Origin of the sequence: Paenibacillus sp. NPDC057934 (assembly GCF_042887565.1) — a bacterium.
GTDB lineage: Bacteria > Bacillota > Bacilli > Paenibacillales > Paenibacillaceae > Paenibacillus_AQ.
On record NZ_JBHVPB010000011.1, the window covers coordinates 173014 to 230684 of the forward strand.

At 50.1% G+C, this 57671-nt stretch carries 42 protein-coding genes and 1 riboswitch (1 of these 43 running past the window's edge); of the genes, 14 read left to right on the plus strand and 28 right to left on the minus strand.

Annotation, left to right across the window (positions count from 1 at the left end; all coding sequences use genetic code 11):
• Nucleotides 1-65 precede the first annotated feature (65 nt).
• Nucleotides 66-683, plus strand: coding sequence for a hypothetical protein (locus tag ACFVRY_RS24165; RefSeq protein ID WP_387502844.1), 618 nt, complete (start codon nucleotides 66-68; stop codon nucleotides 681-683).
• Nucleotides 684-776: 93 nt separating this feature from the next.
• On the opposite strand, the gene ACFVRY_RS24170 is transcribed toward ACFVRY_RS24165, so the two are convergent.
• A complete protein-coding gene (locus ACFVRY_RS24170) occupies nucleotides 777-2000 on the minus strand; it encodes an MFS transporter (protein ID WP_387502845.1) in 1224 nt (407 codons plus the stop codon).
• Between the two features lie 209 nt (nucleotides 2001-2209).
• On the opposite strand from ACFVRY_RS24170, the gene ACFVRY_RS24175 reads away from it, so the two are divergent.
• The gene (locus ACFVRY_RS24175; protein ID WP_387502929.1) at nucleotides 2210-2917 is read left to right on the plus strand and encodes a peptidylprolyl isomerase; all 708 of its coding nucleotides are present in this window, start codon (nucleotides 2210-2212) and stop codon (nucleotides 2915-2917) included.
• A 167-nt stretch (nucleotides 2918-3084) separates the two neighbouring features.
• Complete coding sequence (locus ACFVRY_RS24180) at nucleotides 3085-4692, plus strand: S-layer homology domain-containing protein (protein ID WP_387502846.1); 1608 nt, start codon at nucleotides 3085-3087, stop codon at nucleotides 4690-4692.
• Between the two features lie 158 nt (nucleotides 4693-4850).
• Here ACFVRY_RS24180 and ACFVRY_RS24185 read toward each other — a convergent pair whose 3' ends face one another.
• The 6 genes from ACFVRY_RS24185 to ACFVRY_RS24210 form a co-directional block, all read right to left on the minus strand.
• Entirely contained in the window at nucleotides 4851-5960 is a 1110-nt protein-coding gene (locus ACFVRY_RS24185; protein ID WP_387502847.1) for a Glu/Leu/Phe/Val family dehydrogenase, read from the minus strand.
• A gap of 271 nt (nucleotides 5961-6231) precedes the next feature.
• Nucleotides 6232-6885 (minus strand): nitroreductase family protein, encoded by a 654-nt coding sequence (locus ACFVRY_RS24190; RefSeq protein ID WP_387502848.1) that lies wholly within the window; start codon nucleotides 6883-6885, stop codon nucleotides 6232-6234.
• Nucleotides 6886-7042: 157 nt separating this feature from the next.
• Nucleotides 7043-7480: an RrF2 family transcriptional regulator gene (locus tag ACFVRY_RS24195; protein ID WP_387502849.1), complete on the minus strand. Its 438-nt coding sequence runs from the start codon at nucleotides 7478-7480 to the stop codon at nucleotides 7043-7045.
• Nucleotides 7481-7630: 150 nt separating this feature from the next.
• Complete coding sequence (locus tag ACFVRY_RS24200; protein ID WP_387502850.1) at nucleotides 7631-8563, minus strand: manganese-dependent inorganic pyrophosphatase; 933 nt, start codon at nucleotides 8561-8563, stop codon at nucleotides 7631-7633.
• Between the two features lie 110 nt (nucleotides 8564-8673).
• Complete coding sequence (locus ACFVRY_RS24205; protein WP_387502851.1) at nucleotides 8674-9489, minus strand: AAC(3) family N-acetyltransferase; 816 nt, start codon at nucleotides 9487-9489, stop codon at nucleotides 8674-8676.
• 45 nt (nucleotides 9490-9534) lie between these two features.
• Nucleotides 9535-10242: a YjjG family noncanonical pyrimidine nucleotidase gene (locus ACFVRY_RS24210; protein WP_387502852.1), complete on the minus strand. Its 708-nt coding sequence runs from the start codon at nucleotides 10240-10242 to the stop codon at nucleotides 9535-9537.
• A 211-nt stretch (nucleotides 10243-10453) separates the two neighbouring features.
• Here ACFVRY_RS24210 and ACFVRY_RS24215 point away from each other — a divergent pair, with 211 nt between their 5' ends.
• Complete coding sequence (locus ACFVRY_RS24215; protein WP_217622519.1) at nucleotides 10454-11392, plus strand: MraY family glycosyltransferase; 939 nt, start codon at nucleotides 10454-10456, stop codon at nucleotides 11390-11392.
• Nucleotides 11393-11483: 91 nt separating this feature from the next.
• On the opposite strand, the gene ACFVRY_RS24220 is transcribed toward ACFVRY_RS24215, so the two are convergent.
• From ACFVRY_RS24220 to ACFVRY_RS24250, 7 genes are all read right to left on the minus strand, one after another.
• Nucleotides 11484-12005 (minus strand): mismatch-specific DNA-glycosylase, encoded by a 522-nt coding sequence (locus ACFVRY_RS24220; RefSeq protein WP_387502853.1) that lies wholly within the window; start codon nucleotides 12003-12005, stop codon nucleotides 11484-11486.
• A 35-nt stretch (nucleotides 12006-12040) separates the two neighbouring features.
• Complete coding sequence (locus ACFVRY_RS24225; RefSeq protein WP_387502854.1) at nucleotides 12041-14092, minus strand: DUF6449 domain-containing protein; 2052 nt, start codon at nucleotides 14090-14092, stop codon at nucleotides 12041-12043.
• On the minus strand, nucleotides 14046-14948 hold the full coding sequence (locus tag ACFVRY_RS24230) for an ABC transporter ATP-binding protein (RefSeq protein ID WP_387502855.1): 903 nt from the start codon (nucleotides 14946-14948) through the stop codon (nucleotides 14046-14048). Before ACFVRY_RS24230 ends, ACFVRY_RS24225 begins: the two co-directional genes overlap by 47 nt.
• A gap of 261 nt (nucleotides 14949-15209) precedes the next feature.
• Entirely contained in the window at nucleotides 15210-15950 is a 741-nt protein-coding gene (locus tag ACFVRY_RS24235) for an amino acid ABC transporter ATP-binding protein (RefSeq protein ID WP_387502856.1), read from the minus strand.
• A 15-nt stretch (nucleotides 15951-15965) separates the two neighbouring features.
• Nucleotides 15966-16625, minus strand: coding sequence for an amino acid ABC transporter permease (locus tag ACFVRY_RS24240; protein ID WP_066377166.1), 660 nt, complete (start codon nucleotides 16623-16625; stop codon nucleotides 15966-15968).
• A gap of 16 nt (nucleotides 16626-16641) precedes the next feature.
• Nucleotides 16642-17418 carry an amino acid ABC transporter substrate-binding protein gene (locus tag ACFVRY_RS24245; RefSeq protein ID WP_387502857.1) on the minus strand — a complete coding sequence of 259 codons (777 nt, stop codon included), beginning with the start codon at nucleotides 17416-17418 and terminating at the stop codon, nucleotides 16642-16644.
• Between the two features lie 255 nt (nucleotides 17419-17673).
• Nucleotides 17674-19368, minus strand: a complete 1695-nt coding sequence (locus ACFVRY_RS24250; RefSeq protein WP_387502858.1) for an MFS transporter — start codon at nucleotides 19366-19368, stop codon at nucleotides 17674-17676.
• Nucleotides 19369-19523: 155 nt separating this feature from the next.
• Between ACFVRY_RS24250 and ACFVRY_RS24255 the strand changes: the two genes are divergently transcribed.
• Complete coding sequence (locus ACFVRY_RS24255) at nucleotides 19524-20141, plus strand: TetR/AcrR family transcriptional regulator (RefSeq protein WP_387502859.1); 618 nt, start codon at nucleotides 19524-19526, stop codon at nucleotides 20139-20141.
• A gap of 82 nt (nucleotides 20142-20223) precedes the next feature.
• Here ACFVRY_RS24255 and ACFVRY_RS24260 read toward each other — a convergent pair whose 3' ends face one another.
• Nucleotides 20224-21378, minus strand: coding sequence for a polysaccharide deacetylase family protein (locus tag ACFVRY_RS24260; protein ID WP_387502860.1), 1155 nt, complete (start codon nucleotides 21376-21378; stop codon nucleotides 20224-20226).
• 488 nt (nucleotides 21379-21866) lie between these two features.
• On the opposite strand from ACFVRY_RS24260, the gene qoxA reads away from it, so the two are divergent.
• The 4 genes from qoxA to qoxD are packed head-to-tail and all read left to right on the plus strand — an operon-like array spanning nucleotide 21867 to nucleotide 25741.
• Nucleotides 21867-22868: a cytochrome aa3 quinol oxidase subunit II gene (qoxA, locus tag ACFVRY_RS24265; protein ID WP_387502861.1), complete on the plus strand. Its 1002-nt coding sequence runs from the start codon at nucleotides 21867-21869 to the stop codon at nucleotides 22866-22868.
• 41 nt (nucleotides 22869-22909) lie between these two features.
• On the plus strand, nucleotides 22910-24853 hold the full coding sequence (gene qoxB, locus ACFVRY_RS24270) for a cytochrome aa3 quinol oxidase subunit I (protein WP_387502862.1): 1944 nt from the start codon (nucleotides 22910-22912) through the stop codon (nucleotides 24851-24853).
• Nucleotides 24850-25446, plus strand: a complete 597-nt coding sequence (qoxC, locus tag ACFVRY_RS24275) for a cytochrome aa3 quinol oxidase subunit III (RefSeq protein ID WP_387502863.1) — start codon at nucleotides 24850-24852, stop codon at nucleotides 25444-25446. Before qoxB ends, qoxC begins: the two co-directional genes overlap by 4 nt.
• Before the next feature lies 1 nt (nucleotide 25447).
• Nucleotides 25448-25741: a cytochrome aa3 quinol oxidase subunit IV gene (gene qoxD, locus ACFVRY_RS24280; RefSeq protein ID WP_175373854.1), complete on the plus strand. Its 294-nt coding sequence runs from the start codon at nucleotides 25448-25450 to the stop codon at nucleotides 25739-25741.
• 215 nt (nucleotides 25742-25956) lie between these two features.
• On the opposite strand, the gene ACFVRY_RS24285 is transcribed toward qoxD, so the two are convergent.
• The 13 genes from ACFVRY_RS24285 to ACFVRY_RS24345 form a co-directional block, all read right to left on the minus strand.
• Nucleotides 25957-27666, minus strand: coding sequence for a methyl-accepting chemotaxis protein (locus ACFVRY_RS24285; RefSeq protein ID WP_387502864.1), 1710 nt, complete (start codon nucleotides 27664-27666; stop codon nucleotides 25957-25959).
• Nucleotides 27667-28061: 395 nt separating this feature from the next.
• Entirely contained in the window at nucleotides 28062-28751 is a 690-nt protein-coding gene (locus ACFVRY_RS24290; protein ID WP_387502865.1) for an ECF transporter S component, read from the minus strand.
• The gene (locus tag ACFVRY_RS24295) at nucleotides 28724-30460 is read right to left on the minus strand and encodes an ABC transporter ATP-binding protein (protein ID WP_387502866.1); all 1737 of its coding nucleotides are present in this window, start codon (nucleotides 30458-30460) and stop codon (nucleotides 28724-28726) included. Before ACFVRY_RS24295 ends, ACFVRY_RS24290 begins: the two co-directional genes overlap by 28 nt.
• Entirely contained in the window at nucleotides 30376-31320 is a 945-nt protein-coding gene (locus ACFVRY_RS24300; protein ID WP_387502867.1) for an energy-coupling factor transporter transmembrane component T, read from the minus strand. Before ACFVRY_RS24300 ends, ACFVRY_RS24295 begins: the two co-directional genes overlap by 85 nt.
• Entirely contained in the window at nucleotides 31317-32396 is a 1080-nt protein-coding gene (locus tag ACFVRY_RS24305) for a DUF4430 domain-containing protein (RefSeq protein ID WP_387502868.1), read from the minus strand. The genes ACFVRY_RS24300 and ACFVRY_RS24305 overlap by 4 nt, the downstream gene beginning before the upstream one ends.
• A gap of 182 nt (nucleotides 32397-32578) precedes the next feature.
• The gene (locus ACFVRY_RS24310) at nucleotides 32579-37195 is read right to left on the minus strand and encodes an S-layer homology domain-containing protein (RefSeq protein WP_387502869.1); all 4617 of its coding nucleotides are present in this window, start codon (nucleotides 37193-37195) and stop codon (nucleotides 32579-32581) included.
• A gap of 172 nt (nucleotides 37196-37367) precedes the next feature.
• Nucleotides 37368-37567, minus strand: a riboswitch (cobalamin riboswitch).
• A gap of 165 nt (nucleotides 37568-37732) precedes the next feature.
• On the minus strand, nucleotides 37733-40783 hold the full coding sequence (locus ACFVRY_RS24315; RefSeq protein ID WP_387502870.1) for a GAP1-N2 domain-containing protein: 3051 nt from the start codon (nucleotides 40781-40783) through the stop codon (nucleotides 37733-37735).
• Complete coding sequence (locus ACFVRY_RS24320; protein ID WP_387502871.1) at nucleotides 40780-42042, minus strand: hypothetical protein; 1263 nt, start codon at nucleotides 42040-42042, stop codon at nucleotides 40780-40782. The genes ACFVRY_RS24315 and ACFVRY_RS24320 overlap by 4 nt, the downstream gene beginning before the upstream one ends.
• 106 nt (nucleotides 42043-42148) lie before the next feature.
• Nucleotides 42149-42784 (minus strand): beta-mannanase, encoded by a 636-nt coding sequence (locus tag ACFVRY_RS24325; protein WP_387502872.1) that lies wholly within the window; start codon nucleotides 42782-42784, stop codon nucleotides 42149-42151.
• A 24-nt stretch (nucleotides 42785-42808) separates the two neighbouring features.
• Nucleotides 42809-44083, minus strand: a complete 1275-nt coding sequence (locus ACFVRY_RS24330; RefSeq protein WP_387502873.1) for a vWA domain-containing protein — start codon at nucleotides 44081-44083, stop codon at nucleotides 42809-42811.
• 83 nt (nucleotides 44084-44166) lie between these two features.
• A complete protein-coding gene (locus tag ACFVRY_RS24335; RefSeq protein WP_387502874.1) occupies nucleotides 44167-46551 on the minus strand; it encodes a transcription initiation factor TFIID in 2385 nt (794 codons plus the stop codon).
• A gap of 4 nt (nucleotides 46552-46555) precedes the next feature.
• Nucleotides 46556-49945, minus strand: coding sequence for a tubulin-like doman-containing protein (locus ACFVRY_RS24340; protein ID WP_387502875.1), 3390 nt, complete (start codon nucleotides 49943-49945; stop codon nucleotides 46556-46558).
• A gap of 34 nt (nucleotides 49946-49979) precedes the next feature.
• Nucleotides 49980-51800: a vWA domain-containing protein gene (locus ACFVRY_RS24345; RefSeq protein ID WP_387502876.1), complete on the minus strand. Its 1821-nt coding sequence runs from the start codon at nucleotides 51798-51800 to the stop codon at nucleotides 49980-49982.
• A 194-nt stretch (nucleotides 51801-51994) separates the two neighbouring features.
• On the opposite strand from ACFVRY_RS24345, the gene ACFVRY_RS24350 reads away from it, so the two are divergent.
• The 5 genes from ACFVRY_RS24350 to nrdE form a co-directional block, all read left to right on the plus strand.
• Entirely contained in the window at nucleotides 51995-52147 is a 153-nt protein-coding gene (locus ACFVRY_RS24350; RefSeq protein WP_387502877.1) for a hypothetical protein, read from the plus strand.
• On the plus strand, nucleotides 52140-53066 hold the full coding sequence (locus ACFVRY_RS24355; protein WP_387502878.1) for a hypothetical protein: 927 nt from the start codon (nucleotides 52140-52142) through the stop codon (nucleotides 53064-53066). Before ACFVRY_RS24350 ends, ACFVRY_RS24355 begins: the two co-directional genes overlap by 8 nt.
• Nucleotides 53067-53098: 32 nt before the next feature.
• On the plus strand, nucleotides 53099-54880 hold the full coding sequence (locus ACFVRY_RS24360; RefSeq protein ID WP_387502879.1) for a hypothetical protein: 1782 nt from the start codon (nucleotides 53099-53101) through the stop codon (nucleotides 54878-54880).
• A 427-nt stretch (nucleotides 54881-55307) separates the two neighbouring features.
• Nucleotides 55308-55667, plus strand: a complete 360-nt coding sequence (gene nrdI, locus ACFVRY_RS24365; RefSeq protein WP_387502880.1) for a class Ib ribonucleoside-diphosphate reductase assembly flavoprotein NrdI — start codon at nucleotides 55308-55310, stop codon at nucleotides 55665-55667.
• Nucleotides 55654-57671: the 5' portion of a class 1b ribonucleoside-diphosphate reductase subunit alpha gene (gene nrdE / locus ACFVRY_RS24370; RefSeq protein ID WP_387502881.1), read on the plus strand. The gene runs 67 nt beyond the window's last position; the window shows 2018 of its 2085 coding nt (coding positions 1-2018); its start codon is at nucleotides 55654-55656; the stop codon falls past the right edge of the window. The genes nrdI and nrdE overlap by 14 nt, the downstream gene beginning before the upstream one ends.

Genomic DNA, 57671 nt, shown 5'->3' on the forward strand with positions numbered 1-57671 from the left:
TACCCGCATAGTAGGGTAAAGAATATGAGTTGGTATTTAACACCATATTAAGGGAGCTGAGATACATGGGCAATGAATTCAATAAGACAGAAGCCGATTTCACTTACGAGCGATATCGTACAAGCCGCGAGAACTCGCCTGAAGACGACATTCCTACAGACGTTATTCGTCCCGTTGGCACAATAACCACGCGAGGCAACAGCGAAGAGCCTGCCCCTAAAGACCGGGTTCCGCTGGAATCGGCGCTTGCCACCCACAGTCGCATCGGAGCCATCCCCGTAGATTTTGATGGGGTCGTCGATGAAGGTTCGGACCCGGTATTGGTCGGGGATGAGTATTTGGCGGCGGATATTGGGCTGAACGTTCCGGAGCCGGGACTTCGCCAACGAGAAAGTCGGGAGCTCCAAGTTCTATCCTCTCCCGCGCCAAATCGGGATGAACTACTTGAATCCGACGCTGTGCAGGCGGCCAACGCTGCGGGCTTAGCCGGAACAACTATTGATTTTGCAGATGAGAACGAGACTTCAGCGGAAGGCAACTATGACGAAGAGGAACCGCTGGAGGATATCCCGGATGCAGATGATCTGGAAGCGGGGACACCCGTCGACCCTGTCTCTCCCCCACTCGATGCCATGCCCGGCATCGATGTATTGAATGGTTCACGGGGAGAAGATGCAGACTAAGCATCCGCAGTTCATAAAAGCCAAACGCCGCCAGACTACCTGTCTTGGCGGCGTTTATAGGGTAGGCAGCATAGTTCAGATCGCTTCAGCCAATTATTGCGATGAAGCGGAAGTACCTGGATGGCGAACCTCCGATAGCTTAGCCTCTAGTCTGCGCGATTTCACCAGTACCGCCGCTCCCAGCAGCATTAGCCCGTTGATAACAAATACCCAGCGGATCGGAATAAGTCCGCCGAGCAGGCCTCCAACAATCGGCCCTGCCATTGTCGCAAGCTGGGAAGCAGATTGGTTCAGTCCAAACGCCCGACCACGGAAGGACGACTCTGTCACCTGTACAATCATGGCGTTAATGGAAGGCAGCACTCCGGCATAGAACAAACCGTAGGCAAATCGCAGCAAGGCAAATTCTACATAACCCGAGACGAAAAACTGCAGGATGTTGCCGATTCCACCGCCGATCAGGCCGATGAACAAGATGGCCCCGAAGCCCTTGCGGCTACCAATCCGTCCCCACTGCGGCGCCATCAGCACGGTAGCAATGCCGACCGCGGAGAAGACAATTCCAGAGCTGAGAGAGGCGCTGCTCTTGGCTACGCCCATACTGAGCAGATAGATCGGGATGAGCGGTTCCAGAATCATCACAGAGAACGTGCTGATTCCCCCCAGGATCAGAAGGGTGATGAACACCCGGTTGCTCACCGCTTCCCTGATGTCGTCCCGCACATGGGATCTTGGGGCAGAGGGGTCAATGCTCTGCTCATGGGCAAAAAAAGTGGCGATCAGCGCTGAGACCAAAACCATCACTGCAGAGAACAGGAACGCACTCCTGTTGCCGGAATAATAGCTAACCACACCGCCGATCAGCGGCCCAATGATACTTCCAGTTGCCCCTGCTGTAGACATAATGCTGAGGGCATAACCGGTCCGCTCTTCAGGTGTATTGGTTGCTACCATAGCAATGGCCGCAGGAATGAAACCCGCTAGCAGACCCTGAAGAATACGCACAAGCAGAAAGACGTATGGATCATGTACAAAATAATTAATCAGATACAGCGCGGCCAGGCTAAATCCTGAACGAATCAGCATCGGCTTGCGACCGTATTTGTCTGCCAAAGAACCCCAGTACGGTGCGATCAGAGCACTAGCCAGAAATGTAATGCCAAAACTGATACCGGACCAGATCTCCAAATGGTTCGTTACCCCAAGCTCATCGGAGAGAAAAATAGAGAGGAACGGAATCGAGATCGAATATGCCGTACTGCAAAAGAAAACTCCTACCCAAAGCACGATCAGGTTCCGCTTCCACGAAAAGTTCATCAAGTACACGTCCTTTCAGCGTTTCCTTGGAAGCATCCTACTATTGTAAACCTCTTTGTAACAGGTGCCAATCCCAAGTCCCGGACAAGCATTTTTTTGCATGCAGCAGGACAAAGAGGTTATTATAGGCTAAGACAATGATTTTTCAAGCTAAAGGAGAGAATAAAAAGGTGAAGTTGACAAGAAAGAATCCTGCCATTCTTCTGGTAATGCTATCCTTGCTGCTGATTGTAGTGTCCGGTTGTGGTGCGAAGCCAGCAGCCAATAATAGCAGTAGCGCTGCAGGCAATCAGACGGGAAATCAAGCCAGCAATACATCGCAGGAGACGGCAGCACCACAGGAGACCAGCACTCCGCAGAACAATGCCGAGGGCAGCGGGCTTCCCTCCGACACGGCAAGCCATCCTGTAGTAACCATTGAAATGGCTGATGGTGCTATCATTAAAGCCGAACTGTACCCTGAGGTTGCTCCTAACACCGTCAACAATTTTATTTCCCTGATCCAAAAGGGCTTTTATGACGGAACCATTTTCCACCGGGTCATTCCAGGCTTTATGATTCAGGGTGGTGACCCTGACGGGACCGGCATGGGTGGACCGGGGTACGGCATCGCTGGCGAATTCTCTGGTAACGGATTCAACAATAACCTGCTGCATACAGAAGGTGTCTTGTCGATGGCAAGATCCCAAGACCCGAATTCCGCAGGCTCCCAGTTCTTCATTATGACTGCTGATGCGCCCCATCTTGATGGAAGCTACGCTGCATTCGGCAAGGTCACAGAAGGTCTCGAAGGGGTAGACGCCATCGTGAATTTGCCCCGTGACAGCTCTGATCGGCCAGAACATCCTCCTGTCATGAAGAAGGTTACTGTCGATACCCTTGGCGTCACGTATCCAGAACCACAGAAAGTACAATAGTACCATTAAATCAACAAGAAACCCGGCAGGACGTTAGCGGTAAGATTACCGTGAGCGTTGCCGGGTTTCTTAAATTTATGAGACACGTAATCTACCAATATCTCATCAATGAATAACGATTCAATCTTTGATACAATTTTATAATTGATATCAATAGGAGGAATCTCGTGAAGAGCATATTCGGTAGATTCATACTTTCAGCCATCGTTATCATTTACGCAACAAGCTCTTGGAGCCAGCCTATCTCGGCCGATAAACTGCTACCTTTTGATGATATTAGCACTAGTTATGCCAAAGATGAGATTGTCGATTTATATAATAAAAAAATTATTACAGGAACCTCGGCGACGAAGTTCTCACCGGCGAAATCTATTACTAGAGCCGAATTTATAACGATACTAGAACGTTTGCTAAAACTTGATCCCGTAGCCAGTCCAGTAACTTCCTTTACAGATGTAGCTAAGAACGCATGGTATTACAGCTCTATCCAAACAGCTGTCCAACTGAATCTGGCAACTGGAACCTCGGCGACTACCTTTGCCCCTAACCAAGCGGTAACAAGACAAGAGGCCGCTGTATGGATGGCAAGATCCTTGAAACAAACGAACGTGAATTCTAGTAATTTGACGGACTATAAGGATAGTAGTCATATCGCTACTTGGGCTAGCAATTCTGTTGCTACCGTTAGTAAGCTAGGATTAATGAAAGGCGATGAAACCGGATATTTCCGTCCTACGGAAGCTATAACCCGGCAGGAAGCCGCTATACTGATGTATCGGGTGTTGCAAAATAAAAACTGGGCTGCAGCACTTGAGCATGCAACAAATGAAGGGGTCGTCATCGGTTGGCAGTATGGAACCACATCTGAGTATGAACGTGATATTTTGAAATCGGATGTGAACACCTTGTCACCGCGTTGGTATTTTGTAGGGAAGAATGGGATCGTATCAGATTTAACAGAACCCCCGCTGATTTCATGGGCAAAGAGTAATCACAAAAAGATTTGGGCGATGGTCGGTAATCGGTCCGATCAAGAAGCTACGCATCAACTGTTGTCCAGTACTACTGCCAGAAATACAGCCATTACGCAATTAGTAGCCATGGTGAGTAAATATGGTCTGGATGGGCTTAATATTGATTTTGAAAATGTAGATGGTGCTGATCGGAAGTATTACACTGAATTCATTACACTATTGGCAGAAAAGCTGCATGCCGTGGGGGCCACGTTATCTATAGATGTATCACCTGATCTTGGAACCGATTGGACCGAGGCATTCGACTATGCTGCACTTGGTAAACAAGCCGATTATGTTGTCATCATGGGGTACGATGAGCATTACGAAAGCAGCGTGTATCCAGGTTCTAATGCTTCACTTCCCTATATTACAAATGCGATAGATACTCTACTGAAGGTCGTCTCCAGTAAAAAGGTCATATTGGCGATGCCATTCTATAATCGGGACTGGACGCTTCAGCAAAATGGAACGGTATCCTCATCACAGTATATGACGTTTCCTGAGCAAAACCAGCGGATCAGCACCTATTCCATGCGACCGGTGTGGGATGATACCTTGGGCCAATATGTTGCCAATTACAAGAAAAACGGGATCAAACACACCATTTGGTTGGAGGACGGGCGGTCGCTAATTGCCAAATATAACGTTGTTGTTAATAAAAAATTAGCCGGTGTCGCCTATTGGTATATCGGTGGGGAAAGTGCAGATATTTGGACGAGTCTGAGGAATGCAGAAAAATATTATGGTTATGCCTTTTAGTCAACCTCTGAATATTAGAGTGAGGAAAATAAATGCAGATGGAATTTTCACTATTCCATCAATCATAGAAACAAAGGCTGTCTCAAATCGCCGTTTCATGGCATTTGGGACAGCCTCTCTGCTCTTCACACAGCAATTTGAGTCACTGCAAAGAAATCTTATCTTGCCGACAGATTCCTTCTGCTGAGAGTATGATGCCCGTTCTGCAGAAATGTGCTGCGGGTATTTTTGAGAGACGCTATCCGCTCCTCTGCAAGCCGGTCGGCTGCGGCGTAAGTCGGGATTCCATGGTTCCGCGAAATCTCCAGCACTTTGGTGATGTTGTCGTAAATCTTTGCAACCTGTTGATAGGCACGATCCCGGTTATAACCGTTCAGTTCATCAGCAATGTTAATTACACCGCCAGCATTGATCACATAATCCGGTGCATACACAATGCCCATCTCATGCAGCGCCTCACCATGCCGCGCTTCCTTCAACTGATTATTAGCCGCACCAGCAATAACGCTGGCCTTGATCAGTGGCAGGGACTCATCATTCAGAGTCGCCCCCAAAGCGCACGGTGCATAAATATCACATGCTACACCGATAATCTCACCAGGGTCAACCGCCTTCGCGCCGTAAGCTTCAACAGCGCGGCTGACAGCCTCCTTGTTGATATCCGTCACGATCAACTGAGCGCCTTCCTCATGCAGATGCTTGCACAAATTGAAGGCGACATTGCCTACCCCTTGAACAGCTATCGTCTTGCCTGCCAGGGAATCCGTGCCGAAAGCTGCCTTGGCTGCTGCCTTCATTCCTTGATAAACGCCAAATGCCGTGGCCGGTGAAGGGTTACCCGAGGAACCGAAGGTTGGTGAGGTACCGGTGACATAATCCGTCTCCTGGTAGATGATGTTCATGTCCTCTTCTGTTGTGCCTACATCCTCAGCCGTAATGTAACGGCCGTTCAATCCTTGTATGTATCGCCCGAAAGCGCGGAACATGGCTTCGCTTTTATCTTTTTTCGGATCGCCGATAATTACAGTCTTACCTCCGCCCAGATTGAGGCCCGATACGGCATTCTTGTAGGTCATCCCTTTGGCAAGGCGAAGGGCGTCCACAACGGCTTCCTCTTCGGAAGCATACGTCCACATCCGTGTACCGCCTAGTGCTGGACCCAGGGTAGTATCATGAATCGCAATTATTGCTTTCAGGCCCGATGCCTTATCTTGACAGAATAACAATTCCTCGTAGTCATCCCGCTCCATTGCTGCAAACCATTCCATGTCTTCAAATCTCCTGTCTCTTGATCTGGTTGTTCCAAGCTACCCTAACAAAGCTAGTATAAGCGGAGAAAATTGTCAATGTGATACCACACGCCGATCATCCTAATACTGGTGCGGCCGGTACTCAATCTCGACTGCCTATGATTGTCTCCTTAGTTCTAGTGCCTGCTATTCTACAAATATTGTAGCAGAAGGTACGGCAAATTAAAAAAGCTCAAAAAAGCCGGCCGGCTTTCACCGGTCGGCTGTTATTTATGTTTACAAGGTAGCCTTATTTCTCTCCGTGGAATTCATTCCAGAATGTCACTTGTTCGAGCGGCAATCTTGTCGTTGGCCGTCCTTCAGCAGCGGCTTTACCCAGCGCAATCAGCATTACGGGAACATAACGCTCCGGAATCTGGAACAGTTCACGGAAAGCAACAGGATCATAGCCACCCATAGGAACAGTGTCATAGCCTTTAGCTTTTGCTGCCAGCATAAGCTGCATGGAGATCAAACCGCCATCTATTAGGGCGATATTGGTGCGACGTTCCGGGCTGAAGCTAGAATAATTATTCCAAGTGTTGTTGACCATCGTTTCCTTGATCTCTGGCGTGATGAATCCCTCAGCCTGCGCCTTATCATAGATTGTATGCACATTGCGATAAGCTTCGGTATCGCCCAGAACAGCGATTATAGCCGATGCGTCCACAGTCTGCTGTTGATTTTTAGCAATCGGCAGCAATTTCTCCTGCAACGACTGGTCGTTGATCACGATGAAACGCCATGGCTGAAGATTGGAGGACGAAGGGGCCAAAATGGCCTCATTCAGAAGCTCCTCGATCTCCTCCTTGGAAATTTTCCAGGAAGGGTCGTATTTCCGCACGGAGCGCCGCTCGGAAATCACCTTCTTAAATTCCTGCTCTACCTTTAATTCTGTTGTCATAGTAACTCCTCCTCTTATCCTATTTCTGTGTTATTAAATGCACAGTTAATCACAAAAAAATTTATGTCGGTATGCTTCCCCTGCTGCGCTTAAATCTATGTCATCAGAGTTAACTGTAATTTTATATGCACAGTATAATTCAGAGAAAACATCTTTGTCAACAAACGGTTCTGGCTGTCAAATCTGCAAGGGTATGTTGCTCCAGCACAGCGACTACACTCTGGTCCATTTCATCCAGAATATCATCGCATGCTTCCTTCATTCGGTTGCCGAATGTAGAGTCACACATGGTTTCGTTCACAGCTTTATTGCGTGATTCGCCTACTTCTAGTGCCCGGTAAATCTCTGCCAGCGTAATATCTTCCGGGGCCTTGTTCAATATATAACCGCCGTCCCGGCCTTCCCTTGTCACAAGCAATTGGTCGCGGACCAGACTGGCTAGAATGCGTCTTAACGCGGTAGCCTCCGAATCTAATAGCTCTGCCATCTCACAACTGGAGCAGGTCGAAGCTTTGCGGGCGAGAATAACCATGGCCTGAAGCGCCAGTCCGAACGACTTGTACTGCAGAGATCCTGTATTTCTCGTCTTTGTCATGATTGCCCTCTTTCTGATTTTTTCCCTATTTATGCTCTAAGTATAGGCTCCAATCGCTATTTTGGCAAAATAAAAGCTCTGCAACTACCCGAAAAGGGTACAGCAGAGCTTTTGTATCCACGCACATTACTCTTGTACAGCTAACGCTTCCTACAACTTAGCAATCGCCTCTGTGAGCACAGGTACGATTTGCGATTTGCGGGAGACAACGCCCTTCAGAACGGCTTTATTGTCATCCAGCTTTACATTGTAAGCTTGTTCTACAGCACCAGCTACGCGGCCCAGGGCCAGCCCAATGGAATCGTTGTTCAGAATATCCGTGACCACGAATAGGAACAGATCGAGTCCTTTTTCATCAATAACAGCAGTCAGTGCAGCTTCCAGCTCATCTTGACGGGAAAGGACATCATTGGTGTCGACCGCATTCACTTGTGCGATTTCGACTTTGTATTCACCCATCTTGAATTCCTTGGCATCCAGAGAGATCAGTTGGGCAATGCTCTTGTCGCTAAGGTCTGCGCCAGCCTTCAGCAGGTCCAGGCCATAGCTTTCTGCATCCACGCCAGCGATTTCAGCCAGCTCACGGGCTGCAGCCACATCTTCGTCCGTACAAGTAGGAGACTTGAACAACAAGGAATCGGAAATGATGGCAGACAACATCAAGCCCGCAATTTCCTTTGGAATGGCAACACCGTTTTCTTTGTACAGCTTGTTGAGGATGGTCGCTGTACAACCCACTGGTTCTGCACGGTAGTAGAGCGGATGTGCAGTCTCAAAGTTGGCGATCCGGTGGTGGTCGATAACCTCGACAACGCGCACTTGATCGATATCATTTGCACTTTGCTGACGTTCGTTGTGGTCAACCAGAATAACCTGTTTGGCTTCAGTAGCAACATTCTCCACCAGACGAGGAGCCTGCACTCCGAAATGATCCAGCGCAAATTGGGTTTCACCACTAACCTCTCCAAGACGAACCGGCTCGGCATCCCAGCCCAGTTCTTTCTTCAGTGCTGCATAGGCAATTGCCGAACAGATTGTGTCCGTATCCGGATTTTTGTGTCCAAAGACCAATGTTTTTTCCATTTCCAATCTCCTTACTTTGGTTTATGTGAGATTAATATACCATACAATGGTAGGGACTAGCCAGTTGGTTTCCCCGATCAAAACGGACTAGCAATGTTTTCTAGCGAGATCTAACGGTACACGGGTTGTGTACGTTTGGTCTTAGGCAGCGGCAAGGGCTTGTCCTCCCCGTCCAGGGGCTCGTTGTCCGAGAAGAGGTCCGGCTCCTCACGCAGCATCTGGCTCAGCAGTTCCGTGGTCTCCACGGTCCCGCACACCATCACCGCGGCATCACCGAAACGACCTCTACGCAGGGCCCCTCCGTCTTCGAGCACCCCCTCAACCTTCCAGAAATGCTCCGACCAGGACAGGCCACAGTGCCTGCGGGAAGGTACGGAGATTCTCTCGCCGCCGGGCGTCACAGTGACTAAGTCCTCATGATCATCAGTCATCCGGCCCGGGATATCCAGCCATTCCTCGATACCGTGAATGAACGTGTTGCGCCGCAGGTCTACGCCCAGTAACATAATATCCGCCTCACGGTCCAGTAGTTTGCCCCAGGCGGAGCCACGGGCGCACGGTGTATCCCACCGCTCATCACCGGAGGTGAATTCAACAGACTCCTTACCCAGCGCTGCAACGGAGTGCGTCGGATGCCAGGAACGGACCACCCCCGGACGCTTTCGGAACAATTCAGGCAGCACACCAACACAGGACGGCGAATCTGCAACTGAGAAATGCGGATTCTCGGCGTTAATATATGCCCACGTATGGGTAGGCAACACTAGCAGCCCATTCGACATATATTCACTCAAGGCATCCAAGACGGCATCGGCACCGCCCTCAACCTGCCCGATGCTTTTTAAGGATGAATGCACCAGAACGGTTCCCTGTGGATCAATTCCCAGCTCCTGCAACTGCTTCATCAAACTCTCTTTTGTATGCAATTCGGTCCCTCCTTGTCTTCCGTGTCTCAAGTCATACACCGTTCACTAGAGGATAGCAGGCGTCTCGCCATGCCCAACAATCACCAGCAGCTCCGCTAGATCGCTGATTTCGAATTTGGGTGTGATCCCTAAAGTATTCGGCTTATTCAGCGGATTGAACCAGCAGGTATCAATACCGTAATTAATGCCGCCCTGGATATCGGAGGTCAGAGAATCGCCAACGATCAGCACGGATGCCTTATCTGTAATGCCAAGCTTGGCAAAAGCGTAATCGAAAATACCTGTCTCCGGCTTCTGGCATCCGGCCTCTTCGGAGATAATGATCTGCTCAAAAACGTCGTTTAGCGGCGAACCCTGAATTCTGGACGTTTGCACCTCTTTATAACCGTTCGTAATAATCGCCAGGCGGCAGCCCCCAAGTGCCTCGCATAGTTCTACCGCTCCCTGGATCAGAAAGGTCCCTTCTCCCAAATAGCGCAGGTACGCTTCACTGAACGCCTCCGGGTCCAGGGCCAGGCTATGAGCAGTAAACAACCGATTAAATCGCTCTACCCGCAGCGCCGCAGCGCTAATTTCTCCCCGCTCCAGATCCTTCCATAGGGCATGATTGATCTCCTGGTAGCTGGCCGCATAATCTTGTGCTCCGGTCGGCAGACCGAAATGAGCAAAGGTATGACTTAGCGCATGGCTTTCTGCCATCCCGTAGTCATATAACGTATCATCCGCATCGAATAAAATAACCTCGTAGTTCATAAAGTCCTCCCGAAAACGTCTTTTTCCAAAGGTACTATAGGGTTCCGGGCAAGTCAATGACGAGGGTCCTGGACATTGTTCTGTGGCAACAAAAAATGTCAAATGAAGCATATAATCGACAACCTGTCCCTTTTTACGGTATACTTCGAAAAGATGGATGTTTTCAAAATAATCAACGGTGGTGAGCGTTATTTTATACGTTTTTTCGTTTCTGGTGTCGTTTCTCATCGTCTATTTTTTGATTCCTCCGCTGGGCAGGTTAGCTTTCAGGCTTGATTTTGTGGACAAGCCAAGAAAAGATGTTGAACGCAAAATACATAGAGAGCCCATTCCACTTACCGCCAGCTACGCTATTTTCCTTGGATTCTTCATTACTTACTTAGCATTTGCCCGTGAATTCAACATGGAGACCGTCGCCTTGTTCGCAGGAGGCGTTCTGCTACTGACCATAGGAACAATAGACGACTGGTACAAGACCAAAGGCAAGGATTTCCCTGCACTACCCAAGCTGTTGGTTCAAGTCACCGCAGCCATTCTGGTCTACCTGTCTGGTAATGCCTTTACCGGCTTCTACAATCCGTTCTCCGGCGATTATATCGTTCTGCCGGTGATCCTGCAGTTCCTGCTGACGATCCTCTGGATCTTCGGCGTCACGACCGTAATTAACTTCTCGGACGGTATGGATGGACTGGCCGGTGCGCTGACCACCATCTCGGCCATCACCCTATTCGTAGTGGCCCTGGCCAAAGGTCAATCGTCTTCAGCCATCATGGCCATCGCGCTGGTCGGCGTTACACTGGCTTATCTGCGCTATAACAAGCCGCCAGCCAAAATCTTTATGGGCGATGCCGGGGCCACCTTCCTCGGCTTCATACTGGCCGTGATTGCGCTGGACGGTGCCTTCAAGCAGGCAACTGTGCTCTCGATCTTTATCCCGATCCTGGCGCTCGGCGTACCCATCTTCGACAACATTTTTGTTGTCATTCGCCGTCTAATCCAGGGCAAGGCCATTTATGAAGCGGATGCCACCCAGGTTCACTACCGCCTGCTCCGGGCAGGACTGAACCAGAAGCAGGTTGTTGCTGTGCTGTGCCTGATCAGCATCTGCCTGTCGCTGTCATCCATCATTCTGCTGCTGATCCAGACCTAAGGCAGCAGTTCCCGCTACCCGGGAATAGATCATTCGATTCATGCCAAAGCAGCCCATCTCCAATTTCGGAGATGGGCTGCTTTTTTAACTTTCAGGCTTCGTTCTCTTCCGTGAACTGAAACAACTTCCGGTAGATGCCAACGATCTCATGCATCGGCATCCGCACCAGACCACTGGAGGACGGGGCAACGAATTCCCGCACCCCATCGATAACCGGCTCCACAGCATCCTGGAAGCCCCAATCCGCTTTGCTTCTACGGGTAAACTCCGTGTAGACGCCTTTGCCCACAAAACAGGCAACCTTCGGCCTGTACCTCTCCAGTTTTGCCCGCAGCAGCTCCCGTCCTGTAACGTATTCCTCACGGGCAATATCCTCGACTCCGCGCGTAGGCCGGGCAACAATATTCGTAAATCCGTATCCAAGCTTTAATAGCTCCCCGTCCTCAGAAGCATCGTATAGTCGCGGTGTCAGTCCCGACTGATGCAAAATCCGCCAGAAATTGTTGCGGGGATTGGCATAGTGATGGCCTACCTCTCCTGATCGCAGACTCGGGTTGAACCCGATAAACAGGATCTGCAGTCCATTATCCAGATGGTCGGCAATTTCATTCATCCAGCATCCCTCCTTGATCAGCGAACACTATGATTTTATCGAAGCAGCTTTCTTAATTCAGGCGACAAATCGTCCGCTTCCATCAGTACGTATTCCGGCGAACCATCTTCATAATTCTTTTTAACCAGATAAGTACCCTTGCGGATCACATACTTCTTCTGGTATTTCAGAACGTCTGTAATTTTGTCCTTGTCCTGGGTTACCACGGAACGGTTTTGCTTGCGGGCAATTGCCAGGTACTGCTCAGGGTCGTAATAGTAGGAACGGTCACCCTGAAGGATTTTTGGTTCAAAGGCAGCGATCTCTACTGAGGCAATATTTTTGGCTGTAATCATGATTTTGTCGGAATACCCTTTATCCGCTAGCCAGTTCAGCAGTCTGTGATAGGAAGGTAGTATGCTATAGCTGTAAAAAGAGATCACGTTCCTGTCTTCCATCATAGTGGGAATATCGACATCCGCAAGCGGGACATCGTCCCCGATCTGATCACCATACGACATATCCAAAATTTCTTGACGTAAAAGTGCCTTGAATTCGTTGATCTCCGCAGAATGGGTAAGGACAACTACGCCCTCCCTTGTGCTGATATTCATAGTCTTTACGTCATGCTCAAGCTGTGACAAGACATACTCCGTCTTCTTGTAGCTTTCCGTCTCCATGATTGCTCTCAGTTCCGGCTCGAAGCCGACAATTGGCACCTGATATTCCCTGGTCAATGTGCGTCCGCTCTTCAGACGGTATACAATGCTCATACTACGCACCCTGGAATCCTTATAGAAGGAATCTCCGGTAGGCGCCGCAGGGCGAATAGTTGCGAGCGTACTGTGCAGCTTTTGAACGGCCCTGATGTAATCCTTGTCACCCGAGAACGGATCGACTTTATTGAACGGACTGTATACTTCATAGGGATTCGTGAAGCTCTGCTTCTGTGTGTACAGATTATACAGACTGCCGGCATATACCTCGCTTATTTCCCCTTCACCTGGTACTCTGGCTTCATATCCCGTCAACCCGGAGACAGGAATGTACAGCATCAGACTCAGCAGTAGTGTGTAAATTGCAAAGCTGAGCGGAATTTTGCGGTTCATGATGTGCCAGGTTTTACGAATAACCATCTCAGATGCGATATAGCCGACTACTGCTCCAATCGCATAACCCCCGAAGGTCCAGCCCAGTCTGCCGCTCATATTAATGGAAAAATAGTTTCCAGCAATCAACATGCAGCACAGCATCACTCCCGCTTTGAAGAGCGGGTTGAAGTAAGTAAAGGCGATCGCCTGTCCGGCCATCTCCACGTGACGCTTCCGATAAAGTAAATAACTCAGGGCCACGATGACAACAGTCAGTCCGACATATACACATAATTCACTGACGCTGAACGACTGGTTGCTTACAGAGAAAATATGCACAAGAGGCGACCAGAGATCACTGCGGATGCTATTGGTATAAATCCCGTATGGATATCCATACAGATACAATGAGAAATAATATGAGACCAGTTGCATCAGCATGTAGGGCAGTATAAGCAATCCAAAGCTTGCGACTCCCTGGAGCACAGTTTGTCCTGTACAAATCCCTACAAAGACGCTAAAACAAAACAGGAAAATGGAAAGCACGCTGACTGCAATAGCCCATGTCCAGATATCCTTGCCGGTAAAATCATAGAGGTCCCCGGTCCATGGCCGGATGATAGCCGTAATAGCAGCACAGAGCCAAACCGGTACAAGCACCAGCACGATCCCACTCACCAAATGGGAGGTCAGCAGATGTTCCCTCCGCAGTGGCAAGCTGTGCAGCAGATCAGCCGGAGCCTTAACCTGAAGATAACGGAATAACATAAGCCCCGCAGACAAGGGAATAAGGACAATCAGCATCCCTTGCATCCCGTCACCTAGCTGAAACAGACTGGTGACCTTTTGATTGAACAGACTGGGGTTACCGGTCATGAACATTTGCAGCGGTACCGCAAAAATCAAGCCAAGTGTATAAATAATGCCGATCCAACCGTATTGCCGGAAATTCTGGCGGATCAGCGCAAGGTTAAAGAAGTAGCGGACGCGTGTCATACCCGGCATCCCCCATTTCATAGATAAAGATTTCCTCCAGCGTCAATGGCAGAAGATCAAATACATAAGGCTGATAAATCCCGAAAGCTGCTGTGATCCGTTCACGGTCACCTCGGACAATGAGCAGGCTGACGCTGCCTCTGACTTCACGGTGCAGTACCTGCAGCTTGGACGATATCGCCCGTTCATGCCGTTCGTCGCGGAACGCGACCTGAACCTTGTGTGTATCTGACTTGAGATGACTCAGATCCATCTCCACCCGCATCTTCCCGCCGTGCATCATGCCAACAGGGCCGCATAAATCTTCAATTTCATGAAGATTATGCGAGGAAATCAGAACCGTCAGTTGTCGCTCGGCTACTTCTTGAAAGAGCAGATTCTTGATTTGGCGCCGCATCACGGGATCCAGCCCGTCATGCGGCTCATCCATCACCAGTACATCGGGCATGCAGGCGAGGCTCAGCCAGAATGCGGCCTGCCGCTGCATTCCCTTGGAGAAGCGGCTTAGTTTGCGGCTCGTGTCTAGCCGGAACACATCACCTAGCTGCTCGAAATATGTCTGATTCCAGCGCGGATACACCGAGCGATAAAAATTGGCCATACTCTTGATCGTTGCCTGCGGAAAGAAGGCCGGACTATCCGGCATAAATATAATCCGCTGCTTGACCTCCGGCCGCTCAAAGATAGGTTCACCTTCCAGCTTGACGGTACCCGATTCCGGCTGAATAATACCGGCCAATATCTTCAGCAGCGTGGTTTTACCTGCGCCGTTGGAACCTAGCAGCCCATAAATCTTTCCTTTATGTACAGTCAGCGAAATGCCGTTAACGGCGATTTCACCCCGAAAGGACTTCCTGACTCCCCGTATCTCTATCATTTCGCTGTCCCCTCTAAGCTTCTGATGTTCCCCTTGTTCATAAATCATTATTCCCCTGTTGCTCCGGTCATATAAGAATTTCATGCTGCATAAGCAACCTCTCAATCTGAATCTGCCGGTATGAACTGTACTATAATTATTGTTACGGCCCTAACAACTGTCAATAAAAAAAGCGCATAGAAGTCTATGCACTTTTTCCCATCGCTCGCTATTCTTTTTAATTTCTGCCGTGATGAAATGAATAGCGCTAGCTTAACCGTGCTAAAGCTTAAGAAAAGAACGAGTCCGCGCTAGCTTCGGGCTGCCGAAAATCTGCTCCGGGGTCCCGGACTCGGCAATCTCTCCCTTATCCATAAAGATAACACGGTCAGAAACATCACGGGCAAAGTTCATCTCATGGGTAACGATGATCATCGTCATCTTCTCCTCGGCCAGTTGGCGGATAACCCGCAGTACCTCTCCTGTCAGCTCCGGGTCCAGTGCCGAGGTCGGCTCATCAAAAAGCAGGATGTCCGGATTCAGCATCAGCGCCCTGGCAATCGCCACCCGCTGCTTCTGTCCACCGGACAGCATCGAAGGATAGACGTCGGCTTTGTCGGCAAGGCCGACCTTGGACAATAGATCCTTGCTTCTCGCTGTGATCTCCGAATTGTTCTCCCGCTTCAGCGTTCGCGGAGCCAGCTCCAGGTTCCCCCGCACGGTCAGATGCGGGAACAGATTGAAGTGCTGGAACACCATGCCCATCTTAGCCGTAATTCCGCGGATCTCGGCATGCCCGGCGTAGTTACCGTTATCCACCAACGCCTGGCCCTGAATGATGATGCTCCCGCCGGTAACATCCTCCAGATGCACCAAGCTGCGTAGCATGGTGCTCTTCCCGGAGCCGGACGGGCCGATCACCGCCACCGTCTCTCCAGGATCTACGGTGAAGGTAACCTTTTTCAGCACCTCAAGATTGCCGAAGGATTTTTGCAGTTCTTTTACTTCGATCATACTGCTCATAGACAGACATTCCCTTTACTCGAATTTGAAACGCTTCTCCAGCGTCTTGAAGAATAACGTTAATACCAATGTCATTAGCAGATAAATCACGCCAGCCACCACAAACGGGGTCACCGTAAAATCACGGTTCACCGCCGTCTTCGCATAGTTCAGCAGCTCCGGGACCGCTACGGCATATAATAACGCCGTATCTTTGACCAGTGAGATGGACTCATTCGCCACTGCAGGCAGCGCGACCCGGAACATCTGTGCAAGAATGACCTTGCGCAGGGTCTGCCATTTGCTGAGTCCCAACACTTTAGAGGCTTCAAACTGCCCCTTGTCGATGGACAACAACCCTCCACGGAATATCTCAGCAAAGTAAGCGCCATAATTAAGGATAAAACCCAGGCTGGCCGCCGTAAAACGATCCATGACCAGATACTCACCGATGACTGGAATCTGCGGCAAACCGAAGCAGAAGAAAAGCAACTGTAGCAACAGCGGGGTTCCACGCATGACATAGATATAGCTGTGAGCAATCCAGGCCAGCGGCTTTATCGTGCTTTTCGCCATCAGTGTCACTACAAATCCCAGCGGGATGGACAGCACAATTACAATCAAAAAGAGCAGAATCGTTGTCCGCGCGCCCTCCAGCATAGGTCCGGCGATTTTAATTATATAATCGAGACTCATTGTACCCGCTCCCTGCCTAGTTTAGCACCTTGTTCTCTCCAAACCACTTGGTGGAAATCTCAGCTGCTGTTCCATCACTGTTCATCGTATCAAGCGCCTTTTGCAGCTCGTTTAGCAGCTCTTCATTACCCTTTTTGATACCTACCCCATATTGCTCCGGTGCTAAAGATTCATCCAGCAGCTTGAAGGTGCCGGGTTCTTTGGACATATAATATCTAGCTACAACCTCGTCAATGACTACGCCAGCCAGACGCGAAGTTTTGAGATCCGTGAGGGCCAGCACATTGTCCGGAAATTCGGAAATACCAGCAACCTTATCCTTAATTGGGTTGGCATCCAAGGCTTCCGATGCAGAAGACAAGCTTTGCAGCCCGATTTCCTTGCCGGCCAGATCCTCCAGCTTAGACAGTGGTGAAGAGGCCAGCACTACAACAACCTGGCTGTTCTCCAGATAAGGCTTCGTGAACAATACCTTCTCCTTGCGCTCATCCGTGATGGTATAGCCGTTCCAGATCATATCAATGCGTCCGCTGTTCAGCTCTGATTCTTTGGCCGACCAGTCGATTGGCTGGAAAGTGACTTCCTTACCCATTTTTTCAGCAGCCGCTCTTGCATAATCAATGTCAAAACCAACAATTTCATTCGCATCATCCCGGAAGCCCATCGGTGCAAATTTATCATCAATCCCGATTACCAGCTTGCCGCTACCGGCTTTACCATTCGACGAAGAGCAGCCCGCCAAGAGCAAAACCGCAGCCAGCGCTGTTATCATCCATAATCCCATTTTCTTCATCTTTGTTCTCCCCCTAGTAAATGAAAGCATCTCTTTGCTTTAATTCGTTAATACGTTATTAGAGTATCATGATAACATAGCCTATGAATGTCGTCGATAGAATTGAGCCCTCGATCTGTGTCAAAAAAGAAAAAGCAGTGCCGCAATCCACTGAGGGAGGCTGCACTGCTTTTATATATAAGATGAACTTAAGATCTGGATGTAAGGCTCGGTCCTCACTTCGGTGGAATGTTTGGGCTTCCGTGTGTATAACTCCTAAAGTTCGTTTCCAAGAGGCTCCTCATTCAGCACGCTGCGCTTCCTCCGTTGATCGCTGAACAAGGCAAAGACGATGCCTGGAAGCAGCAGAATACTCGCAAAAGCATAGGTTCGACTGAAGGCCTCCACTGACGCATCTCGCAACCCACCTTCCGCCTGCTTCATCAGGACTTGAATTTCACTTAACTGGCGCTGTTGGTCAGCCTTGAAGGCAGATCGTTCTTCCTCAGACAATGCTAAGACGGCCTTCTCCAGATCATTGTTAAGCCTTTGTGATATTTCACCACCCGCTGCTCTATTGGATGCGGCAAAACTGCCTGCTTTAACCATAGCGCCGAACTCTTCCCCAAGCCTTTGCTTCACGATCGGCTGTAATACAGCATTCTCACGAATAGATTGCGCAGCATGCTCAGCAGCCGCCCCGATCCTATCATTGAAATTTTGTTGCAACACCGTCACGATGATGGCTACACCCAACACACTCCCAAGGGCTTTCGTCATATTCGTTATTCCCGATGAGATCCCCACCTTCTCTTCGGGGACATTGCGGATGGCGGAAGACATGACCGGAGCCATAACTAGCCCCATTCCCAGCCCGGCGATACCAAGCGTAATTAGCACTTGCGACAGTGAAGCCTCCCCCTGAAGACCGCTCAAAGCATACGTAGCCCCGGCCATCACGGTTACGCCTGCAGCTGCGAACCAGCGGCTTCCATATTTACTCGACAGTGGTCCGGAAACCCCTGAACTCAAGATCGACCCCAGCGCAATCACAGACAAGACCAGACCCGCCTTCAATTCTGTCATCCCCATAATACGAGTCAGGAAAAAAGAAGTAAGCAGAGAGAGATTCATAAGTCCCGCCCCGACAATCAATAAAGTCAGCGCCGCTCCATTAAATGGACGTATTCTAAACAGCGACAACGGCATCATCGGTTCCTTTCCCTTCCATTGAGTTACAAAGAAGAAGAGCAGTACCAAAACACCTGAGGTTAAACGGCCATAGAATGCACCCGACTGCCAGCCATAATCCTGGACTTTAATTAACGCATACGTAATTAAAAACATACCTACCGAAATCCCTGCCATTCCCGCAAAATCAAGTGTGCGTCCAGCCGAGCTGTCTCTGGATTCCTTGATAAAGATAAGAACAAGAATGATACTGAGAATGCCTAACGGCACATTCACCCAGAATATCCATTCCCAGTTCAATTTCTCTGTAAGAATGCCGCCAAGGGCCGGGCCGCTCGCCGCCGCCAGACCGCCTACCGCACCCCAAATCCCGATGATCAATCCATGCATCTCCTTGGGGAAGGTTGTCGTCGTCAGCGGAATCGTAACCGGCACAATAATTGCTCCGGCCAACCCCTGAATGACTCTCAGCACAATCAGCATCTCTAACGAAGAAGAGAATCCAGCGAACAATGAAGCTGCAGTAAAGACGAATATTCCAATCAAAAACAACCTTCTGCGGCCAAATTGATCGGCCAAACGCGATGCTGTGAGGATAAGCGCCGCAAAAGCCAGATTGTATCCATTCATTACCCATGAAATTTGCGAGACAGTCCCTCCGAAATGCTTCGTCATCTCTGGAAAAGCAACGTTAATAATCGTCGTGTCCAACAACGCCATAAAAAATCCCAATACGATAGCTGTAAAAGAAAAAATCCTTTTTGTTCGTACACTCATCATCCTCATCCCTCCAAATAACTGAACTTTGGTTCACATTTCAGATTATATGAACTAAAGTTCATGTTTGTCAATCGAAAATTGAACCATAGTTCAACTTTCGTTGACACGCTAATTTCCCTCTACTACAATCGTTATAACAGGAGGGAATATACGCTATGAAGGACACAGACGATAAAACAAGAACGCCCCAGCAGGACCGGAGCATCAAAACCAAACAAGCCATTGTTACAGCAGCTATGGAGCTGTTTTCAAATAAGGGGTACCATCAGACTAATACCAAGCAAATAGCCGCCGCTGCAGGCGTTTCTACAGGAAGTTTCTACTCTTATTTCACAGATAAGAAGGCTGTGTTTATAGAAGTGCTGAAGTATTATAACGAAGCACTTCTGAGTCGTGTCGATGCTTCCCTTGCGGAGATTAACTTCGACAATTCTGACAAAAAGGCAGTCATCAGCCACCTTGTCGACAGCCTTATTTTATCGCACCAGGTCTATACAGGATTCCATAAAGAATTGTCTATCATGCAGCTTAGTGATGATGAAATCAAGCGATTAATGGACGAGCAATATAATGTTGGACGTCAGATTACACTCGGTTACTTACAGTTAGACAAGGAAGAGGTCAATGTCGCGGATGTAGAAGCGGCTGCCATAGTGGTGTTCGAATCCGTAAGCACGGTTGTGGATGCCGTCGTCTTTTCCAGCCGGAGCATCGCCGCAGAACGCTTAAAATCAGAGCTGGTCAATATGATTGCGAAATATTTATACGATTAATTGTTGTCATTGAACAGCAAAAAGGATGCTCCGCAGCCTACGTTCATGGCCGGGAACATCCTTATTTATTCTGAATTATTGTTTAACGATAGTCTTTCCAGAAGTTATGCGGCTGCATATCTTTAGTGATAATCTCGAAATGATACCCTTCCTTCTTCAGCGTTTCCAGAATTTGTGGCAGCACCTTCAGTGTTGCCTTCTGATCGTGCATCAGAATAATCGGGTTGCTCTGCGACTTCTTCAGATTATGGACCTGACCCATAACGATGTTGTAGATTTTGGCGCTGTTCTCCTTGTACTTCCAGTCGTCTGAATCTACGTTCCAGTCCCAGAGATGATAGCCTTGAGTCAAGACCTTGTCTCTAAACGCATTAGTGAAATAAGGCTTACTGCCATAAGGCGGGCGAATCAGCGAAGTGCCCGTTCCAGTGATTTTCTTCAGAATGGCATTGTCATTGTTCATTTCACCAAGGGCAGCTGCCGGGGAAGCGTAGAACTTCTCCTTGCGGTGTGTCATACCATGCAGGCCAAGGCCATGACCTTCCTTCGCAGTACGCTTAACCTGTTCAGGATAGGTGTTCATTTTCGGACCCAGCATGAAGAACGTGGCCTTCACCTTATACTTCGCCAGGATATCGAGCAGTTGCGTAGTGGTAGCCGACGGTCCATCATCAAAGGTCATGTATACCGTTGTTCCCGGTTTTCCGGAACTGTCAGATGTAGTGGTTCCAGGTGCTGTTGGAGTCTGTGAGCCGGTTCCTGTCTTCGGCTGCAGTTCCTTCTTATACTTGCTAACAAATGCCGCATCATTAAGTTTAGCTGTACTATTCTGCACTCTCAGTAAATATTGTTCAGGCACATAGGAAATAGTATAACCCAGAAGTGCTGAGACCCGTAACGGAACCATGAGCTTGCCACCACGTAAGAAGGTATCCATTGGGACCTTGCTTCCATTATTCAGAGTAGCTGTGGTATGGTCGTTCAATAGCTTGAGCGAAGAGCCCCTGGCATTCACACCGATTCCATCGGACAGTCCATTCAGTGTCCAGCCTAACTCCTGCGCCAAATCGCGCAGCGGAACATAATAAGTATCTTTTACCGATACAGCCTCGATTCCTGTCAGTTTATCATTAACCCCTAACTTCAGGGCTTGCAAGCCAGCGGCCTCACTTTCATGAACCCATCCCAAACTTACAAAAAATGCAATGAATAATAGCAACAACTTTTTAGTAGACACCGGCAGGATCTCCCTATCTATGTATATTTTCTATTACTTTACCATAGATACATAGAATGAAATTTGAGAGATTGTAACCAAGTGCATAAAAAGTTGTTACCAATTAGACACTATATTAAGTTCAAGGTATTTTTTCGAAAAATAGCGCAACTTTCGTCGAATCCTGTCACAGCAATAAAAAAGCGGTTAAAAACCACAAATTTGGAGCAAAATAATTGTGGCGAAATTAGTAACATTAGTGAATTATTGAACAAATTTCGAACAATTAAAAATGTCCACAAAACAGCGTCACTACAATGATCTATATCACATCATTAGTGAGTTGTAACAATTCCAACACAAATATTTAACGATATCGCCATATTTAAGGACGCAAATAGGAAAAATGATAAAATATGTCTTTTGCAATCTACCCTCGGACTTCTTACTATATATAGAGGTTAATGATTTCGGCTAATGATAAGAATTATTGAAGGAAGGAGTTCAACATGAACAAAAAAGGGCCGTTATACGCTTTGTTCCTCAGCCTGATTCTCCTCCTGCCGGGTTGCAGTTCCATAACTGTATTGAACCCGAAAGGTCCGGCTGCAAGAACGATCTCAGACACGATCATCCTCTCCATACTGGTGATGCTCGGCGTTCTGGCTGTTGTCTACATTTTATACATCTTTGTTATTGTGAAGTACCGCGCTAAAAAGAGCAACGAGGGGTACATTCCACCACATGAAGAGGGTAATAAATGGCTGGAGGCGATTTGGATTGCCATTCCAATCATCATCGTAAGTTTCCTTTCTGTGGTAACAGTAAAATCAACAAGCGCTGTAGAGAACGTTGCTGCAGATTATAAAAACCAGAAACCGCTTGTGATTTACGCCTCATCCTCGAACTGGAAATGGCATTTCAGCTATCCGGAGGAAGGCATTGAAACCGTGAACTATGTGAACATTCCTGTTCACCGCGCTGTAGAGTTCAGACTGTACTCTTTCAGCAGTATCACTAGCTTCTGGGTTCCTCAGCTTGCAGGGCAAAAATATGCGATGAATGACATGCTTACAACCCTTCATCTTTCAGCTGACACCGTGGGTTCCTATCTCGGCAGGAACTCGAACTTTAGCGGTAAGGGCTTCGCCCACATGGAATTTGAGACACTGGCCATGCCACAGAAAGATTATGATGGTTGGGTAAAAGATGTTAAGGAAACCGCACAACCGCTGACAGAGGATGAATTCAAGACATTGCTGAAGACCGATTTTGTTGGACGCAAAACCTACTCCTCTACCCACTTAACCTTCAGTCCGCCTCCAGGCAACCATGGTGACCATATGAGCCATGACGGCATGGAAATGGATATGGATAACGGCAATATGGAGCATAAGGAGAACAAGAAGATTCACCCATCTCCAGCGCCTTCTAGTGAGACCATATTTGACGGCAAACCCGATACAGAGGTTCAGCCGGTAGACGAGAGTACACACGAAGGACACCACTAGGCTCAATTGCCAGTGTGAATACCTGAAAGGAGTCATCCCTAATGGATTTGGAAAAGTTTAAGGTTCACGGAGGGGTCCTAATCTACGGAGCTATGGTCAGTATTGCGCTGGCCACGCTGGCGATTATCATTGGACTCACCGTTTTCAAAAAGTGGGGCTACCTTTGGCGCGAATGGTTGACTACAGTTGACCATAAACGCATCGGGGTCATGTATATCCTGGCTGCCCTGCTAATGTTGTTCCGCGGCGGTATCGACGCGCTTATGATGCGTCTACAGACCGCAGCACCAGAAATGAAATTTCTCGACGCACAGCACTATAACGAGGTCTTTACCACGCACGGTCTGATCATGATTCTCTTCATGGCCATGCCGTTTATCATTGGTCTGATGAACGTTATCGTGCCGCTACAAATCGGCGCAAGAGACGTAGCATTCCCACGTCTGAACGCTGTCAGCTTCTGGCTGTTCTTCTTCGGAGCGATGCTGCTGAACATCTCCTTCGTTATCGGGGGATCACCGGATGCCGGCTGGTCCGCATACTTCCCGCTAGCAAGCATTGAATTCAGCCCAACGGTAGGTAACAACTACTACTCGCTCGCGCTGCAGATTTCTGGTATCGGTACAATGCTAACAGGGGTCAACTTCATCGTGACCATTCTGAAGATGCGTGCCCCAGGCATGAAGTTGATGCGCATGCCAATGTTCACCTGGTCTGTTCTGATCACCAACGTTATCATCGTATTCGCCTTCCCGGTGCTTACGGTAGCACTGGCGCTGATGATGTTCGACCGGTTGTTCGGCTCTCAATTCTTTACGATGGCCAACGGCGGTATGGATATGCTATGGGCCAACCTCTTCTGGGTATGGGGACACCCTGAGGTATATATCGTTATTTTGCCGGCCTTCGGTATTTATAGTGATATCATCTCGACCTTCTCCAAAAAGAACCTTTACGGATATACATCCATGGTTGCAAGTATGGTCGTTATCTCGCTACTGTCCTTCTTGGTATGGGCTCACCATTTCTATACCATGGGTCAAGGCGTAATGGTCAACAGCTTCTTCTCTATCACTACGATGGCGATTGCTGTACCAACAGGGGTTAAGATATTCAACTGGTTATTCACTCTCCGAAAAGGGCGAATAAGCTTTACCACCCCGATGCTCTACACCCTCGCGTTTATTCCGATCTTTACGATCGGTGGGGTTACAGGCGTCATGCTGGCCATGGCCAGCGCCGACTATCAGTACCATAACACCATGTTCCTGGTGGCGCATTTCCACTATGTTCTAATTCCGGGTGCAGTGTTCGCCGTTATCGCAGGTTTCCATTACTGGTTCCCTAAAGTATTCGGCTTCCGCCTCAACGAACGTCTTGGCAAGCACGCCTTCTGGTGGATTATCATTTCCTTTAACGTCGCGTTCTTCCCGCTGTTCATTCTTGGACTCATGGGTATGACCCGACGGATGTACACCTACTCGGCAGAGACGGGCTTTGGTCCGCTTAATATGGTCTCCTTTGCAGGAGCACTTGGTCTGGCGATCGGATTTGTCATTCTGGTCTACAATATCTACTGGAGCACACGCTACATGCCACGGGATACCACTGGGGACCCATGGGATGCACGTACCCTTGAGTGGGCGACTAACAGCCCGATCCCGGCCTACAACTTTGCGGTTGTTCCTACCGTAACTGACCGTGATACATTCTGGGTATCCAAGCAGGAGAACATTCCTTTGTTCAAGGAAGAAATCAAGAAGATTCATATGCCTAGTAATACAGGCAAGCCATTCATCCTTGGTGTAATCTTCTTCTTCTTCGGATTCTTCATGGTATTCAGCATGTGGGTTCCTGCGATTGTTTCCGGAGTCGGCATTCTGATCACGCTTTGTGCGATGTCCTTCGACAGAGACCACGGCTTCTATATTCCAGCGAAGGAAGTTATCGCTACTGAAAAGAAACTGCGGGGTGAGACTGTATGAAAATAGATGCGTCCAAGCCGCTTGAATATTCAACAGAAGAGAACAGTAACAAGATTTTCGGCTTCTGGGTCTTCCTGGGAGCGGAAATCGCCCTCTTCGCTACATTGTTCACGGTTTACTTTGTACTTGTGAATCGCTTTGCCAGCGGTCCAAATGGCAGTGAGCTTTTTGAGATTGGTCCCGTACTGCTCGAAACATTCTTGCTCCTGACAAGCTCATTTACGATTGGTCTTGCCATTCATGCCATGCGGCATGGATACAAGAAAGCTATGATGTTCTTTTTCGGGATTACCCTGCTTATGGGTCTAGGCTTCCTTGCTATTGAAATTACGGAATTCTTCACTTATGTTCATGAAGGGGCAACACTGCAAACCAGTGCCTTCCTGTCCAGTCTGTTCGTATTGCTCGGCACGCATGGTGCTCACGTAACCTTCGGGTTCCTGTGGGGAACAGCCATCCTGATTCAAATAAAGCGTCATGGCATCAACCCAGCTACAGCGAACAAGTCGTTTATCTTCTCTCTGTACTGGCACTTCCTGGACGTTGTCTGGATCTTTATCTTCAGCTACGTCTACCTGAAAGGACTGATGTGACATGATGAAGCAACTGTTTCCAATTCGCCATGTGCTGGGTTATATCGCCTCTCTCGTCCTTTCTGCCGCAGCGCTGGCTGTGATCTACCTGGATCTGTCCAGAGCAGCAAACTTGGTAATTCTGGCCGTTACGGCGATCATTCAAGCATCCCTGCAGCTCTTCCTGTTCATGCATATCGGAGAGTCGGCAGATACCAAGAAAGAACTGTATCTCAATATCGCCTATGCCTTGTTTGTCGGTCTGGTAACGATCTTCGGAACCTTATTCATCTTCGTATGGGGCTGGTACGCTTAATTCCTTCTAAAGGAATGGTGGTATAGTTTGAAAGTTAATAAGGAGTGTCCTACAAGCCGTGAATGGCTTCTGGGACACTCCTTTTTGTTATATAGGCTTGAGAAGATTGAAGATAAGCAGAAAGCCGCGATCCCCCTTATTGGAGAATCGCGGCTTTAGTATTTCTTGTACTCTTATTCTTATATGAGGTTATATTGCATCGCTCGGTTCGTGACTTATAACTTAAAGCTCGCGAGGCTCTTCTGCAGATCCTCTGCCAAAGTCGCCAGGTACTGGGCTGAGGCTGACATCTCCTCCATTGCTGACAGCTGTTCCTGACTGGTTGCGCTTGTCTCCTGAATGCCCCCAGCCCCTTTTTGCGAGATGGCATTCACCTGCTCCATAGATTCCGTTACGCCTTGGGACTCCCTAGAGATATGCCCAATCGAATCCCGGATCTCCTGCGTCTGCGAAGCAGCATCCTGTATAGAGCTTTGAATCTCGTCAAAGGCCCCGGAGACCAGCTTGCTCTGGCTTACACCGTGGGATACAATCAAGGCCCCTTGAGCCATAGATTGTATTGCTAGCTCGGTCTGCTGCTGAATGTGTGTAATGATATCCGTGATCTTAAGAGAGCTGCTACCGGTTGCTTCCGACAACTTCCTAATTTCTCCGGCGACTACTGCGAAGCCCCGGCCATGCTCACCAGCTCTAGCTGCCTCGATAGAAGCGTTGAGTGACAACAGGTTGGTCTGGCTGGCAATCGCGTTGATCGTTGTAATAATGGTGCTAATCTCCTCGGATAGACGTCCAAGATTGGTAACAATCTCCTGGCTCTCCGCCACACTGGTATCAATCTGGACCATCTGATCGATGATTTCAGCTACTGCTTCCGCGCCGCGGTCTGTCGAGACGGCAGCTACATCCATGAGTGATGCCATCTCATAACTGCTGCGCTCTACCGCTGAAATATCCTCTCCCATGGACTGCACAGATTGAGCGGTACGAGTAATGCTGCTAACCTGCTCATCAAACCCGATGGCTATCTCACTTGAAGTTTCAGCAATCATCTGTGAAGCATGAGCCGTCTGTGCGGCGCTGGCACTCATCTCTTCAGAAGAAGCAGATAACATCTCTGCACTCTCCGAAACGGATTGCATCATCTTTCTCAGACTCCCTACCATACTGTTGAAGGAACGGCTGATAATACCGATCTCATCTTTGGAATCATATACAGCCGTCGCTGTCAGGTCTCCCTCTTCCGCCCGCTTCATTAGCCCCTGAAGCTGTTTGAGCGGCACAGTAATCAAGCGAGTAATAATTACACTAAGTGCAACGCTGATCAACATAATACTCGCAATGAGGATACCATTCAGCAGTTTAAAATTGCTTGCATTTACTGCTGTAGAAGTTTTGTGGGCTTCGGCTTCTTTAAGCAGCAAATCTACCATATCATTTAGTACTGAAATAATTCGCTGCCGGGATTCACTGAACTCCTTTCCGTTAAACAAACGGTAGGCTTCGGCATTCAAGTTATTGTCGCCGAGATGAAGAATGTTCTCCCGCTGACTCCGATAGTCTGGAAGTAAAGAAGAATACTCATTCATTTTAGCGGTGATTTCTTCATTTTTAAAAGATACAGTCTTGAGTTCAGCAAAAAGTTCATTATTCGTTTTCATCGTGGCTTGGATACTGTCTGACAGTTCCTTACTCTTCCCGTTTACTTCTGTAAGCATATTCTCCAGAAGATAGGAATCAATCGCCCGTGAATTCCCACGGAGTTGGGTGACGATTGAGATCGGTATCAGATTCTCTTCATAGGTTTCTTCGGAGCGTTCTGCCATTCGATCCGTGGTGATGATCCCCAGAATACCTACGGCAATCTGCATGGCAATGACAAGGATCATTAGCAGTGTCATTTTTTGTTTCACTTTCAAATTTCTCATTATCCCATCCCGCCTTCTTGGTGACTAACTATCCTAATTATCGGCGAAAACCGTCAATTTCTTGATGTTATATTTGAATAATTTGTCGAAATTAAATATTAGTTGTCGGTTGGTGTCTATATAAAATTGAACTTAGGAATTTTCATGGGGTTAGGTCTCCATTGCGGGAAACGTTTGGACTTCCGGCCGCTGTTGTCTCCAGATTTCTTTAGATTGTACCGCTATTCGCGGGTAAAATCCGGAGAGCTTATGCTTTCGAGGCGAGCTTTCCTACGGAAAGCTTTCAGGCGGTCGCTTTCGCTCCTTCAGTTCCAAACCTTCCCTCCATTCCGTCCCCCTTATGCTAAATTTTTAGTTCAATTATATAAAGCAAAAAAGGAGGAGCTAATAGTAGTTCACTCCTTTTGCAATAATCCATATTTTTTGCGAAAACGCTCCAGCACTTTGATCCAGCCCCCGGCAAGCAGCGACAGAAAAACTACATTGGACACCGCATGGGCCAGGTCAAAGTAAAAGCTCGCGATATATGCCGACACGACCAGCTTCCAGCTAAACGCATCCGGCAGACTGATCAAATACCAAATGTTCATAATCCAGCCGAACAGGAAGCCCCAGACAAAGCCGAAGATAAGCATTCCTGTCCTTTTACGCATCCACCAGGTTCCCCGCAGCCAGCCGGCCGTCAGGCCGATCATCCCCCAACAGAACATCTGCCAAGGTGTCCAAGGACCCTGCCCGAAGTAGATATTGGAGACCAGCGCCGCTACCGCACCGATGATGAATCCCGCTTCTGCACCAAAGACATAGGCAGAAAGAATCACGATAGCCGATACCGGCTTGACACTGGGCAACGCAGCAAAGGGGATACGACTGATCGCCGCTACCGCTGACAGTACGGCGAGCAGCACCAGTTCCCGCGACTCAATCGGCCGACGCTCCAAACCTGCAAACAGCGGGAACAGCGCAGCACCCAGCAGTACCAGACTTAGCAGAATATAATGACTGTCCTTGATTGCTGCTGTCAGCGCCAGGGCAACGATAAATACAGCCAGGGCGATCAGGACCGGGAAACGAAAGCGGGCCATTGCCGGGTTACCTCCTCTACCGTTAAGGCTTGCGGCAGCCAGTCCCGCACCATGCGGTTCACAGCTGTCGTGTAGAAATAATTAGCGCTGAAAAAGGTCTCCGGCGCGCCTTCTGCCGTAATCCCGCCATCAAACAACAGGGTGCAGCGGGTCGCATAACTCGCCGCAAACTCCACATCATGGGTAACGACGATAATACTCTTACCTAGTTCCCGCAGGCGAAGCAGCAGATCTGCCAGTTTCTCTTTGGCCACGGGATCAAGTCCCTTGGTCGGCTCATCCAGCAACAGGATATCCGGTCTCAAGAGCAGCACCATCGCCAGAGCCAGTTTCTGCTGCTGACCTCCGCTGAGATCATGGGGATGACGATCTAGCAGCTCTCCAAGCTCAAAGATATCCAGTAGCCCATCGATTTCCTCCTGAGCCTCCGTAGCGCTTAGGCCGCCGTACTCAGCCATCTGTCGCAGTTCCTCCCGCGCTGTATCCTGGCTAAAGTATAGCAGCGGATTCTGGGCCAGATATCCTGTAGAACTGCCCTTGGCCAGCTCTATACGTCCCCGCTGCGGTTTCGCCAGCCCATTCAGGAGATGAAGCAGTGTAGACTTACCTGCACCATTACCGCCCAGTATAGCTAGAAGCTCACCCCGGAAAAGACTCATAGAGAGTTTCTTCAGCACCTCCGGACCTTCCTTCTCATAGCGGAAGGTAATCTCTCTGGCCTTCAGTATCTCTTCCGCCAAGGCAGATTCCCCTGAAGGTCTACCTGATGGGATGGATGAACACTGGCTACCACCAGCCTCTACGGACACTGAATGATGTTCAGCAAACGGACGGGCACCTTCTCCTTCACGATCTGTACGCCACTCTCTTTGCAGCCACTGCTTGCCCTCACGAACGGTCAGAGGGATGGAATTAGCGCCTTCCAAAGTCGCTTCAGCAGTCAAACCAAGATATACCCGTGTTGCAGCGGGAAGATACGCTAGATCAGATGGGGAAGCTGATCCTCCGCCAAGCTTCACAGCAATTTCACGCGGAGTTCCTTCGGCCTTCAACTTGCCATCCTCCAGCATCAGTACACGGTCCGCCAGTGGAAGAACCTCTTCCAGACGATGCTCGCTAATAATCACTGTCACAGACATCTCCTCGTTCAGGCGATGCAGCATTTGGATGAACTCACGGGCGGCAATCGGATCTAGCTGTGAGGTCGGCTCGTCCAGCAGCAGCACCTTCGGCTGGAGAACCAGAACGGAGGCCAGGTTCAACAGCTGCTTCTGTCCACCGGAAAGCTCATGCACCGGCTTGTACAGCAGCGGCTCCAATCCGAACAGCCCGGCGATTTCCGCTAGTCTACTACGCATTACCGGAAGCGGATAACCCAAATTCTCCATAGAAAAAGCCAGCTCATGCCAGACCGTATCCATCACGATCTGAGCTTCCGGGTTCTGAAATACCATCCCGATCTCGGCAGCGACCACCGGAGGTGACCATTCCCCCAGCGGCAGTCCCCGATAGCATACAGTACCGCTACCAGTACCCACCGGAGTCAATTCCCGTTTCAGATGGCGCAGCAGCGTGGTCTTTCCACAACCTGAGGGGCCGCATAGCACCACGAACTCGCCCTCCCTTATCGTGAACGAGAGCTCATGAAGCGAGTTCCGGGCTTCATCGGGATAGCGGAAGGATAGCCGGTCCGCTGTGATGATCTCCATATCCATTTCTCCTTTCCTTCCAGCCCTAACGGGATCAGTACAAACAGGCAAAAGCTTGCGTATACAACCGCTTCCTGCCAGGTATATTCCAGCGGCTTCAACCGCGGATAAATCTGCATCGTACCATAACCTTGCAGCCAGCCCAGCAGTGGAATCAGGCCACTAACTCCCAGCATCAACAGGACGATAATATCCTGCCGGTCCATCTTATAGTTGACATAACTGCTGCGTTTGCTTACTCCGTAGCCACGAGCTTTCATAGAGTCAGCCGTTTGCAGGGCTTCCTCCAGCGACCAGGTCAGGAGAACCTTCAGCAGCGTCATTCCGTCCTTCATTCTTTTGCGAACACTACCTTTGCCAGTATCAATACCTCTTGTTCGCTGGATCTCCGTAATCTGGCGGAGCCGTCGTTGAAACAAAGGCACAAACCGGAGCGACATCAGGGTCAGCAGGGCGCTTTTAGGGGCCAATGAAGAGAATAGATACATAAATTTGTCCGTCGTTACTGTGTAGTTGTAAGACACAAACACAATAAGGATCGTCAGGAGCACCAGCATCATCATCAGGCCATACAGAATCGCTTCCAGCGTAACTGGCTGGTCCATGAAATAAAACAGGATATTGGAACCTCTATGTGAGAAAAAAGGATTAAGTACAGCCACAGATCCTGCCATCAGCAGGTAAAAAGGCAGCCCGCGCAGCAGGGTCTTCCCCTGTCCTTGCAGCAACAATAAACCCAGCACACCAATCAGTTCCGTCATTAGATATACGGGATGAAACAGCAGCGCTGCGAACAGCACCAGCACGGCATAATACACAATCGCTACAGTAGGGTGCATGGAGCGGAAGCCGCTACTCATGGAAATTGGGCTCCCAAGTCCTTGCCCAGATTAAGTGTGTACAACCACTCGATCACATCGCCAGGCTTCACCTCATAGATTCCTGCGCTTTTATCCGGAAACACCCCATTCACCCGGTACATCCAGCCACTTTCCGAGCCTCTATCAAATTCATACAGGTTGTCGATACCTTCCACATAGGCAAAAGCTTTCGTTCCGCGGTATTCCATCTGCACCTTGTTCTTCCGCGTAATCCGCTTTAACAAGTCCAGCACGGTGTCGCCCTTCTCTACTTCCATAGCTACCGGGGATAGAATGGCCCCCAGCTCCTTATCGCCCACAATGGAAATCGTGGCCGTAGTTGCTGCATCCGGCTTTTCCACCGGCGCTACAGCAGCCGGTTTGGCCGTAGCCGACGGCTTCGTCGTCGGCTTGGCTGTTGCCGCCGGCGCTGTGGCTACGGCGGTCGCTGCAGGCTTCGCCGATACTTTCGGCGAAGCTGTGGACCCCGCTGCTGGCGCTACGCTTGCAGCGGGCTTGGTTGGAGCCGCCATGGCCTTAGCCGGCGGCGAGGTTACGGGCGCTGCTGCTGCAAGCGCAGCGCCTTGCTCTGACGGCGCGCCTGCCGAAGGGGCCGGCGACGCTTTGCCGCCAGCCGGCGCAGCAGCTGCTGCCGGCGGCGGGGTCTGCTGCGGGCCACCAGCCGCAGCAGCGTTATCTGCGCCGGTGACTGCGGAGCCGGCGGCAGCACCAGCGGCAGCGGGGCCTGGAGCGCCGCCTGTATTCGCGGCGTTACCCGCACTACTGCTAACAGCACCGTCAGTATTTGCAACGTTACCGGCACTGCTGCTGAGAGCGCCGCCTGTATTCGCGGCGTCGCCGTCAGTGTTACTGCCACCAGCACCACTATCGTTAGTACTGTCACTGGTGTTATCACTCTTGACAGCTTCGCTATTCTTGCTATCTTTGTCATTTATGTGTGAGGCTTGATTGGACCCCGAGACTTGCTGGTTCCCGGATGAGCATCCAGCGACCAGCAGCACTACGGTCAACAGCGCAGCTACAAAAGCAAGCCAGCGCTTGGAATGGTTGGACATGAACCTGAGCACCTCCATAGAATAACGCAGGTTGGCTGATCTTACAGAACGGCACCCGCTACTTGCAAGTGATGTACAAAATTTAATTAGAAAAGGGAAAAGAACGAGGGCACTACTTCTCCCCCGTTCCATCATTTACACTATATGATCCAAAACATTTTTTCAGACACTACCCGAAGATCCTAAGGCAGTCTTACCGCAACCACCGCCGCCATTTCTCTGGTTACTGGTGCGGATGGGTCAAACGATCCGCCAAAGCCAGTCATGTACCCCAATTCAGACACAGACTGTACAGATCCCAGTGCATACATGCTGATGCTAACTTCATCTTTGAAGCTTGGCTTATTCGCTGGAGCTTCAAGCTTGAAGGCTCTGGCAATCATCACAGCCATGTCCTGACGCGTAATCGTGCCGTTCGGATTGAAGGCCGTCTTGCTGACACCATCAATGATGCCAAGCTCCTTCGCCTTGATAACATCCCCGTAGTACCAAGCCCCTGGTTGTACATCGCTGAATACCGAAGCTGAGGAAGCATCTGCAGGCTGGTTACCTGTCAATCGGATCAATAATGCTGCAAATTGCGCCCGTGTAATGTTAGCTTTTGGTGCAAATACAAGACTGTCAGCACTTACTCCCTGCATCAGTTTGTTGTCATATGCGGTATGCACCGATTTCAGAGCCCAGGCGGAGATTTGCCCTTCGTCAGCAAAAGTCACGCTTGGAGCCGGAGTCGTAACCACCGGTGTAGCAGTGAAGCTGTACAATTTGTCCTTTTCATTCAAGAAACGGTCGTAGGCTACTAGTGCTAGTAACGCCTGTTCCGTCGCAATACTATTGCTGGTCTTGTCACTCAAAGCATGCGCATAACCGCCATCACCTTGTCTGAACGTCGCCAGATTGCTCAGCAGACCACCTTTAGCTTTCACAAAACGCGGATCGTTAAGACCTGTGCCCACAGCCGTCAGGGCAATTATCACCTGCGAGACGCTTTCGCTGTTCTCAGCGCCGTACGACTTGTAACCGCCGTTCTCCAATTGCTGAGAGGAGAGCCAGCCGAGCGCTTTGTCGATGGCCGCTTTTACGAGCGCTTGATCCTTGTAATTAGACAGGGCCGTTACAGCCATAGCAGTAATATCAATGTCAGCAGCACCGCCAACCGACAACGGGAAGCCGCCTTCCTTCGTTTGTTGCTTGATAAGCCAATCCACTAGGCGTTCACGTGTCCACTGCGCATTTGCAGGTACATTGTAAGCACCACTGTCCAGTGCAGTCAGGGCGAAAATCACGCCGTTGCTGCCTTGAGCCGTCATGTTAGCATTGTTGTAAATTTTCTCAATCAAATTATAACCGCTGATGCTTTGCGGATCACTGCCCAGAGCCGCTGCAGCTAACGCAATCCGTTCATAATCGGTCACTTTGCGGAACTCGCCTTTAGCCTCAGCCAGTTGAGCTTTCAGGCCGCTCAGGTATGAAGCTGGCACTGTGTTGCCAGAGCGTACCAAACCGATGGCTTGCCAATCACTGATTGCTTCTGCGGATGTAATGTATTTTACAGCCCCGGCAATATCTTTCTTAATTTGATCTTGCTGTGGCTCCCATAGACTGCGGTCAATGACTGCATAGTCGGTAAAGTGACTAACTTTTCCTGTAACAATGCCAGTCTTCGCATCTACCGTAGTCGGAACTGGAATCCACTGATTTGTGGTCTTGTTCAGCCATGCTATAACCAAATTAGCAGGGTAATTTGTAGTCATTGGTACTTTAATCGACAAATCTACCGGTTTAGCGAATTTGGTACCATCCGGTGTAAATTCATACAAGCCGGATACCAACTCAGCACGATTTGAGCTGAGTTCTTTTACGTTGATCGTGACCGCAGTGGACACGGCACCCGCCGGAATCTTCAACTCCACCTCGCCGGCGCTGTCCTTCAGCATTGCTTCCGCGCCTACAGCAATCGCCTGCGAGATCGACACTGTATTTGCAGCCAGGGCTTTCTTAAGCTCAGCTGCTTCTGCCGCTGTCATTTTCGTGCTTGAAGCGCTAACCGACGTGGTCTGTCCTACTTGGTTCACCGGCAAGGTATTGTCCGGCGTGATGACCACAGCACCACCAGGCCCCGGTGTAGTGCCCGGTCCACCTGGAGAAGGAGTCTCTTTATCGACTACAGGTGCTCCCAAGTCTTTGCCGAGATTGGTCGTGTAGCGCCAGGCAACGGTATCCCCATTTTCAAGGGTTGTGTATACGCCTGCACTGTAATCTGGAAACACTCCATTTACAGAATACATCCAGCCACTCTCTGGTCCACGGTCAAATTCAGCCAGTCCAGCGATGGATCTTACATACAAGGTCGCTCCGGAGCCTGTAGCAATAACTTTGCTACCCAACTGGCGAACCAGCAATGAATATGGTGTATCACCTGGATTGAGGGTTACCTCTTTAGCAGAAACAATAGTACCTTTGATAGCATCCCCCTCTACCAAAAAGTTGACTGTTTTTTGGGTAGGGATCGGCGTTGAAGGATCACTGGTTTTGTTAACCGTCAAATTTTTCGTTGTCCGGACTACCGTTGGAACAGCATTTTGACGATATCCTGTTACTTCAATAGTGTAGCTGCCAGCTGCTTTTCCAGAAGCAAAGTTTGCTTTACCTTCCGCATTAGTGGTAGCTGCTTCGCCAGCAATGCTGACTTTTACTCCTTCAGCCGGAATAACAAGGTTTTTAGGTACATCTTCGCTCCAGTCCGTCACATCTTTGGAAACGGTAATTGTAAAAGACTGCCCGGACACCGGGGATGCCGGATCTACTTTAATGGAATTGATGAGAGAGGTAACCCCGTAATCACCGTAGTAAAATACTACCTCTTGTCCTTCTTGAAGTTCATAATCTGCTGCGCCTACAAATGGAGAAACCCACTGTCCGTCTTCTTTGACGGCGAACATCCAGCCATCGTAACCACCGTAACGTTTTTCTGCTATTCCATTGATGGAAGATACATATCTGCCATAATCACTATCGGTAATCTTCAACGGAATGTTGTTCGATTTGGCCAATTTTTGCAAGGCCTGTAGAGCATTTGTAGCGGTCACTGATCCAGCCTTGATAGGACCTTCCGGACCCTCAATGCTTACTGAAGCTTGTACTGCAGGATTAACCTTCAATTCTGAAGTTGTGCGTACTACGCTTGGAACCGCGCCTTGGCGGTAACCCGTTACTTCTATAGTATAGTATCCCGCAGCTTTTCCAGAAGCAAAGGTTGCAAGCCCCTCAGCATTGGTCGTTACCGTCTCTCCATCTATAGTAACCTGCACTTCCGCTGCCGGTATACTGCTTACCTTTGGTTCACCACTGCTCCAGTCCGTAACATCCTTGGACACCTTAACCGTGAACGCTTCTCCAGATCCAGGTTTAGTTGGATTAGAAGAAACTGAATTTATTAAAGAAGTATCCGAATAATCGCCGTAAAAGAACAGTACCCGTTCACTCGTCTGAAGTAAGTACTCACCCGCACCTACTTCTGGAGTAATCCAATGTCCATCTTTGGATACAGCAAACATCCAACCATCATAACCATTATATTTTCCTTGTGAAATACCATTAACAGCTGCTACATACTTACCGTATGAACTGTCTGTAATTACCAGCGGTATATGATCTTTCTTCGCAAGTTCCTCCAGAGCCTTCAACGCCGTAGGAGCCTGTACTTCTCCTTGTGCAATCGGTCCTTCCGGTCCTTCGATCGTTACAGAAGTCTGAACTCCCGGCTGCTGAGAAGGCGGCTGTCCGAAACTATAGAACGTTTCCCCTTTGAGGAATAATTCATAGGAGATCAGCGCCTGTAGGGCCTGCTCCGTCGCCATTGCATTGGCGCCTCCGGTAATTACATGACGGAAGCTTCCATCAGATAAAACAAAGGAAAGCAGCTTATCGACAAGGTTTACCTGTCCCTTAGTGAAATCTGGACCTGTCGGATCAATCCCCGCTGAAGTTAATCCGATTATAGCCTGTGCTACAGTCTCACTGCTGGTGTTATATCCACCGTCAGCTTTCTGCTTGAGCTTCAGCCATTGAATTGCACGTTCGCCAGCAGTCTTCACTGCCGGTACATCGGCATGCGCAGCCAAAGCGTTCAGTGTCATAGCCGTCAAATCAGGATCGCTCGTCGTACCAAAGCCAAATCCTCCATCTGCGTTTTGCTTGGAGAGAATCTCAGTTAAAATCTTGTCTTTAGTCCATCGTGCATCATTTGGAATGTTATATTTACCTGAGTCAATAGCCAGTAGACTGTAAACGGGACCATTGATACCCTGATTAGTCATTCGCTCGCTATTATAAATACGTTCAATTAGATTATAGCCCGTGAAATTGGACGCATCACGGCCAATCGCGGTTACTGCAAGTGAGATCCGGGCATAGTCAGTCACATTTATGTATGTCCCGTTTGCAGTTTTTACCTTATTCTCAAGATTAGTGCGGTAGCTGTCGGGAACCTTAACACCATTGCGTCCCAGCCCGATAGCATCCCAATCAGATAAATTTCCTCTTTTCAAAACATAATTGGTAGTGTCATATACAGCTTTTGCAACACCTACCCGTTCTGGCTCTCCCGCAGCAAACGCCGCTGCGCCGTAGGTAGCATCTGTTACGCTAGTTTCTGTGATTCCTTGATCAGTAAGGCTTTGCTGTGCTTGGGCGAAGGCTTGTCCTGCCGGTACCAGCGAAGAGCCAAGAATGGAGATGACCAGCAGGAGTGCCAGTCCAAGCGCAAGCGCCCTTGATGATAACATTCTTTTCATCATGAACCTCTTTTCTTTATAATTTTGGTTTATGCTGGAAAACAAACAACATAAAAACCGCCCTAACATGAAGGGCGGTCGGAACAAACTTGGCTTGAGGGCAGATTGAACAGGGATTTATCCCCAAAAAAATATTCATCTGCATCTGGTTCCCGGCCTCACCCCCCGAAGGCATGGGAACACCTTGAAAAAGGCAGGTTTCCTGGCTCATGCCTCATCGCTTCTTTCCGCCTTCCCGACTCCTTTATAGGACCAGTGGCATTTGAAAAGTCGCTCCGCATCTACAGTGGCGGGACCGCGCCGGATTTTGAACCGGTCTTCCCTTTTAAGCAAACCCAGGCTTTCTGAGTCTGCACCTTCTCCATTAACTAGACTATTAAATTTTAATCTTCCTAATGATAGCTATAATCCCCCGGTATGTCCATAGAAAAACTGCCAGAATCGGTTTTTCCCCATTTTGACAGTGAAAAAACTCCTAAATACTGCAGAACCATAACTTGTCCAAGTCATAACTCTGCAGCTGTTCAGGAGTAGCAATTGTTATTTCTTTTTCGCTTTTGCTGTAGCCGTTGGATCAGGACTTACTTCGTCCTTTGCCGATGACTGATCAGAGGATGGCACCGGAGCCTTCTCGAACAACTTCAGCTTATAGTTCCCAGCCTCAATCGTGCTGCCTTGTGCCAGTGGGGCCCCGGGCTCTAGCTCAATGGTTACCTGATATTGGCCCTCTTCCAGGACTGCCTGTCCTTCCTCTCCCTCTGATGTAGGCGAAGGTGAAGCGGCAGGATCAATCGTTGAAGATGCCTGCTCTTTCTGATTCACAGCTTTACTAGCTTGATCAGTCACTGCATCCTTGGCATTAGCCGATGAATGCGGAGAAGCATCCGTTGCCGTTCCATCTGCGTTTCCGGCTGCATTACCCGTATCAGAATTCCCTTCTCCGGAGGAATCTCCTAGATCCGATGATGGTAATGCACACGTACTGGTCGTAGCTGTTACTTTATACGTAGTCTTGGTTTCATCGGTATGGAGCACACTAATCTCAGCCGGCTTGAAACTATCGCACTCAGCGGCGGTAGGGAAAATAAACTGCAGCTTACTACCCTCCTCCTGCTCTCCGTCAGGTGCCAGTAGATAGGCAATAACCGGCAGTTGGTCAGTAACGGCTGTCTGGACCGGACTTGGCTGCAGATTGGTCTCCGGCAGAGTGCTATCTTTCCCGTCTGGCCGCAGCATGCTGATCGCTATAATTGCAATAACCAGGACAATTCCAATTGCGAGCCCCGAGATCAGGATTTGAAATCGACTGCGGCTGACCCACCGCGCCAGCGGTGAAGCCAATTGGGAGCGGGCTTCATCATATACATTTTGCAGAGCAGGACGTGCGGCTGCAAGATAGGTTTTGCGGAGTTCGCGATTCTTGAAAGCTTCTCGGTCATTGTTATTGAAATATTTCAGAATTGCTCGGCGGTACCCCGGCTGCAGCTTCTTGTTCGAGATTACAAACAATGGATTGCCTTGTGACCAAGCCAGGAAGCGGTAGACGGTCTCTTTATCCGAACCTGCTTTCTGGTTAACCAATTCCAGCAACGCCTCGTAGTCCAGCGGACCGCCCTCACGATGACTGCTATAATAAAAGCCCAGCGGCAGCCGTTCGAAAGGTTCAGCGGACCTTGCCTCCTTCAGCCAGCGCCGTCCAAGGAGCTGCACATCATCCAGCTCTTTTGGAGTCAACTCGGCGAAAATCCCTTCATCCGGCCCCTCTTCCCCGAACCAGCGGTAGGCGGCCCGCAGCGCGTTCTCCTTCTGCTTACTGATTTGATCCAGCGGCGGATACCATTTGGCAGCACCTTTGGGATAACGCAGGAAGGCAATATCCAGTAGTTGTTCCTTCGTTAGTTCCGCTAGGGACAGACGGTTCAGCAGAAAACGGTCAGCGGCCGCAGCCAATCCGTGCAGAAGTTCAAGCGCTTCAGGCTGGATACCACCGCTACGCCGCCGATCCTTCTCAGCTTTCTCCACACGCTCATGAATCCCGGCCACAGCGACAACAGGATCGGGTTCACGCTGAAGCTTTTCCAGCAAGTAATCCTTGGGTCTATCCTCCATAAAGGTCTGCTGAAGCACCTCTGGCAGCGTGCGTCCCCAATAGAGTACAAAACCTGCAATATCCGCTACTGATGCGGCGGCAGCCAGACGGTTCTCCAAATACGGCTCCAAAAGCCTCCGGCGGAAGATCGACTGACCCAGCACTTTTTTGAAAAAGGCCGCACTCAGTTCTTCTTCACTTTCGATAATGGCATACGCCGCCTTCAGGTCGTCCTCTCGCCCTTGGTTGCTGTTGTTCAGCATCCCGTTAATGAAATAATCGACGATACGACCCCTGTAATTATGTCCCGGCAGCACATAGTAAGCCTTGAAGCTCTCCATCAACGCAGGGATCAGCGGACCCCCTTGCCGTATCTGATCAAATTCACGGTCAAATCGCTCCAGAAAAATATCGTTCAAACGGACTCGTGACTCCAGCGCGCCGTCCCTTTTGAGGTAGTCCAGCAAGCCACCAAGAACCGCGAATTTGTTCTGCTCATACAAGCTTTCATTGCCTTGTTCAATCTCGTAAAATACAGCCAGTTCATTATAGAGTCCGAGCGATAGCTTGCGTTCCAAGCTTTCCCCGTCCAGCATCCGGTCAGCAAATTGACCGAAATCATGCATGCTGCCGCCGCTGCTCGTGACCTTCCAGGCCAGATCGGCATACTGCTGCCGCAAATCCCCGAATTCGGCATTACTGCTGCGTCCGGAGACGAGATCGAACGTAAAATCCTTCTCCACATTGCGGTCGCCGGGGCGAAGTGAACCTTTCTCTACAAAGGTCAAATGAATATATTTGCGGCTCTTTGGCTCATTGGCATACGTAATGACACCCAGTCTGCGACGGAACTCATTGGGAAGTGCACCGAAAATAACCTCGGTCAGCTCTGCTGCTCGTTTCGACAACTCTCCAATAGGCACATCCAGCGCTATATAAATCTTCTTCTTGCCCGCCACGGAGGTCATCACCGCCTGCAGCAGTGCCTTGAACAAGTCTTCCCCAATATTCAGGGAAGATAACACTGTACCAGGGGCGGCCTGAGTCCTCCTCCCCACCGGGATAGAAGACAGCTCTGGCAAGATGCCACCCAGCTCACCTGTGTAACTTCCCGCAAAATCGGCATGCAGCCAATCCCCATAATGCTCTACAACCTCTTCTGCACGAGCAGCCGGAACAACAAAGTTATGGGCGAAAAAAGCGCTCCGCTGCCCCGTGAAATCTGCCGACTGATAGCGGCTGTTTCCGATGACGGTCTCCCCGTTCTCCGTATGGAACAGGTGCAACGCCGAGGGGTAGGCCGATTCGGCCTTCTCCCCGCGTGCCGTTAGTTCCGCCGGAGCATCATAGAGGCAGAAGGGATGAAGGATTTTTTTGATAAACCCGCCGTCCAACCCCTCCGACTTCGCTACCGTATCGAACCCTTCTGTGGAGCGAAAAATCCCGCGCCGCTCCCGGGTATACATCTGCTGAGTGATCATCGCCCCTGAATGATTCTTCACGGGCCGTCGCTCCCCTCGATGTAATTCAGCTTATGGAGCAGCCAGATGAACGGCTCGTCCACCCGAATCGGGCTGACAACCCCTTCAATCTTCTGATTCACGGGATTGCTGCCGAGTGCGGATACGGCAAAATAAGCAGTGTTGGAGAAATACACATCCATCGTATCCTTGAACGGACGGTCCACCTTGCCAATAAAGCGGCGAATTTCCCCGTCGATGTTATGGAATTCGTCCAGATTCAGCGTTTTGCGGTGCACATAGTTATTGAATACGTTACTGTTCGACTTGATGTAATCGCCGTCTTCATCTTTTAACGAATGGAGCATGTCGCTCTTCGCCAGAACGATTGCGGTAGGAATGTCCGTCTTGCTCTTCTCCTGATAAGCAATAAAATCGCCGAACATGGTCAGAACCACGTCGCGCGGCTCGTCATATTGTGAGACCCATTCGCCCGGACGGTCACCTATGTTGATGCGGATCTTCTCGCGTACCGAACGGATTTGCAGCGGATCAACCATAAACAGGATACCCGCAGAGTTCTTGATATGCTGACCATGCAGTCCCAGGTAATCCTGGTCGACCATCCCTTCACCCGCAACATCGAAGAAGACTAGCGTCAGCGGTGGTTTGCTCTCGTCCTTGAAGACAAACTGGAAGATGAACGGCTCTTGCATCTTTTCCTTCTGTGTCGAAGCCAGCAGATCCCCGCGTTCAAACAGCGGCTCTTCATAGAGCGTACGGAACTTGCGGCTGATCTCGGCATTCAGCGGCATGCAGGCAGCATCAAAATGTCCGGCAGTGGTATGCTGGAGCGTATGAATCAACGCCGTCATGTACACCGACTTCCCAACCTGAGAAGCGCCGATAATGGAGATAATATTACTTGGCACCTTACCAGCTGTGACCGGAAGCTCATTATGGCAGGAAGGGCATAGCCGTCTGCGTGTAAGTACCCCATAACGATCCGTTAGACCGGTGAGTACATTATCTGTGTAATGATGATATTCCTCTGGGATATCGGCTGGACGAATAATCGCCTCGATGTCGTCCACGGTGTCCAGTCCAAAGCGCTCACGGTATTTATTCAGCGCATCGTCCTCGCCAAGCGCGTAATTCTCATCGTCCTCCCGGCTATGCATAGCCCGAAAGACTACGTCCTCCGGCGCAAACTTGGTGAAGCAGAAGGGACATACGATATCGTAATAGAGCGGCCGCGGCTGCGCCTGGTTCTTTTTCATAAAGCGGCTAAAAAAAGACATCTCTCATCCTCCTTAAAGCTTTACACAGTAAAGCCCGTTTCGTTCGTACTGGTCACCTGGACTGCGTGAAGTGTTGCAAATCTCCTTGCTCCTGACGCAGAGCGCCTTACTCCGGCACCAGTTCATAGACAAGCCCATACTTCCGTCCATCGGTGAAAAAAATGCGTACAAAATCATCCTTGCCGATCTCAATCGGCGGAAGCTGGTTACGCCCGGCGGCAAAGTCCTGCACGAACGGAAACTGAATGCCGTCTTCTTTCCCTGCAGGATGGCCACCGCGTTTCTTGACATAACACAGCACATCCCTTGCTACAGGGACCTCTGCCGTAATCGACATATGTACGGTCTTTTGTTTGGAGAACAACCCTTTTTTTTGAACAATAGAATAATAGATCCGCGCCTTGCCCGCACTTACAAGCACACGGTTGGCTTTGTCCCGCTGCTGCACCAGCACGGTCTCACCGTTCTCCGTTTGACGAGCATATACGGTGTACGCTACCAGTCCAATATCATCAAGCCGGTCACGATAACCGTTGTTGGATTTGTATTCTTCACGTGTATAGAGCTTCATTCCGCCAGGCGGAATGTCTCTGGCCACAGGCTCATCTGCAGGGCCTTTATGAATGCATACGGCCTGCACACCATCCGGCCAGCGCCATCTCAGCGTGCAGAACCGATCCTCCACCTGTGTAGTGATCTCTGTGATCAAGGGTGTGGATGAATCTGCATCAGCATACCTCATGACAATAGCTCCTTTCCACTTCTCCTAGAATCCCTTGCTTCCCCGGTTTCTGCGCGGACGCTCGAAGCTGTCCGCTGCTGTAACCGCCTTAGCGGCTCTCGTACCTCTGCGAGTCAATCGGCCTTCACCAACTGGAATGACTCCAGTGAAGACCCCGATGATTGCAGCCAGCACTAGAACAGCCAGAAGCCGAATGAGTGCATCGCTGAAGGTGTGGCCGCCAAGGCCGTATTCCAGAATCAACCCTGCCAGCAGACCGGATACAGCGCCGCCGATGCCGAAGCTCTTGGCCAGATGGCGGTTGTCGAAGACGATACCCAGACCCAAGCCCAGTGCTGCACCGATTAGCAGCAGCGACAGGATCCGGACCGCTGCATAATAAGGGCTGTTCTCGGTAGCATCGCTACGCTCTGTCAGAAGCGTCCGGTCGCCAAGGCGGTCATAGATTTGCTGGAACACATCGCCGAGTCGTCCAGCGTCGGTTACATCATAATATTGCCCCCCGGTCACGCGGGCGATCTCCTGTAACAGCGCCGGACCAGACGGGTCCTCTATGCCCAGCCCAATCGTATTGACTGCAATGCCCCGGTCCACAAAGTCCTGCAGTTCCCGAGCCGTATCCATCTGACTGAAACCGTCCGACAGTAGAATGACCATGGAGCCGCGATCACTTCTGCTGTCGCTGTTAATGACGTTCAGTGCCTCATTCAGCGCACCGCTGATATTCGTGCCGCCATCCGTGGTCTTGAGATTCAGGATAGCTGCCGAGACTTTTTCCCGGTTCCCCGAATTCGAAAGCGGTGTAAGCGGCTGGACTACGGACACGTCTTGGTTAAAAGTCAGCACCGCTACCTGATTGTCCTTGTCCATCCTCATCACGAGACCCTGGGCCGCCGAATAACGGCGGTTGTCGGGATCGCTTTGGCCCATACTACCGGAATCGTCGATGGCCATGACCACATCCTTAACCGGCCTGATGCCGCCAAAGTTCAGCTCATACACGAACTCTGTCACTGCGCCGACACCAAAAGCCAGCACCAGTGTCAGGGGCAGCAGCTTCCAAGATAATCCCAAGTAGCGCTGCTTCCATGAAGCCCCGTTCAGTCTTGGAGAGATGATCTCGGCGATCAGGCAGCCTACCCCGATTCCCAGCGCTACGATCGCGAAGTAAATGCCGACAAGCACGATGGATGGCAGGTCTGTGAGCCAGCGGCCCAGTAGCCATTCTCCGATCAGAAAAGCTACGGCCCCCCCGATCAATGCGAAGAAGAGCAGGAGCATATTAATTTTACGCTGCATGTTCATTCATCCTTTCCGGTGGAACATTAGTGAAACCTGATTTGAAGCTGTTCTTTTCTCTTCCTTGCCTAATGCATGCATCTTTAACGCAGCTCAGGAAGATGTTCCTCTTCGATGGCATGCAGCTTGTAGCCGTTCTGGATGTAAGTCTCGTAATATACCCGGCCATTCCGGTAATACAACAGATCCTCCAGATGAAAGCCGCCCATAAGGTTGAGCTTCTCCACCCCGCTTCTGCGTTGCTCATGCACGAAGCCCAGCCGGTAGATCCGGGTCGTCTCATCCACACCGTTGACGTAGCGCAGGAATTCAGAGGTGCTGTCGCCGAAAAAATATTTTTCCTCATGCCGATGCTCTTGCGTATATTCGAACAGCCGCACATTGACAATGGCTCCTTCTTCCAGGCTGCGGTAGAGCCGCTTGAACAGCTCTTCCTTAGACAACACCTGCGTGTTGTCATAAGCGACCGCCACATTGGCCCGCCGGAGCAGCTCCTCTTCAAAGGAAAGTGTGAATGCCTCAGCCGCCAGTAATTCTCGTCGGCAGATTTCAATCAGGCGTTCTACAACCGCCTCTTGACCTTGGTCCAGTAGCTGTGACAGACTGCCCAGATACCGTTCACTGAAGAAGACGCCAGGACCACGCCGGGTCTCGATCTCCTTCATCACCTCTTCGGTAACTACACCATAGTACTCCATGATGTTCTGCCCGATGTCGTCGCGTGTCCGCTGGATGCTGTCCTGGGCAATGCCACGCAGTTCTTCCTCAAGCGTCTCCATGATTTTTACGCGGGCAATGCTCTCCGCATGAATCCGTTCCAGCGCAGCTTCTAATTGTCGACATAGACCCAGCTCGGATTCAAGCTGTAGCAATTCATATTTTTTGCCATAAACGACTGTAAACAGATACTGGATAAAGTTGCGTACCGTACGCTTGTCGAACAGCGGCACACGCTGGAATGGCTGGCGCTCCACAGTGTCACTGTAGAGCTGCTCAAGTTCAGCCTTGGCATTCGCCAGTACGGACCGGAGACCGCCCATATGCTGGCGCAGCCCGTACAGCAGGCTGCCAGAATCGTCACGTTCAGCCGTCCACTCTGCCAGCTGATAGAAGGTCACCGCAGGAACTGCCGCTTCTTGCGCAGCCAGTAACGGCCGCCAATCCCGTAGCGGCTCTATCGACTCCAGCCGCCCTGCAGCAGCGGCAGTGAAATTGCTGAGGAAATAGTCGCTTCCTCCGCTGCCGAACAACAGCTCCTCTGCCTCCCGCAAGGACAGATATTTCAATTCGTTGTAAGATGGACGACCGTGACTCATCAGTCCCGTCATCTCTTGCAGCCCTGCTTCATCCGGCAGAAGCAGTGAGGAGCGCTCACGCAGGGTATCGGCGCCAAGTCCGAACAGGGACTGCCGCTCACGAACGCCAGGCGTACTGCCTTCACGCATGTTCGCCGCCAGCCGCCGGAAGCCATGATACAGGACCGCCAGGGCAATCTGCATATTGGGCCTTCTTACGCTGGAGAAACCTGCGGTTGCGTAGCCCTGTCGACCGGAGCTGCCCCGAATGCCACTTTTAAATGTCATATTGTTATAACCGCCGTGTCCGCTAGCCTCATCGGAGGTAGGCCGAACCCGGTTTTTCAGAAGACTAATGTGAGAGATGATCTCGTAATTGTCCTGCATGCCGCCTGTGGACATCATGCCTCGCTCATTCTTGTCGGACAACAGATAGACCAGATCAAATAGCTGGGAAGGACCATGGCTTACCGGAATGGATAGCCCGTCTTCAGTCACAAGCAGCGGCGCACGGAACGTGTAGTCCGGCATCTGCATTCCATCCAGTTCACGCATAAAGGCCAGTCCGACCGAACTAGAATATCCGAAGTTGTCGCCCTGCTCACGTTCGTTGATCAGGGCGTACAGGTCTGTCTGCACCGATTTGAACGATTGGCCTAGCACAGCGCGGGCCAGTAGCGTTATCTCCGGTAAGAACACATTAAGCGGGTCATCGACCCGCGTAATGATAGAAAGATGGATAACGTCAAAGGAAGAATACAGCCGTCCATAATCCGCTATGCTGTTGCTGATCCGCCGCAAGGATCGGTTCATCTCCGCCAAATAGCGGCTGTCCTCTTGAAATACGCGGTAAACATCCGCTCGGACAGTACGTGGATCATGTCCCGCCGCAGAGGGTAGGGTCATGGGCATAACCCGCGGGCTCCCACCGGCCCCGTACCCTACTGGACTTCCCCCTTCCGGAAGGGTGTGCATAGCCATAACGCCTCCGGCGTTATCCCATTTGCGTTCGCAGCTGTCCAGTACCGGAGCGATAGCTGGGGCAATCTTGTCACCTACGAACAAAAACAGGGCGGGATAATGGATGCTGCTGCGTCCATCCCCCTTGCTGCGCAGCGCCTCCTCCTGCTGCGCATATTGTTCTCCATAAGATAATGCTAATGATTTAATCATAGGATTATTTCAGCTTTCTGCGGATACTGCCAAGCTTGCCAGTCATGCTCTTGTAGAATCCATACATTTCGTCGCCATTGGCATGCTCTACCCGCTCATACTCTAGACTGTCGCGAGCCTCCAGGAAGGAGACATAAAGACCTTCCAGTTTATACAGCAGCGGAGATACATCTTCGGCTGCGGTCATCTCGCCCGCACGGCGCGCTGCCTTGCGCAGCAGCACACTGCGGCTCTTCTCGTCCAGACTGCGGAAATGACGATACACAGCATACTCTACATAACTGCGTTCCTTCATCAGATTCGCGAATGGCTCCCAAGCATCTTCTTCTTCATCACGATCATAGACATACAGCGCACCTTTCTTGATGATGCTGTCTGTATATAAAGCTTCAAGGAACTGGTCCATCCACTTCTCTTCATCCAGATATTGATGCAGCAGTGCATCCAGTTCTGCGGCCTTAGCCTCCAGCTCCGCAACCTTCGCCAGTTCTTCACGGACACGGGTAATCAATTGCGGGGTGCGAATCAGATTCTCCTTCGCCAGATCCTGATTGACACTGCCGAAGATATCCTTGACCGCCTCCCGTTCCAGTCCCTTCTCCCGCAGCAAGCGCAGTTCATCCGCAGCCTTCTTCACCTCTCCAAGATTCGGGCGCGGCGCTTGTAACTGCAGATCGAAACCTTTCAAGAAGGTTTCAAGATCAAACGGCTTCGTGAAGATGACCGAATAGCGGCTGCTTGTGTTTTCATCAAGCCCCTTTTCGACAATCACACCTGATGCCAGCGCCTTGTCGAAATCGGCACGAACACGAGCATTGTAATCACGGACGCGGGCATTGACGTAAGTGTCGCCCCATGATTTTTCCGGAATTGGCGACGGTAGATAGGTCCAGTTGTTCTTGTCTGTCATCACCAAATGGCGGCCAATGCCTTCCTTGTCCAGAATGGTCCGCTCGTAGTTCTCCTCAAATACGCGCAGCGGTGTATACACGAAGAGTGGCACTCCGTTGCGTGTGTTCAGCCAGAAAATACGGTTCTTAACTTCGCTTTCCTTGATCGTAAAGTGTGATTTGCCCAGCGCATTATTCTGATAATTGCGAATACCTTTCAAGATGCCCGGCGCTTTGACAGGAACCGAAACGAAGCCCCAGGATGGAAAATGAAGATTGCCCGAACTGTTACTAAGATGGAAGGTCGGCACAGCCTCCTCGTCCAGCTTACCGGCGATGATACGCTCCACAAATTTATCGAGCGGCTCCTCATGGCCATATTTCATTACGAGGAAATCTTCCATAGAACGGGTGATCAAATCACCGAACTTATCGCTGAGGAAATCAGAGATGGAACGAACAACATCAATCTCCTGCTCTCTGACCCAGCGCCCGGAATGCTTGAGCATTTCCCGGGTGAAGTCACGAATCAGATCGTCGCCGTCCTTCTGGTCCATAATCTTGGAGATCGTCGCTGAAATATCCGGTACATTGACGATGTTCCAATAATAAGTTTTGTTTCCTTTATGATCAGACTGCTCTTCACCGTTAATGAGGATATCCCCATTCTTGGCAAAAATCGAGCTGAGCGCACTCAGAATTTCTGTGAACACACCATAAATCCGGCTGTTCTCTTCGTTCAGCAGCTCGTACAGATCCTCATAAAACTCAATCATTCGCTCGGTGCGCTCTACATCAGCATGCAGCCAGTACTCATTGATCTTCGCTTCAATATAAGCGTTCTTCTTCTTCTCCTTAGAGACAAAAGCACTCCGGGCATCACCCAGCTTCTCGTCCGCACTATCCTGCGCCGTCTCAATATCACGCGGCAGTCGCAGCAGACTTTCGCGAAGCGTCTCAATATATGACTGAATCGACTTCAGGATACAGAAGCCTTTTTCGGTATAAAGTAGCCGCGAAACATAGAATGGTCCTTGCTCCGGATGGAGGAAAATCCGCTCCAGCTCCTCGCCAAACCGGCCGACAATTTCTCCCGGAAGCTGCTTTCTCGCCTTGATGTACTCCTCACGCGCACGCGAAAGGAAATTCTGCTCCAACTCTGTATCCATGCTGACAACCTGATTCTTGATCACATTGGCATGGTTTAGCCGTTCGCTGTTCTCAAAGCCCGGCAGCGGCTCAGGCACGCGGGATTCAAATGTCTTGACCATGCTATCAAGATCGATGCCCAGCTTGCGGGCAAACTTCTCCACGTCTTCTTGCCCCGGCCCTTGCTGGAACATTTTCTCCATTTTATCGAACAGACGGTAAGCCAGATAGGTCGTCATTTCCTCGATCGGGAGCACAGCAGATGAAGCCCCAATAATATTGTATTCATAGTTTGCCGGATAAGCCTTGTTCATCTGGGCAATATTGGTGCGGATGTTGCTAATATAGTCATGAATAGCGAATTCTTCACCGGACTGCTTCTCTTCACTTGCCATAAAGTTGGTAATATTCTCTGCTGTTACGTTCATGCAATAATCATAAGCGTTCTCCAGCAGCTTGCCTTCAGTATTGGTCGCGGAGATGAGATGGCACAGATTGAATGGAGGCAATGGCGAATTTACGGTCAAAATATTACCGTACTGCTGACGGAATCGTTCGCCCCGGCTGTCTACATTCATCCAGTAATCCAGTTCCTTCAACGCCGCATATCCGTTCTTGCGGATATATTCGCGGGTATGTTCGCTGAGACTCTTATTCGAGAGATTCACGTCTGGTGTAAACAAATAACCAAGCGTGTTCACCCGGTCAATCCCCGCAGAGCCAAAGTCGCGCTCAATAATGCCGCGCACGATATAAGCGATATCCAGGAAAGCACCGCTGCCCGTTCCGCCGGAAAGTCCTGTCAACAGAAACACCATCAGCTTCTTGTTGGTGCCTACAGACAGTGTCTTGATCTTCTTGTCAATGGCGCCAACCACTTGGTTGATCTTGGTGAACAAGAGCAGCCGTCCCGCCTGACGCACGCCGGCAGCGCCGTTCATACCGTCCGTAATGCTCAGCTCAGGGGACAGCCAATCCGTGATATACGGGTCCAAAATACTGCGGTTCTGCAGCAGTCCCCCGATTTCGGCATTGGCCAAGAGCACGAATTCATTCTGCGAATCGAGCCCGATGCCTTTATATTTTTTATTACGATCCTGTTCGTTAGTTTCAAAAGCCAGAAACTCCACATTATCCGGCTTGTCCCGCTTCTTCTTGGACAACGGATCTTCTGGCAGCTTGAAGCGGCGGTTGATCTGATATTTCAGGCGGAGGAGGGCGTCAATGCCCGTGCCCCCCAGCCCGATGATGAGTATAGGATTGTCAATCGTATCGACTCTGATCTTATCGCTGACAATTCCCCCGCCAAGCGATACATCCAGTTGCTGAATATGCTCTCGTACTACCGGTTTCATAAGCGTTCCTCCTGAACTGTACTAAAGAATCTGGCTAAACCAGGTATTCCAGTAAAATTGTTTTGTCCACGCTATGCAGTGATACCGAAACGCGGTCACCACTTTTCAGTTCCAGACCACGCGACGCATCGGCGGCGCGTCCGGATCTCTCCACGGTAATGCCTTCGCCGCTGCGGAGCAGCAGTCTGTCGTTCTTGCCCGGAGTGAAGACGAGCTTCTCACTTTCCTTGAGCTCAGGTGCTAGTTGAAGCAGCTGGTGCAAGTTGAACTTGCCTCTGAATGCAGCCAGCTTCTTATACTGCGGATAAGTCTTCTCCCCTGTATTCTCGTCCCGTACCTCAATGACGATCTGCCCGGTAAAGCCGCGTGTCGCCTGCTTCCGCAGCAGCCACAGAGCAACGCCAACTGCCAGCAGGAGTACAATCCCGCCAATAATATAATACAGGGTCATTGATTTCGGCTTGTCAGCGAGCGGGTTACTGCTCTCCGGGGCTGCTGTAGCGCCGCCAGTTCCAGCAGTACTTTTTTTGGCACTGACTGTCACAGGATCACTTTCACGGTAAAAACTTCTTTCCTCTGCACGCACCTTCAGCTCGTAATCATGGCTCTCCTTCACCTCAAAGGTCCCTTTGAAGACATCCCCGGTGTTATCCATCGGGATTTCTTCAGTAGCGCCCGTATCCAGATCCTTGGCCAGCAGAACGGCCTTCATATTCTGATACAAATTGCTGAGCGTTACCTGAGTACCGTTGCTGAACAGGTGGGACGCAATATCGATCTTGTCGCCTTTTTTATAGGATGCGGAAGGCAGCGCATCTATTTTAAGTTCCAGGTCATAGTTAAAAACGAGATTAATATCAATTTTATCCTTGGGCACCCCTTTGATCTGGAGCTTCCAATCGCCCTGCTGCGGAGACAACAGCTTGATCAGGCTGTAGGTCTTGGACTTCGAGAGCAGGACATTACCTGAAGGTATAGCTACTTCTTTCCCGGTGGGGTCCTTTAGCTTCGCAGTTACCGGCTGTGAAGACATAATGGAAATATTGGCCTCCAGCACGCTGGCGTTTGGAACATTCACCGTTACTTCCTGAAAGCTGCCATTCCCTGTAATCGACTGCACCGGTACGATCTTAAGCTTGAGATGGCTGGCAAAAATTTCGCTCAGGATTTGCGGCAGATCATCTGCCGAATCTGTAGAGAATGCCTTGCCTCCCGTCTTGGTAGACAGATCAGCCAGAGACTGTTTGTTCAGCTTGCCATCGGCATTCAAACCAATGGTATAAATGGGATAGCCGCTCTTCTTGGCTTCATCCAGCGCTGTATTCAGCTCCTGATCCGATTGGCTCTGGGTCCGTCCGGTAGCTTTGTTAAAATCGTTGTTGCCGTCGGCAAGCATGACGATGAGCGGTTCATGGGAAGGATCGCTGCCATTCTGCAGCACCTTCACTGCCTCCTTCACGCCTACGGCAATATCCGTATAAGCGCCGCGGTCCAGCCCGTCAATGAAGTCCTTCAGATCCTGCTTGTCGGTCGCCGAATTGATCTGCAGCAGCGCCTTTTCCCGCTGCACCTTATCGGTGTAGGCCACTATCCCGACCTTGTCTCCTTGTGCGGACAGCATATCTATGAACATCTTCATTGCTTCGTTGGCAATCTTGTTCTTGTCACTCTTGTTCATGGAGTTGCTGACATCAATCAGCAGCACGGCGTCAATGTGAGATGGCGCCGGGGTTGCGGCATGAGCCAGCCCTGCCCCTAGCGGAGCAATCGCAATGCACAGGGTCAACAGCAGCGCCGGAATAAGGCGCCAAAAGACAATCTTCGATGTTTTTCTACGGTGGTCGTTATGAAGCATAAAGATGGCTCCTCTTGTGTTATAGTAGGCAAATATGGGGAATCAGCCAAAAAGCTAAAATCTGTAAATAGTATGCCATTATGATATAATTAAACCTTGTAAACTTCAACTTTTAGGACTGATGAACCGTTTAGAAAAAACGCTATAATTCACTTTTTTCGCTGCACTATCTTCCAGAAGAAAGGAAAAGTCCCATGATTTCATACGTTATTCTCGGAGTTACGTTCCTATATGTCGTAATTCACATTGCAATCTATGCCTCTCGCCAGCGGAACCCGCTAACTCGGGAAGATATGGATGAGATGCTGCTCGCCACCTTAAATGGAGGTGACAAGGTCCATGAGTAAGAAGAAGCCTGTCACGTTCCGGCCCTTCAAGGCGCCCCGCTATTCCTTCGACAAGCTTCGCATCTGTAGGCGCTGTGGCCGCTATACCGCTCTTAACGAAGAGCGCTGCACCAAATGCGGCAAAGCCTCTCTAGTTTCGGTGGAGAACTATGCCAGAGCCCGTGCGGGACGCAAAATGAACAATCGACTACTGCTAGTCTTGCTGCTTACCCTAGCCGCGGTTTATTTTGGCGATAACACGCTGCAAATGGCCCTGTGTGGTGCAGGCGGACTCCTACTGACCGGGCTTCTCTACTATACGCAGCGAAAAGTCAGGCAGAACGAAAATTTGCGCGCTCTGGAGCACCTGTTGGCCTACAATATCGGAATCATCAAGGAGGGGCTGGAGCTCAACCGCCAGGAAGCAGTGTCCGTCCTTCGTGAAAATGATGTGCTGGCGTATGAGAAGCTGCGCGAGATTGCCATTCTCTTGCGTGGCGACCGGGTAGCCCGGCAGCGGGTCGCCCTCCTGCACGGCTTTCAGCTCCGCAAGGATATGGATCTCGAAATGGAGCAGCTTCTGCTGAGTGAGTTCGAGCCGCTACTGGCCGAGTACATAGGAGAGATTGCCAAGGTGCGCCGGGATCTAATCAAGGACCGCACGCTACGCTATGTTCAGGCCTATGAGACCCAGATTCGGCAAATGGATAAAGGAATCGCTATTCTGACCGGCGTGGCTGGGGCAGCCGTCCGTATGAAACGTTATGCGCTACTGCACTCCCGTTTCATCGGCAGATACGTGCATGAACTGCCCAAGGACCGTTTCTTGCGATTATCCCGGCTGATCGAGGCCAATCCTTATGAGCCCTGGAACGGGCTTGACCAGACTGTAGCCGAAATCCGTGAATTCAAGTATCGCTGGGACCCTGAATTTCAATAAACCATCGTATGGCAAAAAAGAGGCTATAATATATGACGATCAAAGAAGTAATATCCCTGCGAAATTTTATGATCATTTTGTGTATATTGATGCTCTTACTGCTGGGGCAGAAGGCCCAGCGCATGTCTGACAAGGTGAATGCTGTGCAGGAAGGTGATCGCCTACATACGGCAGGCGACCTTATCGGCGCAGAAGAAAAATACCGTGAGGCGAGAGATAATCGCTCCTTTCAATACAAAGAACAAGAGATAGCAGCACGATTGGAGCAATTGGCCCCGATCACAGCCATCCGTACTGGCCTGGACAGTGTTGCCCGATTCGCCAGCTCGCAAGCCCTGTCAGGTGACTTTGAAGGATTCATGAAGAGCTATGACGATCTTCTCAAGCTAAAAGCTCAGTATATGCAGCCCGGGGACCCTTATGAAGTCTATTATCGCAAGCTGTCCGCGGCGTCGGACCTATCTGAGGAATGGACGACCTTCTTTCAGCAATTCAAAAAGCAGTTTATGGACACCCTTGCCCAAAACGGTAACGGAAACGATGGCGGGGATGAAGTAAAATGGAAACTTCTGCAGATACCGGATGCCTTCTTCGGCGGTGCACCTGCCAAGCAGAAGCAACTGAATGCTGCGTTCCGCAACCACGATACCGGTCAGTTAAAGGCCTTGGCCGCGGCCGGAAGCTTCGGTCCCTTGCTGGAAAACACCCTGTCCATGCAAAAGGCGTACGTCAGCCATAAGTATGCTGCACCCTGGCTCAAAGAGCAGGTGGAAAGCAGCGGACGAATCATCCTGAAGAAAGATTTGGAGGGTAAGAACATATCCGCCTTCGCAGAACATGCTGCCGCCTATCGCAAGTTCGTAAGCAGCGCAGGCTTCAAGGCAACCCAAGTGCTGAAGTACATAGATGCTCAAAATGCCAAACTGCTTAATAGTGCCGCGAGCAAAGCCAAAAACGGAGCATACGAAGACGCAATCAAGCTCTACACCGAGCTATCTCCATTAAAAGATCATTCGGAAGACATTGCGGCGGTCCGTCTCGCCTGGAATATAGCTGATCCTGTGCGGTTGCTCCCCGGAGGTGGGGATCGGGGACGCTACAATAATGTAATTTCCGGTAAAGGAAAGTACGGGACCAAGGTCTATGTTGCGGCAACTGACAGCAGCGGGTCTCTTCATTATGCCGTAATGAATAAGGAAAATGCTGTGTCATCTTTCTCCATGGGCGTTATTCCCGGATTCCCCTCCCTGCACCGGATTTTCTTTGACGAGGCGCTTGCGGCGGCCGCCGGAGAACCTGTCGTTGTTGCTGAAGCCGACAGTACGGACGATAACGGCAGGACTCTTTTTACTGGTTACGCGCTTCAGGCGCAAGGAATTTCACAACTGTTCTCCTTTAGCGGAGACAGCTATGAACTTCAGCCAGATGGTTCCATACTTGTGCATAATGTTGGTACTGGTGCCGGAGATGGTACCGCGGGGCAGACAGCCATTTATCGCAAATCGGGAGAAACTTACCAATTCTCCGAAATCGTACAAGCGTACCCGCCAATTCTGGCGTCGGAGCTGGAGCTTCATCCTTTTCAGAATGTAGCGATAAGCTGTGAAATCTATCTCGACAATTCAGGCAGTGCTGTCGCTTATGCTGATGGGCGCTACATCCTGCTTCAGGGCTATCAAGGGTCCATAACAGGCCCCATGCTGCTAAGCGGTCAGTTCCAGAACGGCTACGGTATACTGCAGACCGAAACTGGTGAAGAGAGCGTGCCCATATTTGTGGTAACTTCTACTGGGAGTCTGAGTATAGTGAACTAAGTGAATCAAGTCAGCACAGACACCCTCCTGGATTGAATTCAGGGGGGTGTTTATTGCCGGCAACTTTTCCTCCATTCACAAAAGAGACAAGGATCATTTTTAAATTATTTTTGCCCTGGGGAGCTCTCTCAGTTGCGCATTCTGGATCTGATCCAAATCCCTTATTCCACCTGCCCTTTCGCTGATATTCCTTCTTAATCCATCTCCTTTTCTAGTATGAAATCTCGTGATTTGCGCGTTCTCCCTACCTCTTGAGATCTATTGACTTCTCCATATCTAGTGTTAAAATGATTAAGCGTCTCTAAATATAGTGTTATTCCGAAGAAAACGGTTTATATACAGGGTAAACCCTATCAGGGCGCGGTTTATCCCAAAATCTAATTTTAATAAGCTGGAACATTCGCTTCCACTAAGGAGGAAAACAACCATGCTGATCGCTTATGACTCCAAAACAGGCAACGTCAAACGGTTCATTGGCAAGCTGAAGCTGCCGGCCGTACAGATCGAAGAGCATATGACGATAGACGAGCCTTATGTACTTGTTACATACACCACCGGATTTGGACAAATTCCAGAGAAGGTGTCTTCTTTTTTGGAGAACAACCATACAAGTCTTAAAGGAATCGCCGCCAGCGGCAACAAAAACTGGGGTCAACTGTTCGCGAATAGCGCAGATTTGATTGCAGAACGGTACAATGTGCCGGTAATTGGCAAGTTCGAGTTGTCGGGAACTTTTGGCGATGTAGAACGGATTAAACAGGAGGTGAACCGAGTTGCGGCATATTGAGCTGAACAACATGCTTTTGAAGAGAGACGAAGAAGGATTCTTCCAATTGGATAAGGACCGCGAGGCGGTTGTGGAATTTATGGGAGAAGTGGAGCGACGCAGCCTTACTTTTACAGACACTAAATCCAAAGTGGATTATATGATAGAGAATGATTACTACGAGAACCTGTACGAACGCTACAGCGCTGAAGAGGTTGAGGATGTTTACCGGATCGCACATGAATATGGCTTCCAGTTCCCATCCTACATGGCGGCTTCCAAGTTCTATACAGACTACGCGGTGAAGACCAATGACCGGAAGCAATACTTGGAGCATTACCCGGATCGTGTAGCTGTGGTGGCTCTGCATCTGGGTCGCGGCAATGCCGATACTTCTCGTGTGCTGGTCCGCTCGATGATGGAGCAACGTCTTCAACCCGCTACGCCGACCTTCCTGAACGCGGGCAAAAGCCGCCGAGGCGAGATGGTCTCCTGCTTCCTGCTCGAAATGGATGACTCTCTGAATTCGATCAACTATGTTCTGAATACTTGCATGCAGCTCTCCAAAATCGGCGGCGGCGTAGCAGTTAACCTCTCGAAGCTGCGCTCGCGCGGTGAGACGATCAAAGGCGTGGAAGATGCGGCCAAAGGTATCGTGCCTGTGCTGAAGCTTATGGAAGATGGATTCTCCTATGCCGACCAGATGGGGCAGCGTAAAGGCTCCGGGGCGGCTTACTATAATATTTTTGGCTGGGATGTGCTAGAGTTCCTGGATTCCAAAAAAATCAATGCCGACGAAAAACTGCGGCTCAAAACGCTGTCCATCGGGCTGATCGTGCCAAACCGCTTCTACAAGCTGGCCCAGGATAACCAGCCGCTGCATGTGTTCGCACCATATAGTGTATACCAAGCATACGGCATCCATCTGGACGATATGGATTTGGACGAAATGTACGACAAACTGCTTGCTGACCCGCGCGTTAAAAAGAAAGTCGCGATGGGCGCACGTGAGATGCTGACCAAGATCGCCATGATTCAGTTGGAATCAGGCTACCCATATATTATGAATAAGAGCAATGCCAACAAAGCGCACGCGCTGAAAAATATCGGCCAAGTGAAGATGTCGAACCTTTGCACGGAGATTTTCCAATTGCAGGAGACCTCGGAAATTACGGATTACGGTCAAGCAGACACCATCCGCCGGGATATCAGCTGCAACTTGGCTTCACTCAACATCGTCAACGTTATGGAGCATGGCAAAATCCGTGAATCCGTCCATGAGGGCATGCTGGCCCTAACAGCTGTCAGCGATATGACCACCGTCTCCAATGCCCCAGGCGTGGCGAAGGCGAACAAGGAGATGCACTCCGTCGGACTGGGCGTTATGAACCTGCATGGTTATTTTGCGAAGAACAAGATTGCTTATGAAAGTGAACAAGCCCGGGATTTCGCCCGCACCTTCTTCATGACCATGAACTTCCACTCGCTGGAGAAGAGTATGGAGATCGCTGCCGAGACCGGTGAGACCTTCCATGGCTTCGCAGAATCGGATTATGCCTCAGGCGTCTACTTCGAGCGTTATCTGACTACGGATTACCGTCCGGTGACACCTAAGGCACAAGAACTGTTCAAGGATATCTATATCCCTACCCAAGCGGATTGGGCGCAATTACGTGATTCTGTTATCAAAAATGGCCTGTATCATGCGTACCGTCTGGCGATCGCGCCAACGGCTAGTATTTCTTATATCCAGAATGCTACTTCCAGTGTGATGCCGATTGTGGAGCAAATCGAGACCCGGACCTATGCGAACTCCACCACGTACTATCCGATGCCTTATTTGCAGCCTGACAATGTCTTCTATTATAAATCCGCCTATCAGATGGACCAGTTCAAGGTGATTGACCTGATTGCCGAGATCCAGCCCCATATTGACCAAGGGATTTCCACCGTCCTGCACGTGAACAGCGATGTTACCACCCGCGAGTTGGCGCGCTGTTATCTCTATGCGGCACATAAAGGGCT

Coding starts and splice junctions, on each gene's coding strand:
- ACFVRY_RS24220 (WP_387502853.1), bottom strand. CDS start 12,005: ATGAATGAAATTGCCGACCATCTGGATAATGGACTGCAGATCCTGTTT.
- qoxD (WP_175373854.1), top strand. CDS start 25,448: ATGATGAAGCAACTGTTTCCAATTCGCCATGTGCTGGGTTATATCGCC.
- ACFVRY_RS24285 (WP_387502864.1), bottom strand. CDS start 27,666: ATGAGAAATTTGAAAGTGAAACAAAAAATGACACTGCTAATGATCCTT.
- ACFVRY_RS24245 (WP_387502857.1), bottom strand. CDS start 17,418: ATGAAGAAAATGGGATTATGGATGATAACAGCGCTGGCTGCGGTTTTG.
- ACFVRY_RS24200 (WP_387502850.1), bottom strand. CDS start 8,563: ATGGAAAAAACATTGGTCTTTGGACACAAAAATCCGGATACGGACACA.
- qoxC (WP_387502863.1), top strand. CDS start 24,850: ATGAAAATAGATGCGTCCAAGCCGCTTGAATATTCAACAGAAGAGAAC.
- ACFVRY_RS24300 (WP_387502867.1), bottom strand. CDS start 31,320: ATGAGTAGCGGCTTCCGCTCCATGCACCCTACTGTAGCGATTGTGTAT.
- ACFVRY_RS24210 (WP_387502852.1), bottom strand. CDS start 10,242: ATGAACTACGAGGTTATTTTATTCGATGCGGATGATACGTTATATGAC.
- ACFVRY_RS24295 (WP_387502866.1), bottom strand. CDS start 30,460: ATGGAGATCATCACAGCGGACCGGCTATCCTTCCGCTATCCCGATGAA.
- ACFVRY_RS24225 (WP_387502854.1), bottom strand. CDS start 14,092: ATGAAATGGGGGATGCCGGGTATGACACGCGTCCGCTACTTCTTTAAC.
- ACFVRY_RS24230 (WP_387502855.1), bottom strand. CDS start 14,948: ATGATAGAGATACGGGGAGTCAGGAAGTCCTTTCGGGGTGAAATCGCC.
- ACFVRY_RS24190 (WP_387502848.1), bottom strand. CDS start 6,885: ATGACAACAGAATTAAAGGTAGAGCAGGAATTTAAGAAGGTGATTTCC.
- ACFVRY_RS24250 (WP_387502858.1), bottom strand. CDS start 19,368: ATGATGAGTGTACGAACAAAAAGGATTTTTTCTTTTACAGCTATCGTA.
- nrdI (WP_387502880.1), top strand. CDS start 55,308: ATGCTGATCGCTTATGACTCCAAAACAGGCAACGTCAAACGGTTCATT.
- ACFVRY_RS24170 (WP_387502845.1), bottom strand. CDS start 2,000: ATGAACTTTTCGTGGAAGCGGAACCTGATCGTGCTTTGGGTAGGAGTT.
- ACFVRY_RS24335 (WP_387502874.1), bottom strand. CDS start 46,551: ATGATTAAATCATTAGCATTATCTTATGGAGAACAATATGCGCAGCAG.
- ACFVRY_RS24325 (WP_387502872.1), bottom strand. CDS start 42,784: ATGAGGTATGCTGATGCAGATTCATCCACACCCTTGATCACAGAGATC.
- ACFVRY_RS24185 (WP_387502847.1), bottom strand. CDS start 5,960: ATGGAATGGTTTGCAGCAATGGAGCGGGATGACTACGAGGAATTGTTA.
- qoxB (WP_387502862.1), top strand. CDS start 22,910: ATGGATTTGGAAAAGTTTAAGGTTCACGGAGGGGTCCTAATCTACGGA.
- ACFVRY_RS24360 (WP_387502879.1), top strand. CDS start 53,099: ATGACGATCAAAGAAGTAATATCCCTGCGAAATTTTATGATCATTTTG.
- ACFVRY_RS24290 (WP_387502865.1), bottom strand. CDS start 28,751: ATGGCCCGCTTTCGTTTCCCGGTCCTGATCGCCCTGGCTGTATTTATC.
- ACFVRY_RS24350 (WP_387502877.1), top strand. CDS start 51,995: ATGATTTCATACGTTATTCTCGGAGTTACGTTCCTATATGTCGTAATT.
- ACFVRY_RS24255 (WP_387502859.1), top strand. CDS start 19,524: ATGAAGGACACAGACGATAAAACAAGAACGCCCCAGCAGGACCGGAGC.
- ACFVRY_RS24310 (WP_387502869.1), bottom strand. CDS start 37,195: ATGATGAAAAGAATGTTATCATCAAGGGCGCTTGCGCTTGGACTGGCA.
- ACFVRY_RS24235 (WP_387502856.1), bottom strand. CDS start 15,950: ATGAGCAGTATGATCGAAGTAAAAGAACTGCAAAAATCCTTCGGCAAT.
- ACFVRY_RS24355 (WP_387502878.1), top strand. CDS start 52,140: ATGAGTAAGAAGAAGCCTGTCACGTTCCGGCCCTTCAAGGCGCCCCGC.
- ACFVRY_RS24195 (WP_387502849.1), bottom strand. CDS start 7,480: ATGACAAAGACGAGAAATACAGGATCTCTGCAGTACAAGTCGTTCGGA.
- ACFVRY_RS24330 (WP_387502873.1), bottom strand. CDS start 44,083: ATGCAGCGTAAAATTAATATGCTCCTGCTCTTCTTCGCATTGATCGGG.
- qoxA (WP_387502861.1), top strand. CDS start 21,867: ATGAACAAAAAAGGGCCGTTATACGCTTTGTTCCTCAGCCTGATTCTC.
- ACFVRY_RS24305 (WP_387502868.1), bottom strand. CDS start 32,396: ATGTCCAACCATTCCAAGCGCTGGCTTGCTTTTGTAGCTGCGCTGTTG.
- ACFVRY_RS24345 (WP_387502876.1), bottom strand. CDS start 51,800: ATGCTTCATAACGACCACCGTAGAAAAACATCGAAGATTGTCTTTTGG.
- ACFVRY_RS24340 (WP_387502875.1), bottom strand. CDS start 49,945: ATGAAACCGGTAGTACGAGAGCATATTCAGCAACTGGATGTATCGCTT.
- ACFVRY_RS24320 (WP_387502871.1), bottom strand. CDS start 42,042: ATGTCTTTTTTTAGCCGCTTTATGAAAAAGAACCAGGCGCAGCCGCGG.
- ACFVRY_RS24165 (WP_387502844.1), top strand. CDS start 66: ATGGGCAATGAATTCAATAAGACAGAAGCCGATTTCACTTACGAGCGA.
- ACFVRY_RS24175 (WP_387502929.1), top strand. CDS start 2,210: ATGCTATCCTTGCTGCTGATTGTAGTGTCCGGTTGTGGTGCGAAGCCA.
- ACFVRY_RS24240 (WP_066377166.1), bottom strand. CDS start 16,625: ATGAGTCTCGATTATATAATTAAAATCGCCGGACCTATGCTGGAGGGC.